55 protein-coding genes and 1 pseudogene (1 of these 56 only partly in view) are annotated in these 57,671 nt (G+C 44.9%); 22 read left to right on the plus strand and 34 right to left on the minus strand.

Annotated features, from left to right (window positions below):
• Positions 1–166: 166 nt before the first annotated feature.
• A complete protein-coding gene (locus NLX78_RS03050; RefSeq protein ID WP_061828339.1) occupies positions 167–820 on the minus strand; it encodes a GntR family transcriptional regulator in 654 nt (217 codons plus the stop codon).
• A gap of 162 nt (positions 821–982) precedes the next feature.
• On the opposite strand from NLX78_RS03050, the gene uxuA reads away from it, so the two are divergent.
• Both uxuA and NLX78_RS03060 read left to right on the plus strand, forming a co-directional pair.
• Complete coding sequence (uxuA, locus tag NLX78_RS03055) at positions 983–2,059, plus strand: mannonate dehydratase (protein ID WP_254349573.1); 1,077 nt, start codon at positions 983–985, stop codon at positions 2,057–2,059.
• The gene (locus tag NLX78_RS03060) at positions 2,060–3,667 is read left to right on the plus strand and encodes a mannitol dehydrogenase family protein (RefSeq protein WP_254349574.1); all 1,608 of its coding nucleotides are present in this window, start codon (positions 2,060–2,062) and stop codon (positions 3,665–3,667) included.
• 192 nt (positions 3,668–3,859) lie between these two features.
• Here the strand turns inward: NLX78_RS03060 and NLX78_RS03065 are convergent, their stop codons facing one another.
• The 11 genes from NLX78_RS03065 to NLX78_RS03115 all read right to left on the minus strand — a co-directional run bounded on the left by NLX78_RS03065 (position 3,860) and on the right by NLX78_RS03115 (position 15,395).
• On the minus strand, positions 3,860–4,858 hold the full coding sequence (locus NLX78_RS03065) for an NADP-dependent oxidoreductase (protein ID WP_254349575.1): 999 nt from the start codon (positions 4,856–4,858) through the stop codon (positions 3,860–3,862).
• A gap of 179 nt (positions 4,859–5,037) precedes the next feature.
• Complete coding sequence (locus NLX78_RS03070) at positions 5,038–6,123, minus strand: alkene reductase (protein WP_254349576.1); 1,086 nt, start codon at positions 6,121–6,123, stop codon at positions 5,038–5,040.
• A gap of 47 nt (positions 6,124–6,170) precedes the next feature.
• Positions 6,171–6,923 (minus strand): SDR family NAD(P)-dependent oxidoreductase, encoded by a 753-nt coding sequence (locus tag NLX78_RS03075; protein ID WP_250261280.1) that lies wholly within the window; start codon positions 6,921–6,923, stop codon positions 6,171–6,173.
• A gap of 308 nt (positions 6,924–7,231) precedes the next feature.
• Positions 7,232–7,804: a TetR/AcrR family transcriptional regulator gene (locus NLX78_RS03080; protein ID WP_061828333.1), complete on the minus strand. Its 573-nt coding sequence runs from the start codon at positions 7,802–7,804 to the stop codon at positions 7,232–7,234.
• Positions 7,805–7,904: 100 nt separating this feature from the next.
• Complete coding sequence (locus NLX78_RS03085) at positions 7,905–8,942, minus strand: aldo/keto reductase (RefSeq protein WP_250261279.1); 1,038 nt, start codon at positions 8,940–8,942, stop codon at positions 7,905–7,907.
• Between the two features lie 297 nt (positions 8,943–9,239).
• The gene (locus NLX78_RS03090) at positions 9,240–10,346 is read right to left on the minus strand and encodes a Gfo/Idh/MocA family protein (protein ID WP_254349577.1); all 1,107 of its coding nucleotides are present in this window, start codon (positions 10,344–10,346) and stop codon (positions 9,240–9,242) included.
• A 49-nt stretch (positions 10,347–10,395) separates the two neighbouring features.
• A complete protein-coding gene (locus NLX78_RS03095; protein WP_254349753.1) occupies positions 10,396–11,124 on the minus strand; it encodes a ThuA domain-containing protein in 729 nt (242 codons plus the stop codon).
• Between the two features lie 36 nt (positions 11,125–11,160).
• A complete protein-coding gene (locus tag NLX78_RS03100; RefSeq protein ID WP_254349578.1) occupies positions 11,161–12,333 on the minus strand; it encodes a Gfo/Idh/MocA family protein in 1,173 nt (390 codons plus the stop codon).
• A 52-nt stretch (positions 12,334–12,385) separates the two neighbouring features.
• Positions 12,386–13,441: a LacI family DNA-binding transcriptional regulator gene (locus tag NLX78_RS03105; protein WP_250268437.1), complete on the minus strand. Its 1,056-nt coding sequence runs from the start codon at positions 13,439–13,441 to the stop codon at positions 12,386–12,388.
• Positions 13,442–13,560: 119 nt separating this feature from the next.
• Positions 13,561–14,418 carry a GRP family sugar transporter gene (locus NLX78_RS03110; RefSeq protein WP_254349579.1) on the minus strand — a complete coding sequence of 286 codons (858 nt, stop codon included), beginning with the start codon at positions 14,416–14,418 and terminating at the stop codon, positions 13,561–13,563.
• Between the two features lie 137 nt (positions 14,419–14,555).
• On the minus strand, positions 14,556–15,395 hold the full coding sequence (locus NLX78_RS03115; protein WP_254349580.1) for an AraC family transcriptional regulator: 840 nt from the start codon (positions 15,393–15,395) through the stop codon (positions 14,556–14,558).
• Positions 15,396–15,638: 243 nt separating this feature from the next.
• Between NLX78_RS03115 and NLX78_RS03120 the strand changes: the two genes are divergently transcribed.
• Complete coding sequence (locus NLX78_RS03120; protein ID WP_254349581.1) at positions 15,639–17,873, plus strand: alpha-galactosidase; 2,235 nt, start codon at positions 15,639–15,641, stop codon at positions 17,871–17,873.
• Between the two features lie 48 nt (positions 17,874–17,921).
• Positions 17,922–18,320, plus strand: a pseudogene (locus NLX78_RS03125) (helix-turn-helix domain-containing protein); the annotation flags it as partial.
• Between the two features lie 222 nt (positions 18,321–18,542).
• Here the strand turns inward: NLX78_RS03125 and NLX78_RS03130 are convergent.
• From NLX78_RS03130 to NLX78_RS03140, 3 genes are read right to left on the minus strand one after another with little or no spacing between them, the layout of a single operon-like run.
• The gene (locus NLX78_RS03130) at positions 18,543–18,698 is read right to left on the minus strand and encodes a hypothetical protein (protein WP_254349582.1); all 156 of its coding nucleotides are present in this window, start codon (positions 18,696–18,698) and stop codon (positions 18,543–18,545) included.
• Positions 18,699–18,722: 24 nt separating this feature from the next.
• A complete protein-coding gene (locus tag NLX78_RS03135; protein WP_254349583.1) occupies positions 18,723–19,748 on the minus strand; it encodes a Gfo/Idh/MocA family protein in 1,026 nt (341 codons plus the stop codon).
• Position 19,749: 1 nt separating this feature from the next.
• Entirely contained in the window at positions 19,750–20,769 is a 1,020-nt protein-coding gene (locus tag NLX78_RS03140; protein ID WP_254349584.1) for a Gfo/Idh/MocA family oxidoreductase, read from the minus strand.
• A 182-nt stretch (positions 20,770–20,951) separates the two neighbouring features.
• On the opposite strand from NLX78_RS03140, the gene NLX78_RS03145 reads away from it, so the two are divergent.
• Positions 20,952–21,818: a MurR/RpiR family transcriptional regulator gene (locus tag NLX78_RS03145; RefSeq protein ID WP_250261270.1), complete on the plus strand. Its 867-nt coding sequence runs from the start codon at positions 20,952–20,954 to the stop codon at positions 21,816–21,818.
• An 81-nt stretch (positions 21,819–21,899) separates the two neighbouring features.
• On the opposite strand, the gene NLX78_RS03150 is transcribed toward NLX78_RS03145, so the two are convergent.
• A complete protein-coding gene (locus tag NLX78_RS03150; protein WP_254349585.1) occupies positions 21,900–23,027 on the minus strand; it encodes an NAD(P)/FAD-dependent oxidoreductase in 1,128 nt (375 codons plus the stop codon).
• Between the two features lie 149 nt (positions 23,028–23,176).
• Here NLX78_RS03150 and NLX78_RS03155 point away from each other — a divergent pair, with 149 nt between their 5' ends.
• From NLX78_RS03155 to NLX78_RS03175, 5 genes are read left to right on the plus strand one after another with little or no spacing between them, the layout of a single operon-like run.
• Positions 23,177–23,884, plus strand: coding sequence for a lantibiotic protection ABC transporter ATP-binding protein (locus NLX78_RS03155; RefSeq protein WP_069289620.1), 708 nt, complete (start codon positions 23,177–23,179; stop codon positions 23,882–23,884).
• A 1-nt stretch (position 23,885) separates the two neighbouring features.
• Positions 23,886–24,617 (plus strand): lantibiotic immunity ABC transporter MutE/EpiE family permease subunit, encoded by a 732-nt coding sequence (locus NLX78_RS03160; RefSeq protein WP_250261268.1) that lies wholly within the window; start codon positions 23,886–23,888, stop codon positions 24,615–24,617.
• Position 24,618: 1 nt separating this feature from the next.
• Positions 24,619–25,377 (plus strand): lantibiotic immunity ABC transporter MutG family permease subunit, encoded by a 759-nt coding sequence (locus NLX78_RS03165; protein ID WP_250261267.1) that lies wholly within the window; start codon positions 24,619–24,621, stop codon positions 25,375–25,377.
• A gap of 37 nt (positions 25,378–25,414) precedes the next feature.
• The gene (locus NLX78_RS03170; RefSeq protein ID WP_254349586.1) at positions 25,415–26,074 is read left to right on the plus strand and encodes a response regulator transcription factor; all 660 of its coding nucleotides are present in this window, start codon (positions 25,415–25,417) and stop codon (positions 26,072–26,074) included.
• Entirely contained in the window at positions 26,065–27,453 is a 1,389-nt protein-coding gene (locus NLX78_RS03175; RefSeq protein ID WP_254349587.1) for a HAMP domain-containing sensor histidine kinase, read from the plus strand. Before NLX78_RS03170 ends, NLX78_RS03175 begins: the two co-directional genes overlap by 10 nt.
• A gap of 210 nt (positions 27,454–27,663) precedes the next feature.
• Here the strand turns inward: NLX78_RS03175 and NLX78_RS03180 are convergent, their stop codons facing one another.
• A complete protein-coding gene (locus NLX78_RS03180; protein WP_254349588.1) occupies positions 27,664–27,837 on the minus strand; it encodes a hypothetical protein in 174 nt (57 codons plus the stop codon).
• 68 nt (positions 27,838–27,905) lie between these two features.
• Between NLX78_RS03180 and NLX78_RS03185 the strand changes: the two genes are divergently transcribed.
• A complete protein-coding gene (locus NLX78_RS03185; protein WP_254325568.1) occupies positions 27,906–28,088 on the plus strand; it encodes a helix-turn-helix domain-containing protein in 183 nt (60 codons plus the stop codon).
• A gap of 280 nt (positions 28,089–28,368) precedes the next feature.
• Here NLX78_RS03185 and NLX78_RS03190 read toward each other — a convergent pair whose 3' ends face one another.
• Positions 28,369–30,420: a fibronectin type III domain-containing protein gene (locus NLX78_RS03190; protein WP_254349589.1), complete on the minus strand. Its 2,052-nt coding sequence runs from the start codon at positions 30,418–30,420 to the stop codon at positions 28,369–28,371.
• Between the two features lie 508 nt (positions 30,421–30,928).
• Between NLX78_RS03190 and NLX78_RS03195 the strand changes: the two genes are divergently transcribed.
• Entirely contained in the window at positions 30,929–31,258 is a 330-nt protein-coding gene (locus NLX78_RS03195) for a DUF3817 domain-containing protein (protein WP_061828314.1), read from the plus strand.
• Between the two features lie 206 nt (positions 31,259–31,464).
• Here NLX78_RS03195 and NLX78_RS03200 read toward each other — a convergent pair whose 3' ends face one another.
• Both NLX78_RS03200 and NLX78_RS03205 read right to left on the minus strand, forming a co-directional pair.
• Positions 31,465–31,716, minus strand: a complete 252-nt coding sequence (locus tag NLX78_RS03200) for a YolD-like family protein (RefSeq protein ID WP_061828313.1) — start codon at positions 31,714–31,716, stop codon at positions 31,465–31,467.
• Positions 31,717–31,917: 201 nt separating this feature from the next.
• Positions 31,918–32,487 carry a TetR/AcrR family transcriptional regulator gene (locus tag NLX78_RS03205; protein ID WP_061828312.1) on the minus strand — a complete coding sequence of 190 codons (570 nt, stop codon included), beginning with the start codon at positions 32,485–32,487 and terminating at the stop codon, positions 31,918–31,920.
• Between the two features lie 136 nt (positions 32,488–32,623).
• On the opposite strand from NLX78_RS03205, the gene NLX78_RS03210 reads away from it, so the two are divergent.
• The 7 genes from NLX78_RS03210 (at position 32,624) to NLX78_RS03240 (ending at position 40,586) form a co-directional block, all read left to right on the plus strand.
• Positions 32,624–34,087 (plus strand): DHA2 family efflux MFS transporter permease subunit, encoded by a 1,464-nt coding sequence (locus NLX78_RS03210; RefSeq protein WP_069291982.1) that lies wholly within the window; start codon positions 32,624–32,626, stop codon positions 34,085–34,087.
• A gap of 210 nt (positions 34,088–34,297) precedes the next feature.
• Positions 34,298–35,833 carry a nickel ABC transporter substrate-binding protein gene (gene nikA, locus NLX78_RS03215; RefSeq protein WP_254349590.1) on the plus strand — a complete coding sequence of 512 codons (1,536 nt, stop codon included), beginning with the start codon at positions 34,298–34,300 and terminating at the stop codon, positions 35,831–35,833.
• A gap of 1 nt (position 35,834) precedes the next feature.
• A complete protein-coding gene (nikB, locus tag NLX78_RS03220) occupies positions 35,835–36,779 on the plus strand; it encodes a nickel ABC transporter permease (protein WP_254349591.1) in 945 nt (314 codons plus the stop codon).
• Positions 36,776–37,630: a nickel transporter permease gene (gene nikC / locus NLX78_RS03225; protein ID WP_254349592.1), complete on the plus strand. Its 855-nt coding sequence runs from the start codon at positions 36,776–36,778 to the stop codon at positions 37,628–37,630. Before nikB ends, nikC begins: the two co-directional genes overlap by 4 nt.
• Before the next feature lie 7 nt (positions 37,631–37,637).
• A complete protein-coding gene (locus tag NLX78_RS03230; protein ID WP_254349593.1) occupies positions 37,638–38,474 on the plus strand; it encodes an ATP-binding cassette domain-containing protein in 837 nt (278 codons plus the stop codon).
• A complete protein-coding gene (locus NLX78_RS03235; protein ID WP_235309744.1) occupies positions 38,467–39,309 on the plus strand; it encodes an ABC transporter ATP-binding protein in 843 nt (280 codons plus the stop codon). The genes NLX78_RS03230 and NLX78_RS03235 overlap by 8 nt, the downstream gene beginning before the upstream one ends.
• Positions 39,276–40,586, plus strand: a complete 1,311-nt coding sequence (locus tag NLX78_RS03240) for an MATE family efflux transporter (RefSeq protein ID WP_254349594.1) — start codon at positions 39,276–39,278, stop codon at positions 40,584–40,586. Before NLX78_RS03235 ends, NLX78_RS03240 begins: the two co-directional genes overlap by 34 nt.
• 120 nt (positions 40,587–40,706) lie before the next feature.
• On the opposite strand, the gene katA is transcribed toward NLX78_RS03240, so the two are convergent.
• From katA to NLX78_RS03265, 5 genes are all read right to left on the minus strand, one after another.
• A complete protein-coding gene (gene katA / locus NLX78_RS03245) occupies positions 40,707–42,164 on the minus strand; it encodes a catalase KatA (RefSeq protein ID WP_254349595.1) in 1,458 nt (485 codons plus the stop codon).
• 296 nt (positions 42,165–42,460) lie between these two features.
• Positions 42,461–43,063, minus strand: a complete 603-nt coding sequence (gene cysC, locus NLX78_RS03250; protein WP_254349596.1) for an adenylyl-sulfate kinase — start codon at positions 43,061–43,063, stop codon at positions 42,461–42,463.
• A 61-nt stretch (positions 43,064–43,124) separates the two neighbouring features.
• Complete coding sequence (locus NLX78_RS03255) at positions 43,125–44,024, minus strand: TIGR02452 family protein (protein WP_254349597.1); 900 nt, start codon at positions 44,022–44,024, stop codon at positions 43,125–43,127.
• Positions 44,025–44,029: 5 nt separating this feature from the next.
• Positions 44,030–44,512, minus strand: coding sequence for a riboflavin biosynthesis intermediates N-glycosidase (locus tag NLX78_RS03260; protein WP_061828303.1), 483 nt, complete (start codon positions 44,510–44,512; stop codon positions 44,030–44,032).
• A gap of 28 nt (positions 44,513–44,540) precedes the next feature.
• Complete coding sequence (locus tag NLX78_RS03265; RefSeq protein ID WP_061828302.1) at positions 44,541–45,446, minus strand: NUDIX hydrolase; 906 nt, start codon at positions 45,444–45,446, stop codon at positions 44,541–44,543.
• Positions 45,447–45,738: 292 nt separating this feature from the next.
• On the opposite strand from NLX78_RS03265, the gene NLX78_RS03270 reads away from it, so the two are divergent.
• Positions 45,739–46,041 carry a hypothetical protein gene (locus NLX78_RS03270; protein WP_069289635.1) on the plus strand — a complete coding sequence of 101 codons (303 nt, stop codon included), beginning with the start codon at positions 45,739–45,741 and terminating at the stop codon, positions 46,039–46,041.
• Positions 46,042–46,148: 107 nt separating this feature from the next.
• On the opposite strand, the gene NLX78_RS03275 is transcribed toward NLX78_RS03270, so the two are convergent.
• Both NLX78_RS03275 and NLX78_RS03280 read right to left on the minus strand, forming a co-directional pair.
• A complete protein-coding gene (locus tag NLX78_RS03275) occupies positions 46,149–47,063 on the minus strand; it encodes a DUF1835 domain-containing protein (RefSeq protein ID WP_254349598.1) in 915 nt (304 codons plus the stop codon).
• Positions 47,044–47,208 carry a hypothetical protein gene (locus NLX78_RS03280; protein WP_254349599.1) on the minus strand — a complete coding sequence of 55 codons (165 nt, stop codon included), beginning with the start codon at positions 47,206–47,208 and terminating at the stop codon, positions 47,044–47,046. The genes NLX78_RS03275 and NLX78_RS03280 overlap by 20 nt, the downstream gene beginning before the upstream one ends.
• Positions 47,209–47,343: 135 nt before the next feature.
• Here NLX78_RS03280 and glsA point away from each other — a divergent pair, with 135 nt between their 5' ends.
• Positions 47,344–48,282: a glutaminase A gene (gene glsA, locus NLX78_RS03285; protein WP_061828299.1), complete on the plus strand. Its 939-nt coding sequence runs from the start codon at positions 47,344–47,346 to the stop codon at positions 48,280–48,282.
• A gap of 73 nt (positions 48,283–48,355) precedes the next feature.
• On the opposite strand, the gene NLX78_RS03290 is transcribed toward glsA, so the two are convergent.
• Positions 48,356–49,222: a VOC family protein gene (locus tag NLX78_RS03290; RefSeq protein ID WP_254349600.1), complete on the minus strand. Its 867-nt coding sequence runs from the start codon at positions 49,220–49,222 to the stop codon at positions 48,356–48,358.
• A gap of 48 nt (positions 49,223–49,270) precedes the next feature.
• Positions 49,271–49,684: a DoxX family protein gene (locus NLX78_RS03295; protein ID WP_061828297.1), complete on the minus strand. Its 414-nt coding sequence runs from the start codon at positions 49,682–49,684 to the stop codon at positions 49,271–49,273.
• 269 nt (positions 49,685–49,953) lie between these two features.
• On the opposite strand from NLX78_RS03295, the gene NLX78_RS03300 reads away from it, so the two are divergent.
• Complete coding sequence (locus tag NLX78_RS03300; RefSeq protein ID WP_061828296.1) at positions 49,954–50,493, plus strand: helix-turn-helix domain-containing protein; 540 nt, start codon at positions 49,954–49,956, stop codon at positions 50,491–50,493.
• Positions 50,494–50,618: 125 nt separating this feature from the next.
• Here NLX78_RS03300 and NLX78_RS03305 read toward each other — a convergent pair whose 3' ends face one another.
• The 5 genes from NLX78_RS03305 to NLX78_RS03325 form a co-directional block, all read right to left on the minus strand.
• Positions 50,619–51,626, minus strand: a complete 1,008-nt coding sequence (locus NLX78_RS03305; protein WP_254349601.1) for a stalk domain-containing protein — start codon at positions 51,624–51,626, stop codon at positions 50,619–50,621.
• A gap of 38 nt (positions 51,627–51,664) precedes the next feature.
• Positions 51,665–52,786 carry a phosphodiester glycosidase family protein gene (locus tag NLX78_RS03310; RefSeq protein ID WP_254349602.1) on the minus strand — a complete coding sequence of 374 codons (1,122 nt, stop codon included), beginning with the start codon at positions 52,784–52,786 and terminating at the stop codon, positions 51,665–51,667.
• A gap of 221 nt (positions 52,787–53,007) precedes the next feature.
• On the minus strand, positions 53,008–54,474 hold the full coding sequence (locus tag NLX78_RS03315) for a potassium/proton antiporter (protein WP_061828294.1): 1,467 nt from the start codon (positions 54,472–54,474) through the stop codon (positions 53,008–53,010).
• Positions 54,475–54,675: 201 nt separating this feature from the next.
• Positions 54,676–56,064, minus strand: a complete 1,389-nt coding sequence (gene fumC, locus NLX78_RS03320; RefSeq protein WP_254349603.1) for a class II fumarate hydratase — start codon at positions 56,062–56,064, stop codon at positions 54,676–54,678.
• 164 nt (positions 56,065–56,228) lie between these two features.
• Positions 56,229–57,671 carry the 3' portion of a 2-isopropylmalate synthase gene (locus NLX78_RS03325; protein ID WP_254349604.1) on the minus strand. It continues 102 nt past the right edge of the window, so the window shows 1,443 of its 1,545 coding nt (coding positions 103–1,545); its start codon lies off the right edge, out of view — the gene reads right to left on this strand; it ends in the stop codon at positions 56,229–56,231.

Here is a 57,671-nt window from a genome sequence, read left to right on the forward strand (position 1 = left end):
TCACGAGCAAAAACGGAATGACACAGCCAGCACGTTTCCGCCCATAAATTTTGCTGCAGTCTCGCATTTCTTACCCTCTCTTTCACCGACATATCCAACTTGTGGAACAGCCCCATGAATTCCTCACTTCTTTAATATTCATAGATGTTAATTTGAGCTAGCTGCCTTATTTCTTGATATAATCAGCGAACTTCCGAAGAAAATCGAGCGAATGGATATCCTCTCTGAGATGATGATGAACCAGATCATCCATTTTAGTTGTTTCCTTATTCAGCATGGATTCAAGCATAGCTTGGTGCTCATGCCAGATGCCTATCAGCTTCCCTGTTTCCAGCATATGCAGCTTGCGATATCTGATATAGTGAACATTCGACTGCTGAATGAGCTGCCAAAGAAACCCTCGCCCCACCAATTGGAACATGGTTTGGTGGAACTGATCATCCAAACTGAGAAATTGATCCGTAGCATGATCTTCTTCAATCACAGCTCTCTGTCTGTCCAGAATATCGCTCAGCTTCTGTACATCGCTTAATGCAATTTGCGAAGAAAGCTCCTTCATAATCTCCTTTTCCAATGCGCTTCTTAAGTAAATGATTTGTTCAACGGACTCCAGATCAATATAGGACACAATGTTCCCCTTTTTGGGATAAATATCAATGTAGGACTCAAGCGCAAGCCACTTCAATACATCGCGTAGCGGAGTTCTGGACAGCTGAAAGCGTTCTGACAAAATCGTCTCGCTGAGAAGAGTACCCGGCTTTAAGGTCAGTGACAAAATATCTTTTTTCAACAGTTGCATGATTTCTTCTTTTGTAAACATATCATTCCTACCTTCACTTTATAAATCTAGTAGACTTATTATAAAGCATTTTGAGGTGACGGACTCCTCTGAGATTATCATTGACAAGAACAAACCCTATAATTTATGATCAACTCAATCTTGTATACAAGACAGATGAAATATAATCAGGGAGGTATCGTTATGAATATGACCTGGAGATGGTATGGGGAAGGCAACGACAATATTACACTGGATCATATCCGGCAAATTCCGGGAGTTATGGGCATTGTATGGTCTTTACATGATAAGGTAGCCGGTGAAGTATGGGAAATGGAGCGAATTCAGGAGGTAGCTGATCAGATTTCGAGCAAGGGCTTTAGTACGGCGGTCGTAGAAAGTGTAAATGTCCACGATGATATCAAAATCGGCCTACCATCCCGCGAACAATATATTGACATTTATATCGACACCATTCGAAAATTAGCCAAAGTGGGAGTTAAGGTGATTTGCTATAACTTTATGCCTGTCTTTGACTGGACCAGAACAGAGCTGTACAAGGAACTGCCTGACGGGTCCAATGCCCTCTTTTATGAAAAGGCTGCCATTACCGATGATCCCCGCCAAATGGTAAATCGGATTCTCAAGGGAGCTGGGAAATTCACCATGCCTGGCTGGGAACCGGAACGGTTGGCGAGACTGGATGAACTTTTTGCTGCTTATGCGGATGTCACAGAAGACAAGTTGTTTGACAACCTGAAGTATTTTCTTGAGCGCATCATCCCGGTCTGCGAAGAGGTTGACATCAAGATGGCCATTCATCCTGATGATCCGGCATGGCCCATCTTCGGATTGCCGAGAATTGTCCGTAGTCGTGAGACCATCCAGCGCATCCTAGATGCAGTGAACAGCCCATATAATGGTCTGACCTTCTGCACCGGGTCACTGGGGAGCAATCCTGAGAATGATTTGCCAACCATGATTCGAGAGTTTCATGATCGTATTCATTTTGCGCATATTCGTAATGTCAAGGTGTTTGAGAATGGCGACTTTATTGAAGTGTCACACCGCGGGAAGGACGGAAGCGTCGATGTACCGGAAGTAGTTAGAGCTTATCACGAGAACGGCTATCAGGGATATGTACGCCCGGATCACGGCAGACATCTATGGGGGGAAGAAAAGAATTGTCGACCTGGCTACGGTTTGTATGACCGTGCACTGGGGGTTATGTACTTACTTGGTGTCTGGGATAGTCTCTCTCAAGGCAAAGGAGTGAAATAAATGCTCCAACTTGACCGGAAAGGCCTTTCAGACAAAGCAGCCTGGCGAGCAGCAGGCATTGAACTGCCGAAATATGATCTGGAGCTTGTAGCCAATAACACCCGAGTTAGACCGCAATGGGTGCATTTCGGCGCAGGCAATATTTTTCGTGGGTTGATAGCCAATGCGCAGCAACAACTGCTGAATAACTTGAAAGCGGATACAGGTATTATTGCGGCCGAAGCCTTTGATTTTGAAATGATCGACAAAGCCTATAAGCCTTACGACAATCTAACCTTACTGGTGTTGATGAGTGCAGACGGAAGATTTCACAAGAGCGTGGTCGCAAGCATTGTTGAGGGACTCGCAGCAGAGCAAAATCGTCCAGACGACTACCTCCGTCTGATTGAAATATTTGAGAATCCGTCCCTGCAGATGGCCAGCTTTACTGTCACGGAAAAAGGATACGCCCTGACCGGGCCCGACGGCAAGTATCTGACTGTTGTGCAGAGGGATTTGACGAATGGTCCTGAACAGCCGATGCATGTGATGAGCATGGCTACTTCGCTTGCCTATCGGCGTTATCTGAGGGGGCGGCATCCAATGAGCTTTGTGAGCATGGATAATTGCTCCCATAACGGCGATTTGTTAAAGAATAGTATGATTGCCATCGCCAAGGAGTGGGCTCGCAGAGGCCTGGTAGAGGAAGGATTTGCAGACTATCTGCAAAACGAGGAGAAAATAACCTTCCCCCTAACCATGATTGACAAAATCACCCCCCGCCCTTCCTTGCAAGTACAGTCTGCTCTTCGGAAGCTGGGGTTAGCTGACATGGAGATGATCGTTACCTCCAGGCATACGTATACGGCTCCCTTTGTCAATGCTGAGGTTAGCGAGTATTTGGTCATTGAAGACAAGTTTACGAACGGGAGACCTGCACTGGAGGAAGCTGGCATCATCTTCACGAATCGGGATACGGTGGACAAAGTGGAGAAGATGAAAGTCACTACCTGTCTTAATCCGCTGCATACAGCGCTGGCCCTCGCTGGGTGTCTGCTTGGGTATGAGCTCATTGCAGATGAAATGAAGGATCAGGCATTGCGTCGTCTGGTGGAAACCATCGGCTACAAGGAAGGCTTACCTGTTGTAATTGATCCCGGAATTATCGAACCGAAACCATTTATTGACGAAGTATTGCAGGAACGCTTCGCCAATCCCTATATTCCGGATACGCCACAGCGGATTGCAACAGATACGTCTCAAAAGATGAGCATCCGTTTTGGGGAAACCATAAAGTCTTATGCTAGCACAGCAGGGCTTGATCCTACGAACTTGACTGCTATCCCCTTGACCATTGCGATCTGGTGTCGCTATTTGCTGGGAGTGGATGATCAAGGAGAACCCTTCACACTCAGTCCGGACCCGTTACTGGATACGTTGCAGGGATATTTGCAGAATACGAAGCTGGGCGATCAGACCTCCGAGGTTCGCTGCCTCCTCGAGGATGACAAACTGTTCGGTGTCCGATTATATAAAATTGGTCTGGGCGAAAAGATTGAAGCCATGTTTTATGAAATGCTGGCAGGTCCCGGAGCAGTCCGAAGCACGATAGAGAAGTATGTGAACTAGAACTTACATTAATGCAATCCCCCCTGCCAGAAACTTTAGTCAGGGGGATTGCATTAATGAGAACCAATTCTTTAAATAATCAAATCCCGGGTTGCTTCACCCGCGAATACCGTTTTTTAACTCGCTAGAATGCACGTTTTAGAAACAAATAGTAGAATAAACATTCTAGTATCATGAAAAATGTAATATTACTTAGAAGGTCACAATCACTTTGCCTTGGGAGTGGCCCGTTGACACTTTAATCAACGCTTTGTTAATGTCATCAAACGTATAAGTTGAATCTATAGAGGGCTTGATATTTTCTTTTTCAACAAGTTTAGTGATTTCTTGTAATTGACTTCCATTGGCTTGCACAAATAAAAAGCGATATTCATTTTGATTCTTACGTGCTAAAGAATCTAAGCGAGCACCCACTAGACCAAACAATGCTTTTTTCCACATCGGAAAATGATTGTCAACCGCAAAGCGATAATTAGGTCCGGCTTTCAATGATACCAATTTCCCTTGTGGTTTTAAAATACCCAGTTCAGCTTTGATCTCTTTGGTACCCAAGGTGTCGATCACATAATCGATATCGGACAGTATGTTAGCATAATTCTCTGCCTTATAATTTATGAATTGATCAGCCCCGATCGACAGTATACGTGATCTGCCTCTTTCACTTCCACTTGTAATAACAAATAATCCCAGTGATTTGGCAATGGGGATTGCCATAGCGCCAAATCCTCCGGTTCCTCCAGGAATGAATAGCTTTTTATTCGGCTGGACATGGAGTACATCGTGCAATGCTTGATAAGCAGTCAAGGCAGTAAGGGGTACAGCAGCAGCTTCAATAAAAGATAGATTTTCAGACATGATGGATAAAGCATCTTCATTTACGGCCGCATACTCAGCAAAAGCACCGATTTTATTAAGCGGCAACCTCGTATAAACAGGGTCACCAACCTTAAAATTCAAAACATCATCACCAACAGCTTCAATAACCCCAGATAGTTCATTCCCTAAAGTTAATGGCAACTTATAGTCGGCAATCATCCGAACACTGCCATTCAGATTAAGAATGTCCAGTGGATTTACACCTGCAGCTTTTACTTTGACAAGTACCTCACGGCTATTGATCTGTGGTATGTTTACATCATTTAATTCCACATGGATTATTTTTGAATATCTCTGTACTTGTGCTGCTCTCATATTCATCCTCTTCCTTTGCTAATTTGGAGATAGCATAACCATGAACGCAATCGAGTTTTTAGGTTGACCCGCTCGCTATACCATTATTTACTAAATGCGTTTTTTTGAAAACATCAAACATCTTAGACTAAAAACGTGGCGCACAATTTTCAGTTGTACGCCATGTTTCAGCCTTTATGTTATTGTAGACCCTTTTGCGATTCAAATTCTTCCATCGTAGGATAATCCGTGTAACCTTTACTCCCCAAACCAAAGAATGTTGACGGATCTGCTTCATTTAGTTGCGCACCTTTTTGAAGTCGTTCCACTAAATCTGGATTGGCTAATGACCATACACCAACAGGCACCAAATCAGCAAGGCCACTTTCTATATCCAAGCTAAGATCTTCCAGAGCCCGTCCAGCACGATTGACTAACAATGGATTCGTCCAGATTGAGCGAATGTCTTGGAGCAGCTTTTCATTTCCAAGATGCATAACATGAAGGTAAGCTAAATCCAATTGAGCTAATTCCGTTACAAGGTAGCGATAAAGTTCAGGGCCTTGTTCACCATCCTGAATCCCACCAAGAGGTGTCCCTGGCGAAATACGGAAGCCTGTTCTATCAGCTCCAATTTCTTCGACGATGGCTTTCGTTACTTCAATCGCGAAGCGAGCACGATTTTCTATAGATCCCCCATATTCGTCTGTCCGTATATTCGAGTTTTCTCCGATAAATTGATTAATCAGATAACCATTGGCTCCATGAATTTCAACGCCATCCGCGCCTGCTTTGATAGCCGCTGCTGCTGCTTTGCGGAAATCCGCAATGGTAGTTTGTATGTCCTTTTTACTTAACTCACGAGGAACGGGGATGTCCTGCATACCTTTAGCAGTAAACATTTCTACACCGGGCGCGATTGCAGATGGCGCAACAGGTTGGCGATGATGTGGTGTATTATCAAGGTGCGACATGCGACCAGCATGCATTAACTGGATATACATATATCCACCTGCTTCGTGCACTGCATCGGTCACCTTTTTCCATCCCTCAATATGTTTATCCGTATAAATCCCAGGTGTCCATAAGTACCCTTGGCCATCATCAGAAGGTTGTGTACCCTCTGTAATAATGAGTCCCATTGATGCACGCTGAGCATAATAAAGGGAAGTTAGCTCTCCCGGTGTACCATCTTCTTGCGATCTACTACGTGTCATTGGTGCCATGGCTAAACGATGAGGTAATTCCATTGTTCCAATGTTTGTTTTACTCCACAACTTTTTCACTCGGATACTCTCCTCTTTTAATGTATTCAAGGATATATGAATTGAATTTAAAATTCTGAAATGATTGGATAGATTTGGCCTCTCAGGTTGAAATCATAGTTCTGGTCTACAATACCTACCACTTCGTTGTTATCATAAAGATCCACCATGAAGCCCGCCATTTGTTTGGCAGTGTGGTACTTAGGCATGTTTGCTTTGTAATCAAATTCTTCAGTATCTAATGATTTCTTCACGAATTCCGTTTCCGTTATAGATGGTGCTAAAACCTTTGCTTTTAGTTTTGCACCTTTCATTTCTAGTTCTTTTGCAAGGCCTTCTGTGAAGGCACTAACGTAATATTTAGATGCAGAATAAGCAACACTCCCAACAGCAATGGCATATCCGAGTGCGGATGAGACGTTAATTAACTGAGTTCCTTCTACATCAGCATAATCTCGTACATATAGTGTAGAAAGGATCGTCAAGGTTTCAATGTTAACACGTAGCATAGTTTCAACTTTATCTAAATTCTGTTCTGCTACAAAAGAAGCTTCACCGAGCCCCGCATTGTTAATCCAGGTCTCAATTTGGTATTCCTTTAAATTGTTATATAGTGTGTAGGCCTGGTCTGTAACAGACAGGTCACTTGTACGAACAATAACATTTATAGTAGGATCCATATCCAGAATTGCTGATTTGAGTTCTTCTAATTTATCCAATCTTCTAGCTACCAAGATTAAGTTTTTGCCACGTGCAGCAAACGCCAATGCCGTTTCATATCCAATCCCTGAACTTGCTCCTGTAATAACTGTATACTTCATAATATTCTCTCCTTCATAACATGCAGATTAGTGTAAATGAGTTTTAAAGATAATTTTAGAACGATCATTCTTATTAGGGTGAAAAAAGTTAGATTTAACTTGCTATTAGCATATCAATTTTAGAACGAACAGTAAATAATTTTTTTATGACCAAAATTTTAATTTTGGAGCGGTATTCCTTGACTTGTATGAGGCATAAGATACAAGTTCTTTCTTTCATTAAAGGGACAAGAAAAAACTTGTATCACGGAAACAAACAGTCCTCCATTTAGGTGACTCCTTTTGCCTGTCATGCTGTAATTCCACTTTTAATCTAAAGCGGTCAGTGTCACATCAATAATATTCTTTAATTTTTGCTGATCCGTTGTTGTCTTAACCAACGTACGTAGCCCTAACCACGCATTCATTAAATAATGAGAAATAACTACAGGATCCAAGTCAGCCTTGAACTCACCCGATTGTTGACCCTTCAGAACAAGGTTAGTCAAGAGTTCCTCAGTTCGCGAATAACTCTCATCAACTAAGGATGCAACTTCAGGATCCAACACGCCGAGTTCCACGCCTGAATTCACGAGAAAACACCCTAGAGGTTCTCCTTCATTTCTTACTGTCGCCTCAAACAACTCCCGAATTAATTCTTTGATCGGTTTTTGTTTTTCAATCAGAAACCTCATTTTGCTGGTCTGCTTCGTTTCATATCGTTCGAGAGCCTTCATAAATAAGGCATGCTTATCCCCAAAGGTATCATAGATACTTCTTCGGTGAATGCCCATAAACTCAACCAAATCTTGCATTGAAGTTTTCTCATATCCTTGTGCCCAAAACAGGTGTATTGCTTTATCTAATACTTCATTAACTTCAAATTCTTTTGATCTTGCCATCGTCATCACCTCGAATAATCATTATACAATGTAGTGAAGGATCGGCAAACTAGATTTAAAAAAAGTGAATACATTACAGGTATGAGGTCTATCTATATATTTAACCCAGGATTCTTCGTTTGTCTGCTTGTAACCAATCAGGCGTCCATCCTTTTTCCAGGGCATCCAGGGTTACTCCTGGCGGAACGATAGCATCTATCGCATCCAGGATATCAGTGCTTAATCGGATGTCGCTGCCTTTTAACGTTTCACGAAGTTGCTCAATTGTTCTTGCCCCCACTATAGCAGAAGTAACTGACGAATGAGCTTGTGTAAATGCCATGGCAAGATGTGGCAAAGTTAATCCTGCTTCATTTGCAAGGGTTTGGAGCTTAGCAACGGCTTCGAACTTGATGCGATTTTCTTCTCGATTCGGATCTACAACAGTTGAAAGCTTCCCTAGAGAACTTGCTGCTCTTGAATCTGGGGCAACAGCTTCTCCCGAGCGGTATTTTCCCGTTAGTAGACCACCCGAAAGTGGGCTCCAAACCATTACGCCCATTCCGTATTTAACGGTTGCAGCAAGCAAATCGAATTCGATGCTTCGATTCAATATGGAATACGGGGCTTGCTCGGATACAAAGCGTGCGGTATTTTTGCGTTCGCTAGTCCATTGTGCTTCGGTCACTTGCCATGCCTGAAAATTGGATGTACCAATATAGCGAATCTTCCCTTCACGAACCAGGTCCGTAAGTGCATCAAGACTCTCTTCAATGTCAGTATGGAGATCTGGCTGATGTAGTTGATACAAATCGATATAGTCCGTTTGCAACCTTCTCAAGCTTCCCTCTACTGCACGCTTAATCCAATATTTTGAGTTACCGGATTGATTAAGCCCACTGCCCATGGGCATTCCGCCTTTCGTGGCTAGAATAACTTCCTGTCTGCGTCCTTTTAGGATGTGACCCAGAATTTCTTCGGATTGACCACTTGAATAGACATCCGCTGTATCGATCAGATTAATGCCTCCAGCCAAAGCCTCATCTAACATGACTGCAGCTTCTTTCTCCGTATTGTTGCCCCAAAAACCAAAAGTACCTGTACCTAATGCAAAACTGCTTATTTTAAGGCCTGTATTTCCTAATACACGATATTCCATGTTCAATCCATCCCTTCTCCATCTGCTAATTAGAATGATCGTTCTAATATTCGTAGAAGAGTTCACGGCAAGATCTCACACCACTCCTCATAACTCTTGGCTTCTTATCCGTGTATTCCTCCTACGCCAACAATATAACATATTTAGAATGATCGGTAAAGAATGATTTTATGCCCGAAATTAAGATCCTTCCTGAAAATGAACTAAGAAGACTCCAAAGCCGCGGTCAAAACGGAGCTGAAGTCTTCTTTTCAGTAGTAATGAACATCCAAAGCGGGATGTAAAAATTACATTAGTTTACGCATCTAACGTATACAAGGGCAGGTTTTCCGGTAAAGCCGCCGGGCGCAGACATGTGCTCTGCATGGGATAGAAGGTCTGCTGATCGGAGGAATCGTGGAACGCCCACATCGCCTCCAGCACATGATAAGCCAATTCACCACTAGCGCGGTGAGGCCGTCCGCTGCGGATAGCGTAAGCCATATCGGCAACGCCGATGCCCCGTGTATTCTCCTGGTAGCCCGGCAGCAGCGGTACCTCTGTCCATTCTTGCTCGCCTAGCAGCCTGTAGCGAACTGGTCCTCCGAACTTGTTCGGGTCAGGCACCTGTAGCGTCCCCTGAGTGCCGTATACCTCGATCGGTGGCAGAGTGCTTCCACCAAAGATGTCAAAGCTGGTAATGAGCGTACCGACAGCCCCCTGCTTGAAACGCAGCAATCCGGCCACATGGGTCGGTATATCGACCGGAATGGTCTGGCCTCTCTTTTTCTCGCTCGTAATCGTTCGCTGATCCATCGCCTTGCTTGTCATGCCCGAAATGGCAGCAATCGGACCCAGCAATTGCACCAGAGCCGTCAAATAATAAGGGCCCATATCAAACATTGGACCGCCGCCGACTGCATAATAAAATTCAGGATCAGGATGCCAATGTTCATGTCCACGGATCATCATGAAAGCCGTAGCGGCTACCGGACTCCCAATGACTCCGTCTTCAATCAGCTTCAATGATGTCTGTATACCGGAACCGAAGAAGGTCTCTGGTGCGCAGCCGACAAGCAGTCCCTTTTGATGAGCAAGATCCAAGACAGCCTGCCCCTGCTCACGGGTGACGGCAAGTGGCTTCTCCACATAGACATGCTTGCCTGCCTCAAGAGCTCTGAGACATACGTCGGCGTGAACGCCCGGAATGGTCAAATTAATGATGAGTTCGATCTCCGGATCAGCCAAAATCTCATCTACCGAATATACATGCGGAACGTTGAACGCTACCGCCTGCTCCTCTGCCCGACCTTGGTCCAGATCCGCTACAGCGTACAGCTCCAGAATGTCGAAACGATGGCAATTTTCCATGTAAATTCCGCTAATTTTACCACACCCGATAATGCCTACTTTCATTTTGTTCATGCCTAGACTCCCTTCTTCTTCAGAAAAAATGGATAATGGCATTCTTTTATTACCGCTGTTGGTTGTCTGTCATGCCTGTATAAGCCTCTGCCAGAGAGCTGCCCCGGGTGGCCACCGCCTGTTTGCCTGCTGCTGCCCACAGAAACCCGCTGCGCATCATCTCGGTCACCTGAGGCATATTTATGATATCTGCGTGATGGCCCAGCGAATTGTAGAAGACGCGGCCGTTCCCCCAGCGTTTCGTCCATACAACGGGCATATCCACTGGCCCATTGGCTGAATGAGGGCCTGGTACGATCGGAAAGCGTGTGGTTGCCAGCACTTCAACTGCCGGGTCTACGTGGAGGTAATACTGCTCGCTTTTGACCTGAAAATCCTCAATATGGTCTAGAAGTGGGCTGGAGCCGCGCTTCATGTTCACCATGTACTCTACGCCGTCATTGCCGGGATGCGCAACCCATTGCCCGCCTGTCATAAACTGCCAGTCCACGTTGTTCCGGAAGGCATCACACATGCCGCCATGGCAGCCTGTGAGACCTACGCCGCTTTGAACCGCAGCTGAGACATTATTGACCAGTTCCTGCTCAATCTGTCCCATGGTCCACATTGGAACGATCAGGTCCAAGTCAAGCAGTTTCTCAGCATCCTGGTAGGCTTCCAGGGTATTAGACACTTCCACCTCGAACTGCTCTTCCTTCAAAATGCGTTCAAAAATGGCCGCCACCTGCTCCGGCTCATGTCCGTTCCATCCACCCCATACAATCAGTGCCTTGCGCATCTGTAATCCACTCACCTTTCGGAATGTATTGTTATACTACATTTCTTCAATGGATACCCAGCGGCGTTCCTCTATGGATCGTTCTACCGCTTCAAGCACAGCCTGACAAGCAACACCGTCGTGGAAATTCGGCGACGGTTGCCGTCCTTCAGAGATGGCACTCAACATCTCAAGCATCTCATGGGTGAAGGTATGTTCGAATCCAATCGTATGTCCTGCAGGCCACCAGGCTTCGGAGTACTTGTGTGCCGGATCGGTGGCGAGTACGCGGCGAAAGCCCTGAACGTCCTCCTCATCCTGTGTGAAATACACTTCCAGTTCGTTCATTCGTTCAAAGTCAAACCGTACACTGCCTAGGCTACCGTTGATCTCGAATGAATTTGTGCTCCGATGTCCGGCAGCAAAACGTGTGGCTTCGAAGCTGCCCAACGCTCCTCCGGCGAAGCGTGCCAGGAACAACGTGGCATCATCGACTGTCACTTCTCCCATCGGAGCATTTGCTTCAGCGCTCCTTTTGGAGCTCAACCCGCTCATCTCCAAAGCCAACGGGCGCTGTTTGATGAATGTCTCGCTCATGCCGATCACTTCATGGAACTCGCCGACCAAGAAGCGAGCGAGATCAATCAGATGGGCGCCAAGATCACCATGAGAGCCAGAACCGGCCACTTCTTTTTGCAGCCGCCATACCAGGGGGAAGGACGGGTCCATGATCCAGTCTTGAAGGAAGAAGGCACGGAAATGATAAATTTTGCCTAGGCGTCCGCTCTCGACTAGCTGCTTAGCCAGCTGGACAGCCGGAGAAAAACGGTAGTTGAAGCCTACCATATGTCTGATCCCTGCTTCCTCTGCTACCTGCAGCATGTCACGTGAATCCGCCAGCGAGAGCGCAAGTGGCTTCTCACAGAATAGATGCTTGCCATGGAGGGCTGCCTCAACGACAATTTCCTTATGGGCATTACTCGGGGCGTTAATGTCAATGAGGTCAATATCGTTACGTTTCACTAGATCACGCCAATCCGTAACACTTTCGGTCCAGCCGTACTGGCGGGCAGCTGCCTGAACCCCCTGCTCGTTGCGTCCACAGATAACGGACATCTCTGGCTGCAGCGGGGCATCTGGGAAGAACATAGGTAGACTACGGTAAGCGTTGCTGTGAGCCTTGCCCATAAATTTGTAGCCAACCATTCCGATACGAAGACGATTAGACATGTCGTGATCCTCCTTATGGGTCTGAGTTTCAACGAATTTTTGACGAATGGTGTTATGGACGAATGGATGACGCCCTGATAATCAGCTCTGTGGACAGGAGTTCTCTTATCGAGTCGCGCCCGGTTAGTTCCAGGGCTGGAATAAGATTCAGAGAATCGGGTATAAGCTTCGAGGCTGCAAGCTCCCCCATCTCATAAAAAGGTACGCGGACACTGCTTAGCGGCGGAACAGCCATCTCAGCCGCATCCGAATCGTCATAGCCTACAAACGCCGGAAACCGGTCTGCTGCCAGTCCGCGCTCACGGAGACCCTGCATTACCCCTAGGGCCATCCGGTCGTTCGCCGCAAATACAGCATCAATATCATTCAATTTGTCTGCGATTGTAGCTGAGGCTTCGAGCCCGCTTCGACGGCTGTAATTGCCTTCCAGAAGTAGATCGTGGTCATATTCAATACCGGCCTCCTGAAGCGCGTTACGGTAACCCTTCAATCGCTCAGTACTGTTGGAATAGATGTCCGGGCCGTTGAGAAAGGCAATCCGTTTGTATCCCTGCTCGATGAGGTGACTTACAGCCGCCCGGCTGCCTTCTACATGGTCTGCATCCACTTCACAGAACGATTGCCCTTCAAAATGGTGATTCATGACGCAGAACGGACGTCCTTCTTCCTGAAGTCTCTTTAGAGCTTCCTCCTCATCGTGGTCATCCCTGGCTCCAAGGATGATACAGGTATCGATTCTTTGCTGGCGGAAAAGACTACTGTAATCAATCCGTTCCCCCGGCTTTCGGAACAATAGAAGCAGATCGAGCCCGCTGTCTCTGGCCTTGTTTCCGATACCGCTCAGCATCTCAGAGAAAAAATAGGCTGAGAACAGGTGCGCCTTCGGGACATAAGGCATAACTACACCAAGATGGCCACTCTTACTTCGGGCAAAGTTACGAGCCAGCGCACTGGGTACATATCCAAGCTGATTAGCTGCGTCCAGAACCCTTCTCCGCGTATCCTCTTTGATAGGACCTACTGCATTCAAGACCCGAGATACCGTCGCTTCAGACACGCCGGAAAGTTCTGCTACTTCCTTGCGCGAAACGATATTACCCACCTCCAAATCATTTTATGTACGCGCGTACATTTTCTCATGCAGCCATACCTCTGTCAATCCCCAAAAAGCGTACCCCATAGATGGATAAGCTCTTTTCGTTACTCAAAGGAAAGGGTCTCGATTCCTTAAGGCTTGAGCAAGCTAATCATTCCTACTCCAATCATAAGTACTGTAATTCCCGCAAGTATGCCTATCCATTCCTTTGGACTCTTCTTTTCCTTAAATATTAAAATGCTGCCAACACAAGCAATCGCAATGCTCGCTTGAGAGATTGGAAAACTAGCCGCCATGCCGATCAGCCCGTTGGAAATAAATAATGCTAGATTCGCGATGCTCCAAACCAATCCTGTAGGTAAATTGCGAACCACCAGAGAGAATCGTAGCCGCTTTTTGCCCTTCAGGTTCATGACCATGGCTGAGCATAGCATACCGAGCGATTGCGGCAGAATGACGGATAGTCCCGATATATGAAAGAACTGATTAATAACGACATAACTACTTAACGCTAACCCCGAGCAAACCAACATTATGATAATGGGTACCGGCAAAGGCTTGGACAACCCAGCAGACTTGCCCTGATAGCTGGTTAACAGAACCCCTGCCAATATACACAGAAGAGAACCAACGCCTATCCCATATTGGTACCCTGTTATCCATTCACCCAAAATAAGTGCGGCAAATAGCGTCGTCCCTATCAACTGCAGACCACAAATCACAGGAATGGCGATCGATACGCTTACTTTTTGAAAAGCTTGAAACTGAAGCAATTGTCCAGCAGCCCAGAAAATACCAGATATAAAACTTACCACAAAATGAATCGGTGCTAATGAGGTAGGGTGAATGATATACAAGCACAGGGCAAACAGCACAGCACCAATAACGGTACCTGTCAGCTGTTCTCGGGGACTGGCTTTTGTTATATGTGCCAATATCGGCATAACTCCCCAGCCAACGGCTGGAATAAAAGCAATAATGAAATCCACGCGCGGAATTCTCCTCTCGTAAAAAGTACTCTTCCTACAATTGTTAAATAAGCTATGCAGGAAAAAAACTACAGTTTTACGATAGCAAAAAAAATCGCTTCTAAATACAAATATTTTTATAGATTAATATAGCAAAATCAAAGAAATTGTTTTCTATACGCACTGGGAGATATACTCATTACATTTCTAAAAGCTCGCGAAAAGGTCAATTGATCGGTATAGCCGACCGAATTTGATATGACCTGAATCGAATAGTCTGTATGTTGCAGCAGTTCACACGCTTTTTTAATCCTAAGGTCTATCAGATATTGTTTAGGCGTTTCACCAGTCTCAAGTTTGAAAACGGAGGTCAGATAATTCTGATGTAGACCGAGGTACTCCGCTACTTCACTAATCTGGATGCCGCTGATGTAGTTTTTCTCAATAAAGTTTATCGCTTGAACCGAATAAGGAAGCTGCTCCTTTACCGACATCGTTTCTCCCAAGTCGTGCACAAGTTTGGCGAGAATATGGAATAAATACCCCTGTATAGCCAACGATGAAGAAAGTGTGTTATCTCCGATCCGCAACATCTCAAGAATCGTGGAATGAAAGAACGTAATATCTTCAATATCGATTACATAAGGGTTCTGGTTTGGAAGTGATATGTTCTGCAGGTAGATGTCGGATTTAATGCCCATAAAGCCGACCCAACAGTACTCCCAAGGCTCGGCTTCATCCGCCTGGTAATAAGCTACCCTATTGGCTGGAATTAAAAAAGCCTGTCCTTCTCCTATATCGTAATTTTTGTTGTCAATCACCAACCTACCTCGTCCTTTTAGCACAAAATGAACCAGATTAAAATCGCGGGCGATGGGTCCAAAATCCTGATTGGATAAGCAGAGCTCTGTGCCACAGTTATATAAAATCAAATCTGATATATTTTTATGCTCTGAACTGGTATACGTATCAACATATTGAATCATATTCTCGCCCATTGGCATCCTTCCCACTTTCCCAAATAAAGAACCTACGCTTGTTAATTTATCAGTATAGCATAAGTTAAGGATGACAAATATCCAGAAAAGGTTTATCTCTAAACTATAGTTTTTTGTAAGGTTCTTTGTTTTTCCTATATTCGACTTAAAAAAAGTCATGTATTTTCTATCACTCCCTTTGTTATGCTGATTCAATAATAGCGGTTTCAAGTGGTTTGACATATTTGGAAAGGGGCTATGTACATGGCTAGTCTACAAGTTAACCAAAAGGAACGGACATTTCACTTAACGAACAAATACTGCAGTTATCTTTTCCGTGTCATGGAGAACGGGCAATTGGAGCATTTATATTACGGCAAAAAAGTAGAGTACCTGGGTCAATATGACCGTTTTATCGAGCGAAGCTACCGTCCTGTGTCTGTCGGTGAGTTTGATAGTGACTTGGTGACATCGTTGGAAAGTATTAAGCAGGAATTTCCTTCTGCGGGAAGTGGAGACTTTCGAGAGCCGGCAATTGAGATCATACAGGAGGACGGATCTCATATAATGGAGTTCACTTATGATCGTTACGAGGTAATCGCTGGGAAGCCTAAAATCCCCCATCTTCCAGCTACGTTTTGTAAAGAAGCACATGAAGCAGAGACACTCCTCATCACGCTGACCGATTCTCTTACAGGAGCGGTGGCCGTGCTTGCTTACACCATCTTCAGTGAACTGCCCGTGATCACGAGATCCGTATCCGTAACAAATTCCGGGAATAATCCCCTGAGAGTCAACCGTCTAATGAGCCTGAGTCTTGATCTCCCTGACTCCGAATATGAAATTATTCATTTATCAGGGGCTTGGGGTAGGGAACGTCATGTGGAGCGTACACCATTGAGACCTGGGCTACAGTCGATTGGGAGCACACGAGGAATTAGTAGTCATGTTCACAACCCATTTCTGGCGCTTGCCAAACCTGGATCACAGGAACACCAAGGAGAAGTGTATGCGGTTAATCTCGTTTACAGCGGGAACTTTCTTGCTCAGGCGGAAGTGGACAGCTATTCAACTACCCGATTGATGATCGGCATTCATCCTGACAAATTCTGCTGGACCCTGAAGCCAGGAGAATGTTTTTATTCGCCTGAAGCAGTTCTGGTCTATTCTCAGAACGGTTTAAATGGCATGAGCCAAGCATACCATAGCCTGTACAATAAACACTTAATTCGCAGCAGTTGGACCGAGCGGGAACGACCTGTATTGATCAATAACTGGGAGGGGACCTATTTTGATTTTACTGAGCAGAAAATAGTTGATATGGCAAAAAAAGCAGGTGAACTGGGGATTGAACTCTTTGTCTTGGATGACGGATGGTTCGGTCGAAGAAACAATGATACCTCTTCCCTAGGTGACTGGTTTGAAAATCCTGAAAAGCTACCGAACGGGATCTCGAATTTGGCAAAGAAGATCAATGCGCTCGGGATGAAATTTGGTCTTTGGTTCGAGCCGGAAATGGTTAACTCCGACTCTCATATTATGAGGGAGCATCCAGACTGGGTTGTGGGAACACCCGGCCGTCAACGCAAGCATGGACGCCATCAATATGTTCTTGATTATTCCCAACCGCCTGTTGTGGATTACCTGTTTAAGTTAATGGATGACGTGCTCTCTTCTGCTCGGATCGAATACGTAAAATGGGATATGAATCGCTGTATTTCAGAAGCCTATTCGTTATCTCTGGGCAAGGAAAGACAGGGCGAATTTTTTCACCGCTATGTCTTGGGTGTATATGCTTTATATGAGAAACTGATTACCGAACACCCTGAGATTTTGTTTGAGTCCTGTGCTTCCGGTGGAGGACGGTTTGATCCAGGGATGCTTTATTATGCTCCGCAAACATGGACAAGCGACGATAGTGAGGCTATAGAACGTCTGAAGATTCAGTATGGTACATCCATGGCCTATCCGCTTAGCAGCATGGGTGCTCATGTGTCAACCATCCCGAACCACCAGGTAGGCAGAACTGCACCGCTGCAAACCAGATCCAATGTCGCCTACTTTGGTATATTCGGTTATGAACTTGACCCATTGGCTTTGTCCGAAGAAGAGTGCAATGTAATTAAAAAACAAATACAAGTGTATAAACGTCACCGACGATTAATTACACAGGGAACCTTTTACCGTCTGCTAAGTCCCTTTGAAAAAAATGAGACTGCCTGGATGGTCATTGATGCAGAATGTGAGCATGCTCTCGTCGGTTGGTACCAGGTGCTCTCGCGTCCGAATCAAGCTTATTTACGACTAAAGCTAGCCGGGCTGAACGAAATGGCAGTATATTTTGTGGAAGAGCTGGGCCAACGTTTTACCGGCAGCGAGTTAATGAACATTGGACTTATACTCACCCCGCCTCATAAGGCGGGACAGGATTTTAATATTGCGGAGAAATACGATTTCTCATCTCAATTATTTACTTTAACAAAAGAGATTTCCTCATGATTGGATTATGACTTGAAGAATTAGATCAAAGACCCGTTCTTTTCTCCAGTGCAGGGACCTTATGGCGTCGAATTGGCTCAGATTGCAGTCGAAGGAAGCAGCACCTATCGAATCCGAGAAGCTATTGACTATATTGTCCGGAATTGGGACCAGTCTTTTCGGATCGAAGATCTTGCAGACACCGCCAGCATGAGTGTTTCTTCGTTCCATCGGCATTTTAAAGAGGTAACCGCCATGAGCCCAATTCAGTTCCAAAAACAGCTGAGACTCCAGGAAGCCCGCCGTCTCTTATTAGCTGAATCGGCGGACGCCGCAGACGTCGCTTTCAGGGTCGGATACGAGAGTTCCTCCCAATTCAGCCGCGAATACTCCCGAATGTTTGGTGCTCCTCCAAGAGCGGACATTAAGCGATTGAAAGAAAAATACGACCAGGTCATGAATGACTGAGTATCTGGACCGATCGGTGAAGAAGAAAAAGGACGGCCTTGGGTCGTCCCTTTTTCGGTATGCTTCGTTTAACTTCGCAGCGAGTTTCCTATTAAATCTGGAACGCCGACGAATTCCCCAACATTATTTAGGCTGTCTTCGGTCTTCAAGCCCAATTCGGCAGCAGCGTCTCACCCCGGTCTGTAGCAGGCGCGGGAGAGGGCTGTACGAAATGGCCCCGATCTACTCGGAAGCAGCAAAAGGCAGGATTTCTACCTCAGCCTGACGTTTGACCAGGTTGTGCATCAGCTGGATCAATTCAAAACGTGCCCGCTCCTCCTTGGCAGAGATGGCTGATACAGAATGCTTGCCATTGATAAATACGCTTGATTTCTTCATTAATAGACATATAAGTTAAAACATTCAATTATCATTTAGAAATTTAGGGGTTGGACACAGTGAAAGTGGATCAGGGCCAAATACAAGATTGGCGGACTGCTTGGCCTCCTCGATGACCTTCATGACCTTTTCACTATGTTCAAGCATATCCGAAACTTTTTCCAAATCGTTTTCTCGGATGATACGGTCAAATTTAACGAATTCGTCATACATTCGATGGGAATGATCTTTTAGATCCACCCGAATTGGCGTTTCCTTATTCGCAGTGTAATCAAAGCAGTCGCATATATTAGCTGAACTTGCCATGTGTATATAGCCCTTATTGCCTTGAATGTTCACGGCATTGGGGGCCGTACTATCTTTTGAACCGATGCAGACACACTTGAAATCACCGTAATCAAGCAGCAGCATACCTGAAGTATCAATTCCACGCTCCATGTTCGCCCAATACTCCACTTTCTTAGGGCTCCCGAAGAATCCAACAACAAAATGAATATTATATAAATTAATATCCATCAAAGCTCCACCAGACATTTCTGGATTAAACGCAGGCTGGATTATTCCCGCTTTGAAAGCTTCATACCGAGATGAGTATTGAGAATAGTTGCATTCAACGATTTTGATCTCACCCAGTTTAGGTAGATACTCCTTCATGGACAAATAATTTTTCAAATATTGATTTGTTATGGCTTCCACCAATACCAGTTTTCTTTGCTGAGCAATTTCTTTTAGCTCTAGGAATTCTTGCAAATTGGAAGTAAACGGCTTCTCACAAATGACATGTTTGCCACTCAATAATGCTTCTTTGGCATATGAATAATGAAGATGATTAGGCAGCCCGATATAAACAGTATCCACTTCACGATTCATCAGCATCTCGCTGTAATCCGAATAAATCTGAGAGATTCCATATCTATGTTGCCAATCCAGTAATTTTTCCTCATGACTAGGTCTAGAACAAATTGCCTTTAATAAAATAGTCGGGATATCCTGAATAAAGCTCAATAGATCCCCTACGATCATCCCTGCTCCGACAATTCCCAACTTCATTTTAGTTGCACTCCTCTATACCTTTTTCAAGTATTTCCATACAAATTATCGTCTCTTCGTCTTTAATCACTTTTTCTTTACCAAGTACGATCGACTGATAGATATCGTCATATACTCGAGCATAGTCTCCCTTTTCAGAAACGACTTTTTCTTCATGATACTCGCCTTTATCATCCAGATATGTTAAGATGCCGTAATGCTCGGGCTGATCGATGCCGAAATCGGAGTGTCCCTTAGGTAGATAGTATAATTTCAGATGCTCCTCCTGACGATCCTTCGTTTGCTTTATAAAAACGCCTTTTTTGCCGTATACAACAAAACCCGGCCGCTCTTTTAAGCGAAAAAAGCTGGATTTGATGGATACCTTGAGCGAGGGATAATAAAAATCCAGATCAAAGTAATCATTCATTCTCCCAGTACCCAGCAATTGACGAACATCATAATGGATTGTGTCCGGCTTCCCAAAATAGGAAAGAACCTGGTCAATGGTATGAACGCCATGTCCATATAGGTAACTGTTATATCTGGAAAAATGAGAAGTGGAGTTCGGGATCTCAGGGCGATAATAATCGTAATGCATCTCCATCTCCAGCAAATCTCCAAGCTTTCCTGATTCAATAACCTTCTGGGTAGTAAGGAAATCCGAATCGTAACGTCTATTCTGATAACATTGTATAACCAGATTTTTCTCTTTAGCATATTGGAAGATCGACACGGCTTCTTCTTTGGTTAACATAAAAGGTTTCTCAACAAGTACATTTTTCCCGTGGTCTAGCGCCATTTTCGCATAAGAGTAGTGGGATTCTACAGGTGTACAGATAACAATCAACTGAATCTCCTTATCGTTCATTAAAGATTCTATATTATCTGTATACAGCACTTCAGGGATTTTTTCCCACTCCCTTTTATCTAGATTACGGGCATATATCGTCTTCACTTTCAATTCAGCTCTGTTCAATGAAAAAGGAAGATGATAACGGTTCGTGCTTTTCCCATTTCCAATATAACCGATGGTAAGCATATTATTTCCCCCTTAGGCTCTTTTTCATTTATTATAAAAGAAGAACGTTGATCGTAAAGGATTCGCCACCAAAATGGTACATTCAACCGATTATTTTTAAAAATGGTTGTTTATTTTTAAACAAAATGTTTATTTCATATTATTTTTCGAACGTTTTATTCAATTGAGCCGGGGTGAACCTGTTGAAAATACTGATACAATTATCAGAAATGCAAAACTTTACACCAAACGAAAAAAGCATAGCATCCTATATTTTGCTTCATAAGGAAAGTATTCTGCACTTAAATATTCAGGAGCTTGCAAAGGCAACGTATACTTCGCATTCCGCAATTAATCGATTAACACATAAACTTGGGCTATCGGGCTTCAAGGAGTTTATAATCAAACTTGCTCGGGAGTTTCAGCAGAACACCCAGAACATTTCCAATGTAGACCCCAACTATCCCTTCGGTTATGATGAATCCCCACTTCAAGTGGCGAAAGAAATTGCAGAATTAATGAAAGAAACGATTGAAAAAAACTTTACATTCATGGATGATAATTCATTGTCACAAACAGCCCTATTGCTGGATCAAGCGAAAAGGATCTTTATATATGCGTTGGGCGATTCACAAATCCGTGCGAAAAGTTTCCAAAATAAATTGGTAAAAATAAACAAGTATGTGGTTATAGCTACGGAGCTGTCTGAATGGGCTTACCATACGGCTAATCTTACGACACAGGACTGCGCTGTGTTTTTAACTTACCACGGAAAGTCGCCGATTTTTTTAAAAGCAGCACGGCATTTCGCACATGAAAATATCCCTTTTATCACAATTACAGCAACCAATCAAAGTGAATTGGCCAAACTCAGTAATATCTGTATCCGGGTGCCTAATGACGAAGTAAAACATGCCAAGATTGGTACATTTTCGTCGCAAATTGCTTTTGACTATGTATTAAATGTGATCTATTCCTGTATCTATAAAATCGACTACTTGAAAAACATGCAAACCCTAACACAATCGTTGGAGAATTCGCATCTCAATGACATGATGAATGACGTATAAAATGAATATGCACTAAAACAAAAAGTCGCCAATATGGCGACTTTTTCAGTAAGTATATATATTGTTCTCCTCAGTCAAGGCTCAACTTTCATCTATTGCTTTTCGAATATCATAATCATTGATATCGATATCTACATTCATTCCAAGTGCCAACTTTGCCAGCTGATTTCCAATAAAGGGGCCCATGGTCAACCCGGATGCTCCAAGCCCATTTGCCGCTATAAGACCATCCCAGCCTGGAACAGCTCCGATCACCGGTAGAAAACCGGGTGTAAAAGGACGGAAACCAACTCTTACCTCCTGAAAAGTGCTGTTTGCTAAATCAGGGGCCAATTCTAAACCTTTATCCCAAATTTCCTGCATCCCCCCTGCTGTTACTCTCGTATCGTAACCTTCGATTTCATTTTCGTGAGTCGCCCCTATTACGATCTTCTGTTTATCAAAAGCCAGCAGATATTGATCAGAAGGAGGTATGACTACAGGCCAAGTGCCTGTGTCTTGCCTATTAGGAACCTGCAAATGCATAATTTGTGCTTTTTGATAACTAACCTTAAAATGAATGCCCAAAGGCAACAGTAGTTGATTTGCCCATGCACCTGCACAAACAATGACCTTGTCAGACGAGAAGCTTTGTGCACCGACCACTACTCCCGTTACATGGTCGGACTCATATTGAAGCGTAGCATTTCCTTGTATAAGGACCGCCCCGTTTTTTTGTGCTGATCGGACCAACGCATCCCGCAGCGCACGACCATCTATTCGGGCGGCACCGCTTATATGAACAGAATGATAACCTTCTACTAACAAAGGAAACCGTTTATGGGTTTCTTTTTCATTTAGCCGGGTAATTTCACCGATTTCCGGTGCATCCGCTTGTCGTAAGTGTGCCCGCGTCTCCATTTTTTTGATTTTCTCCAAATCATCATGAATACTGAGAGCCCCCACTTGAGCATAGCCAGTTTCTGTTTCTCCCTCGCTTTTGAGTTCTTCAATCAACCCAGGGTAAAAACGTGCTCCCGCTTTGGCTAGCTGGTACCAAGCCTGATTGCGTCGCTGTGATAGCCAGGGACAGATAATGCCAGCAGCGGCATCAGTAGCCTGTCCTTTATCTTTACGATCTACAATAATGACATTAGCACCCATTTTTGCTAGATGGTATGCTGTCGATGCCCCCAGAATTCCTGATCCGATTACGATGACCTTCTTCATGATTACATCCCTTTCCTACATCATTGTATCCATTATAGCGAATAGTGCATGAATGCATAAAGTTTGAAATTAATATTTTAAATCCTTATAAAGTTCTTAGAATTGATCTTTAAAGTAGTTGTCAGAACAAATGAAAAGGATGAACTGATATGGATAACATTATTTTACAGACTAAAAATCTCTGCAAAACCTTCGGACGCCAACAGGCGGTGAACAACGTCACACTGTCTATTCAGGAGAATTCCGTCTATGGACTACTTGGCCCAAATGGGGCTGGAAAATCAACCACCTTGAAAATGTTAACTGGTATGCTACGCCCAACATCCGGTGAGATTTTATTTCAAGGAAAACCCTGGTCCCGAAAAGATCTTGCTCAAATCGGAGCACTGATCGAATCCCCTCCACTCTATGAAAATTTGACAGCTAGAGAGAACCTCAAAGTTCGTACAACGTTGCTGGGTTTGCCTGATTCGCAGATTGATGAAGTGCTGAACATGGTTGATTTGACCCATACCGGGAAAAAACGCTCGGGCCAGTTCTCGATGGGTATGAAACAGCGGCTGGGCATTGCCATTGCTCTCCTCAATCATCCCAAGCTATTGATCTTAGATGAGCCAACCAACGGACTAGACCCCATTGGTATTCAGGAGCAACGCGAGTTGATTCGCTCCTTCCCGAAGCAAGGAATTACCGTAATTCTTTCCAGCCATATTTTATCTGAAGTCGAACAAATCGTTGACCATGTCGGTATCATTGCCGGCGGCGTATTAGCTTATCAAGAGGCGGTCACTCCAGGACAAAACCTGGAATCGTTGTTCATGCAGATTGCACAGGAATACCGAAAAGGGGATGAGTAGGATGCAGCAATATATAGCCGCCGAACATCTAAAATTAAAGCATACCTTCACAAAAAAGTTGGTCTGGCTTGCCCCCATCGCTACTCTTCTTCTGTGTACCGTACTCATGGGGGGACGTATGCTCCAAAGCGCCAGCTACAATTGGTGGTATTTCATGCTGCTGCCAGGTGCCCTCACCTTAATGTGCTCAGGAGTGATCCAAAAGGATGGCAAGAAGCTGAAATACCGTGCTGTCCTCGGCATGGCTGTAGATTTGGCTCAGGTATGGTACGGTAAAATCGGGGTTTGCGTAAGACTCTTAATAGTTTCCTTTATTGTCCTATTTATAGGGATAACTCTTGGCGGATTCGTATTCTCAACTTCTGTAACACTAGCAGGAAGCGTTGCTGCAACTCTAATCCTCTTCATCACCTTTTTGTGGCAAGTTCCACTTTGCCTGTTCCTGACGGACCGAATAGGCATGTTTGCCACTCTAATTATTAACATGCTGGGCAACGTATCTTGCACCATTTTGTTCGCTACGTCCTCTGTGTGGTGGGCGGTCCCTTATGCTATTCCAGCCCGATTAATGTGCGCCGTCATTAAAGTGCTACCTAATGGGCTTACCGTTCCTTCAGGAGATCCGCTTTTGGATAAAGGCGTGATTGTGCCCGGCCTAGTGATCACAATCTGCCTGTTTATAATTCTGTCGATACTGACGGCGATGTCCTTCCGCAAGCGGGAGGCTAAATAAGATGATTTCTTTTTTCCGCTATCTGAAATCCGATGTGCTTAAACTTAGAAGGCAGCCCTTACTGCTTGTGCAGCTGTTTGTGCCGCTTTTAGGCATAGCAATCTTTCTTGCCTACTATTCCTTTACTCCGTATTCACCGATTTCAAAGGTGGACGGCTATTTACAGGTCCTAGCCGTGGTTCTTCCTACCATGATTGGTATTGTCTGCTCCATTGCTGTTGAGCAGGAGGCAGTCGCTGGTAATTTCCAGCAGCTATTGATCTCGCCAGTGAAGCTGCTACCTTTCCTGAGCAAGATCAGCCTGCTCCTGATCTTGGGATTTGGCAGTGTGCTGCTTGCCTCCGGAGGCTTTGGGGCTGGCTATATATATCTTATGAGAGAGTCACCGTATGGCTTGAAGTTTTATGTGTTGGCTGCCTGCATTCTGTTTATGTCCAGTGTATTCCACTATTTTCTGCATTTTTTCATTAGTTTGCGGTTCGGCAAGGGAGCTTCCATCGGTCTAGGCATTATGGAGAGTCTATTGTCCGCTTTGCTTCTTACAGGGCTGGGTGATCATAATTGGATATTCATCCCCTCTGCTTGGGCTGCCCGGTTCATCACGATCTGGGTGCAATACGATATAAACTCAGCAGTATCTATTCCTGAAGCTATACGGCTTGATTCGGGAGTCAGCTATTGCGTAGTAGGGACCGTAGTCATCATGGTATTATTAGGATTATGGATTTGTCGTTGGGAAGGACACAATTCGTCGGAATAAAGACCAGAGTAAAGAAAGCAAGGGAAGTGAATTAAGCATGGCAAACTTGTTGGCCGTTGATGATGAACCCGCCGTTTTGGCACTCCTTCAAAATATTTTGCAGAAAGATGGCCATGTTGTCACGGTGGTCTCCGACTCCCCACAGGCTCTCACCATGCAGCTTGGAGCCTTTGACCTCATCCTGCTTGACGTGATGATGCCTACCATGGACGGGTTCACACTCTGTCGGAAAATTCGCAGCAAAATAGACTGCCCGATCCTGTTCCTCACCGCAAAATCCATGGAGAACGATGTGATGTTAGGGCTTGGGGAAGGGGCCGACGATTATATTGTCAAGCCGTTTGGTGCTGGAGAGTTGCGCGCAAGAATCAACGCCCATCTCAGACGGGAGAATCGTGAACGGCGTAATGTATTCTGCATCGGGGAAGTTCATTTCAATCTGTCCGGCAAGGAAATCACCGTTCAGAATGTTGTAGTCCCGTTTACCAAAAGCGAATATGAGATATGTAAGTTTCTAGCCCTGAACTGGGGACAGGTGTTCTCTAAAGAGCAGATTTACGAAGCTGTCTTCGGCTTGGATGGGGACAGCGATTCCGCCACCATCGTGGAGCATATTAAAAATATCCGAGCCAAGCTTGGCAAAGTAGAGGTTTCGCCAGTGGAGACGGTTTGGGGGATCGGGTACCGATGGAAGTAACCAAAGTACAGCAAGCACGCAAGACAACCAAACTACGAACCATTTTTCTGGGTTATTTAGTTATGTTCTGTATCGGGACGATTGCGCTCGCTCTGTTCCTGGTTCTCATCTTCTATGTCCTGATGTCTTGGGGGACCATTCTCCCCGCGAACTATGCTGAGAATCAGGTGCGGGAGGACAAGACAATCATTGAAGCTGGCAAGACCCTACAGCCGGATTCTCGGCAGAAACTGTATAAATACGCATCATTCACTTCGGAAGGCCGCCTCAATGAGGGAAACCTTTCTGAAAAGCAGGCTCAAACTGCTTGGAGTGTTACGCAGCAGAACGATACTGCTTATCAATTTCCCTATAACTATGTAAAAGTCTCACATAATGATAAAGTTACTGTGATGCGCTATTCTGTCTCGGCTCAGTTTGAACTTCCTATCCTGCGTCAATACCTGCCGAACGCGGAATTGTCCTTTTTTGCCGTGTTCTGTATCGCCTTTCTGGGGGAAGGTGCCTTGCTGGCTTCCTCCTTCGGACGAAAGCTGGCACGTAAGATGAGTGGGTTGCAGCAAGTCACCAAACAAATTCAAGCACAGGATCTGGACTTCTCAATCGAATTCAGTGGCGTGATGGAGATCGATCAGGTGCTGCATTCCATGGATAAAATGAAAGAAACTTTAAAGACTTCGCTTCAGAAACAGTGGAATCTGGAAAGATCTCGCCGCGAGCAAATATCCGCTCTAGCACACGATGTCAAAACACCACTCACTATCGTTCGTGGAAACGTAGAGCTACTGTCCGAGACCGATCAGTCCGAAGAGCAAAAGAACTATACGGATTATATATCGGAAAGCACCAGGCAGATGGAGCAGTATATTAAGACTCTTATTGAAATTTCAAAAGCGGAAACGCTAGTCACCCTGCGGGCGGAAACGATGGATGCTGACTTCTATTTAACGAAAGTGAAAGATCAGATAATGGCCTTGGCTGCTGTCAAAAAAATATCTGTAGCATTCGCTGCATATAACCTCCCTAAGACGCTGTATGCAGACCCAGTTCTACTTGAGCGAGCCATTATGAATGTTGCTTCTAATGCGGTAGATCAGGCGCCTGAATATAGCGAGATCCAGCTGACCGTAGAGTCTGTGGAAGACTGCATTCGGTTCAGCATCTTAGACGAAGGCCCAGGCTTCTCTCCAGAAGGCCTCAAACAGGCCGCCGAGCAGTTCTATATGGGTGACTCGTCCAGAAGAATAAATGGACATTACGGTATGGGTCTGTATATAACAAAATCCATTGTCAATCTACATGGCGGAAAGCTGATCATCACCAACTCCATCCAGACAGGCGGCGGACAGGTAAGCATTGAGATTCCGTCAGTTCATTAGCGACATAATGAGAAAATTACCGAAATAAATAATTTGCTCTTAAGCTTGTTCGATTCATAAGGCACACACCTCTTCTTCGTTTGTTATTGAAACAATTTAAAACGCTACTGACATATGAAGGTCAGTAGCGTTTTATCATTTTGCCATCGGAATGAAAACACTCCTCGCACAGACTCGCGATTATTATAAGGAACATGGGTTATTGGATTACTATATGTGCTGCTGAACGGATGATGCTATAATTTTGCTTTGTGCTCCTTGATCAAGTACGGAACCAAGAATAGACGACCCGATAGCCCCCGCCATAAAGCTTCCCATCATATAGATAATCATACCAACTCCGGTTTGGTTGCCACTTAATGTTCGAGAAATGGTGTTTGCCATTGTAATCGGTCGTCCTCTCCATTTTCCAGAACATAAGGGGCTACGCTTCTTGGATTATGGCTTCCAAAATGCTACAGGATATTCGTATTCACGAGAGTTGTAGCTTACTACTAGATACTAGTTGGAGCGTTCAAACGATCGCACTTGAAGTCGGGATTCATGATATGAAGTATTTCTATCGAATCTTCAAGGAACGATGTGGATTGACCCCGCATGAATTTCGTTTTAATGCCTGTTCGAATATACAGTAATATGTAGATCAGCATTTGACCTCGTGTTAACTCCATGTATTATAACGCATCCAGCCGTTGATCTAATTATTCCAGGTGCAACCAAGCCTGATCAAATCGAGTCCAATCTTCAAACTCTGGGTGTTCGACTAACAAGTGGCGAGCTTAAGCAACTCGATATTCTTTTCAATCAAAATAACTTGTTTACAGAGTAACAGATTGTCATTGTTCTACATACACTTCCTAATACACAGAAAGGATTCTAAAGTGGAAACTTTAGAACCCTTTCTTGCAGAAGTATTTATTTTGTAATCGTAATTTGTTTGGATGCAGTATTATAGTTCACCTGATACCCCGAAAGCTCGCTAATCACTCGTAATGGAACCAGCGTGTAGCCGTTAACAATAACCGGAGCTGTGATGTTCGTCGAATAACTCCGGGAGTTGTTCAACTCATACACGGCAAGGGTAGAATTCTTGACCTGAAGCACTACTTGTTTGCCGTCTGTAGGTCGAGTCAGAATGATCTTTTTGGTCGCTTTTTCATAATTCACCTCGTAACCTATCCGTTCACTGATAAAGCGCAGCGGGACCATCGTCGCCCCATTTATGATTCGCGGAGCCTGGGCCATCGTCGTAGCACGACCATCGACATAAGCTGATTTAGCTCCTGGTGTCAGGGTGAACGAAGTTGAATATGAGGAAACCGCATTGTTAGGGTAGGAGGACGTTGTACCAGAAGTTGTTGTTGTAGAACTCGTCCCGGATGATGAACTACTGGTACCAATTGCTCTATTGCGAATAGCTTCTAACCGATCCAGCAAATCACTTTTACGGGTTCCGCTCGGCAGATCACTGATTGCATCTCTGGCAGAACGCCAGTCGGAGGCATTCAGACTGTTTTCTGCAATTCGCATCAAATCTCTCGCCTTCTCATAGTTCGATGAACTAGATGACGAAGAAGAGTAGTAACCATCCGAATCCGTGCGTTCTGATATCTTTACACCGCTAGATTCTCTTCCATTACTATTGACAGTCACGACCTTAATCTCATACCAGCGTCCTTCTCGCAAATCCGTTATTTTATAGGACTCAGAGCTTGTAGTTCCCTCATAATCACCATCAACATATATCTTTACCTTGTCGGCTTTACTCGGCATATCGTAGGTGATTTTGATCCAGGTGTCGCTCTTACTATCTACTTCAAGATTGGACACTTCTGACGAATTGGAGGACGTACTGTCCGTTGTGGCAGTCAATCTCACACCAGAGGACAATGCACCTGTGCTTCGCTTGGACCTAATCGTGAACGTGTAGGTCTGGCTTGCCGAAAGATTGTTGAATGTATAGGATGATCCTGTTGAATCGGTTACCAGTTGCCCGTCCTTATACAGACTGACCGTACTAATTCCGCTAGGTTTTGTCCAGGAAACAGTTACGCTATAGTTATTAACTGATGTTACTGAAGCTCCTGTCACTTCGGGCACTGTATCAACGGTGAGCGCTGAGGTCGTAACCGGAATACTGATTCCTCCAGATATGTTGCCGGATTTGTCAATAGTCTTGACCAGTACTGTATAGTTTGTGGAAGCAATCAATCCACTGAATGAATAGGACGTCCCTGTAGTTCGCTGCACTTCCTTACCATTTAAATAGATGATCGCTTGGCTCAGGTCAGCATCTTTAGGCAATATGTAATTTACGGCAAAAGCGTTATATCCTACATTCGTAGCTGTCAGTCCGCTTACCTCTCCTGGAGGTGTCTTATCTACAGGGACATCAATGGAAGCCGTTTTGGCCTGTATTGGCGCACCTTTTGATTCATCTCCGCTCTTATTCACCGTCTTCACTTGAAAGGTATAGTTCGTATTCGGCTGTAAACCGCTCAACATATAAGAGTTACTTCTGATATTATCTACATACACATCGTTAGTGACACCAATCACTTTTACGTGGTCAAAATTAATGTCCGACGGATTGGTCCAGAACAAATTTACTTTTGTTGTTTCTGTAGGAACCGCTGTCAGATTGCTTACCTCTCCCGGCGCGCTACTCGCAGTAACCATTTGGCTCGACATTACTTTTAGCATTTGGTTAAGATAGGTGTTCTGACCGTAGGTTTTTGTTAACGTAGTCACTTTCGTGCCTGAAGTAACAGGCACATGACGGCCTTGAGCGGTTGCTAATTTGGTATGTAACTGTGCTGTATTCAGGCCTGTCAGATTTGAGTTATGCCTTTCAGTCGACAACGCGCTAGCCACTGCATCGGGTGCCAAAATGCCATATCCCGTATTCAAAATCAGTGTAGCCGTTGCGAACGGAGCCATCCATTGACGCAAACGTTTTTTATTCATAATCTATGCTCTCCTTGATACCAGTATGGAAATTTTATTTGTCAAAACTAATAAGTCAAGCTTACAAACCCTTCTGCTGCAATCCAGCTTTTAAAATTCACACTAAAATGTACAGACATTCATTTAACTGTTATCGGAATTTCCATACAAAATGTTTAGGCTTCACACTAGCATTTTTACAGATAGGGGTCGCGCAAACAATATATGCTAAGCCTTCGAACTACACCAGCTTAGTGTTTTTTCTTACTCCAAGCCATCTTTCTAAGCCCCATTGTTTGTTTCAACAATTTAAACGAAATAACGATTATCGTTTCCGAGCACGCTAAGCTGTGGGACGTTGGAAGCAACGAAATGAAGCATTGGTGGGAGATACTTCAATCATGTGAAAGCTCTGACATAACCTTTGGATTCAGCTATAAATATTCGATATATCGTAACTTTCTACCGTTTAATAACATTGCATTATAGGATATATTAAATTTTAAGCAATAGGAGAAGGAGGTGTATTATGTTCAAAAATGCCTTTAAGATGTTTGGTGTTATTGGTAATATTGAAGCGATTTCATATCTGCTGCTTGTGTGTATCGCTATGCCACTTAAATACGCAGCTGGAATGCCACAAATGGTAAGCTGGGTGGGTATGATCCATGGGGTACTGTTCGTGGCCTATGTTGTAGCGACTGTGGTCATGCTGATTCTGCGAAAAATAACGCTATTGCAAAGTCTTGCAGCCTTGATTGCATCGCTGTTGCCGTTTGGTCCTTTCATTTTTGATCGTAAGGTGCTTAAGAAAGCCGAAGCACGTGCCAGTCATACCAGCCCGATAAAAGCTACATAAGCATGTACAAGGGAAAGTGCCAACACAATAACGTTGCTTTTTCTTCCCACTCATGCAGCAGTATACAAAAACAACCGATGGCTCTAAACCACTCGGTTGTTTTTGTATACGCGAATTGTAAATTGTTACTTTCCCACGCAGTAAGGGAGACTCTAACTTTGTCATTCTTTTCTTCCCTATCTGCTATATTTATGTAATCACAACAACTAATCTCTCGGGTAATTTACACTCATAATATCCATAAAAGGAACTTTATCCGTTTCTCCATTACTCTCTACATGAACCTTTCCTGTTCTCGGGTCCATTTTAACAATTTGTCCACGGGTTGTTTCTTCGCGTCCCCATACGGTCAATACAACTTCGGATTGCTCTCGTTGTGCTTCTACAAGCTGATTCCCGATTTCCTCCAGTACAAATTCATCCCGAGTAGGCCGTTTGGGTACCTTCGCTTTTGCCACCTGCTATCACCCTTCCTTCGTGCAAAATCAAAATCAAATTCATTCTATTTTACCATACTTTTCATCATTTGGTGCTGGTAATGTGAGTAAAATTACGTCTCAGAGCCACAAAAAAGCCGAGTTCTCAAAACCGAAAACATCGGCTTTTTAAAGTTGCTTGTTGGAGCTCATTAGGAGCGATTGAAAATCGAAGAGACAGGATTATTTGACCAACTGTGGAATGTAATCCACGATATTATAAATAGGAGCACTGCTCTGTTGCGTAACGGCCAAAATCAATGCACCTTCGAGCATCGAAATAATAAGTACCGCCAGACTGTGTGCCTTTTCCTCTTCCCAGCCCGAATCCTGAAGGCGCTCCATATAGATGTGCTGCCAATCTGTAAACGTATTCACACAGGCATGACGTAGCGATTCACTAATACAGGAAGTTTCCGCAGCAGCCCAGAACCCAATCGGCATGAAGTCGTTAAAGCCGGTACGGTCTGCCTCCTCAGCTGTATTACGAATAAAATCCTGAATGGCTAGTACTGGATTATCATTCCCGTTCAGTGTCTGTTTTAATTTTTGCTTTATAAACTCATTCCCTCTTCTTATGCACTCCAAAGCCAATTCTTCTTTACCACGCGGAAAATAATAATAAAGTGACCCTTTCGGTGATCCACTCTCCGCAAGAATCTGATTCAGTCCGGTCGCGTGATACCCCTGATGAAAAAAGAGCTTCGATGCGGTTTGTACGATATTCTCGTATGATTCGGGTTTAGCAGCCATATACAGCATCCTTCATTATATAGTAGTTATAACTTATACTTTGACAAAAAAATAACAACATGTTTATTATATATAGACCGATCGTTATAATTCAACACCATTAATTTATTGGAGGAACAAAAACAACATGAATACAATGAGTCAATCGAGTTCACCCTCTGAACCCAAAACGTTCAAGGTGCTACCTATTATGATTGCCCTGCTCCTTAGCGGCTTTATTGGGATGTTCAGTGAAACGGCACTTAACATTGCACTGAATGATTTGATGCAGATTTTGCATATTACAACTGCAACAGCCCAATGGTTGACTACCGCTTATCTGCTTACACTCGGTATTTTAGTACCTGTATCGGGATTGCTGATTCAAACCTTTACGACAAGACAGCTGTTTGTGACATCGTTGCTGTTTTCAATAGCTGGTTGTCTCGTTGCTGCACTTGCACCTACTTTTTCAGTGCTATTGATCGCACGTATTCTTCAGGCCATTGGTACAGCGTTGTTATTGCCGTTGATGTTTAACACCATCTTGATCATTTTCCCGGCTGAAAAGAGAGGCGCGGCTATGGGGATCATCGGATTGGTAATTATGTTTGCACCTGCCGTGGGACCTACCATTGCAGGACTGGTACTGCAAAATCTGTCTTGGCACTGGATCTTCTGGATTTCCCTTCCGTTCTTGGTTCTCTCGCTGATTTGCGGTATTTTATTTATGCAAAACGTTTCAGAAACGACCAAGCCTAAAATTGATCTTTTATCTATCCTCCTGTCTTCCATTGGCTTCGGCGGTGTTGTGTTTGGTTTCAGTAAATCCGGAGAAGGTGGCGAAGGTTGGGCTAGCCTGATGGTTCTGCTTCCTGTGATTGTCGGTCTGGTATCGTTGATACTGTTCTCTGTACGTCAGTTGAAGATGAAGCAGCCTATGTTGAACTTGCGTGTGTTTAAATATCCTATGTTCGTGATCGGCGTTATTATGGTGTTCTTATGTATGATGACGATCCTTTCTACGATGCTGATTCTTCCACTCTTTTTGCAAAAAGGGCTGGCTTTGTCTGCTCTAACAGCAGGTTTGGTACTTCTGCCTGGTGGGATTATCAACGGTCTCTTGTCTCCCATTATGGGCTCCCTATTCGATAAATTCGGTCCCAAATGGCTTGTCATTCCAGGGCTTGTGATCGTGGCTGCTGTTTTATTTTTCCTGTCTGGCATTACAACAACATCAACTCTCGTACTCATTATTGTGCTTCATAGTTGCTTGATGATCGGCATTTCCATGATTATGATGCCAGCTCAGACAAACGGACTTAACCAGCTCCCTATGGATTTATACCCAGACGGAACGGCCATTATGAGCACGCTCCAACAAGTTGCTGGTGCTATCGGTACAGCCGTAGCGGTAAGTATTCTCTCGAAAGGCATGGACAGCTATTTGAGCCAATCCAGTATGCCTGAATCCGTAAATGAAATGGCCAATGCCATGGCAATCGGATCACAAAATTCATTTTTCTTTGCGATGATCATCAGTGTGATCGGGTTGATCCTTGCGTTTTTCATCCGCAGAGTTCATGTTGAACATGGCACTGCCAAAGCACCCATGCATTAATTCATAAATTTTTAGCCATTCCAAATTAAACATATCTAAATATACTTAAAGGCTGCTAACCATCTCACTATTGGTTATGCAGCCTTTTTTTCATATGAATTTACATACACATTCATCAATTACATATTTACAAAGCTCCTTCATTTGGTTACGATATGGTTTATAAATTAAAGCGTAAAAATTACGATTAATATTAAGGAGGACTCCCTGTTGTTTAAGCGTTCGTATTTTAAACTATTTATACCTACGGTAATGGCGGTGATGATGGCAGCCTGCGCTTCATCTCCGTCAGCTTCACCCTCTCCATCTCCTGCACCACAAGATAAAAGTGTCACCTTATTGTTTAACGTGCAAAGCCCTTCTATAGACCCTCATTCAGATGTAAATTACACAGCTGTTCGTGCTGGAGTAAGTGAAACACTGATCAAAGTGAACAAGGATCTTAAGCTGGAAGCTTGGCTTGCAGAGAAATGGGACAGCAAGGACGGACAGCACTGGACCTTCAACATCCGACCAGGTGTGAACTTCCACAGCGGTAAAGCCGTCAATGCCGCTGCTGTCAAAGCCTCTTTGGAAAGAGCGCTAAAGCTCAATCCATCGGTCAAAAATGCGCTGCATATCCGTGATATTCATGCGGATAGACAAATTTTGAACATTACGACAGACAAGCCTTTCCCAGAATTTGTGTCTGAGCTGGTTCATCCGAATACGGCTATTATAGACACCACAGCTACAGGTGACCTCCCATCAGGGACGGGACCGTTCAAGGTTGCCAGCTTCCGTGCTGGAAGTGAACTGAATTTAGATCGCAATGAACAATATTGGAACGGTGAAGTAAAGTTGAAACATGCCAAATTCATGTTTAACGAAGACGCCAATGCGCGTCAGCTTGCTTTTCAAGCCAAAACAGCTGATATTGTGTATCGCCCGCCAATTGAAAGCTTGGAGCTATTGAAAGCTGATTCTACTGTTAAGGTAGACTCGCTTCCTAGTTTGCGAACGCATCAACTGATTTACAATATGAACAATAACGATCTGAAAAAGACGGCTGTGCGTAAAGCATTCGATAACCTGATCAACCGGGATGAGATTGCCAGTGGTATCATGTCTGGTCAGGGAACCCCTGCTCAAGGCCCGTTCTTGTCCGACTTTCCTTTTTCACCGAAATATATTACGAAACAGTTTGATTTGAATGCTGCACGAGAAGGCTTCAAGCAAGCTGGATATACAGTGCAGAACGGAAAAGTTGCGAACCCCGACGGCAAGCCGCTTCATCTTACATTGCTAACTTACCAGTCGAGAGCGGAGCTTCCACTCATTTCCCAGCTGATTCAGGCTAACGCTAAAGAACTTGGCATTACGATTGATATCCGTCAGGTTGATAATATTGACGAATATCTCGCCGCACATCAGGATTGGGATTTAGCGACTTATAGTAGTATTACAGCCCCGCGCGGCGATGCAAGCTATTTTCTGAATGCGGCTTACATGCCTGAAGGAGCGCTGAATTATGGGCGTGTGCATGTACCAGAACTCACGGGTATGATTTCACAGCTGAACACAACCGTGAATGAGGAACAACGCAACAAGCTGGCGCTGAAGGCTGTCACGCTGATTGACCAAGAAAATCTGCAATCCTTTCTGGTCCATCCTAACAACGTAGTGGCCTATCGCGATTACGTACATAACTGGGTAACTAGCCAAAGTGAATACTACTTGCTGACCCAGGACCTGGATGTGAATTAGCATGTTCAAATCCATCGCCAAAAAGTTTCTTGAACTGGTTTTGTTCTTTCTTATTCTTTCCTTTGTGAGCTTCTGTCTGCTTAAGCTTGTTCCAGGCGATCCCGTCCGGAGCATTCTCCGAGTCGATGATGTAGCTGTGTCCAATCAGCAAATTATGGATATGCGCAGCCAACTGGGGCTGGATCAACCATTACCTGTGCAATATGGGAAGTGGTTGATTCAGTTGCTTCAGTTTGATTTTGGACAATCTTATTTAACCCATCGTCCGGTATTCACAGAGTTTATGGAGAAACTGCCTTATACACTTCTGCTGACCGGAGCCTCCCTGTTCATTATGCTGCTGATAGCTCTCCCGCTCGGAACGATGGCAGCGCTCTACCGTAACCGTTGGATTGACAGAGCCAGTCGTGTGTTTGCCTTAATCGGCTCCTCGATTCCCAGCTTTTGGCTGGGGCTTTTGTTTATCGAATGGTTTGCAGTTAAATTGCGCATTTTGCCGTCTATGGGTGAAGGAACCGCTTTTCATTTGGTACTCCCTTCTCTTACCTTGGGATTGGCAATGGCGGCCGTTTATGTACGAATGATCCGCGCAAGTCTGATTGAAAGCTCGGGGCAAGACTTTATCAAAGCGGCGCAAGCCCGTGGAATCAGCCCCATCCGCATTTTTTTTAGACACATGCTCCGTCACAGTCTAGTTCCACTCATTACGGTATTCAGTGAGAGTATAGGCAGCCTACTGGGAGGCACAGTCGTGATTGAAGTGCTATTTGCCTATCCGGGGCTGGGCAAATGGATTGTGGATGCCATCGCTGCAAGGGATTACCCCATTATTCAGGGCTATACCGTATTTATGGCTGCATTCATTGTATGTATCAATATTTTGGTAGAGCTGTCCTACCGTTGGGTCAATCCTGAAATCGCTTTGAAGGAGAAACGTTTATCATGATAAAATCCGTACATGCGGAAAACAGGCAGCTCACTAGAACACGATTGTCCAAAACATGGATCGTGTCGCTCTCCATCCTGCTCATTCTTGCAGCAATTACAGTCGTTCCGTTTCTTGCTCCGCAAGATCCGTATCGTATCCAGATGGGGAATCGACTACAATCAATCAGCGCTACACACTGGCTGGGAACGGATCATTTGGGCAGAGATGTACTATCGAGAGTGATAGCTGGACTTCGGACGACTGTCGGAACCAGTTTATTGATTTTGGCCGTTTCGCTGGTTGTCGGGGTCCCTCTTGGTCTGCTTTCAGGATTTATTGGAGGCTGGATGGATCGTGTATTCAAGCGGGTGGTCGATGCCTTCATGACATTACCTGATTATATTTTTGCCATTGTACTGAGCGGTTTGCTCGGACCAGGCTTAGTAAATCTTATTTTCGCGGTGACTGCGGTAAAATGGGTTGGTTATGCACGTCTGGTGCGTAGTACCGTTCTGGCAGAAAAGCAAAAGGATTACATTTCGTTATCCATACTGGCGGGTACCTCCTCCCTGCGGATTGTCATGCGGCATATTCTCCCCCATGCAATTGGGAATGTTCTTGTGTTGGCTACGCTGGATATCGGCAAAATCATTTTAATGATTGCCTCCCTATCTTTTTTGGGCTTAGGTCCACAGCCGCCAATTCCCGAATGGGGTACTATGTTGAATGAAGGACGAGCGTATTTTCAAATGGCTCCCCACCTGATGCTGGTTCCAGGGATAGCTGTCGTGCTAACAGTGCTACTGGCGAACGTATTGGGAGACAAACTGCGCGACCGTTATGATGTTAAAACCCGGACAGAGGAGTGAGCTGTACATGCTGAGTATTGAAGGCTTAACGATTCGGACAAATGTAAAAACGATTGTAGAGCAACTGGAGCTTGCCATTCGTCCGGGGGAATGGTGTGCTCTAGCCGGCGAAAGCGGTAGCGGCAAAAGCATGACGGCGTTCGCTATCGGCGGCCTTCTCCCCTCTTCTGTTACAGCGGAAGGAATCATTGCGTGGAAGGACAATAATTTGCTAGCCCTATCCGCTAAACAACGACGTTCTTTGCTGGGTAGTGAAATATCTTACATTTTTCAAGACTACCACGGGGCTTTCACCCCCTTTCTGCGTGTAGGCAGCCAACTGGACGAGCTGATGTGCGCCCATGGCAAACAAGATCGCAAGGCGCGCAAACAGCACTGTATCGAGGTGCTGGAGCGCGTACAGCTTCCCGCCGAGCGTGTGTACCGCAGCTATCCGTTCCAGCTCAGCGGCGGTCAATTGCAACGGGCAGCTATTGCGGCTGCACTACTGCTGGAGCCGAAGTTGCTTATTGCCGACGAGCCTACAACAGCGCTGGATACGCTCACAGCTCATCGGGTGCTCCAACTCATTGACCAAATCCGGACGGAGACGGGTATTTCCGTCTTGTGGATCACTCACGACCTGCGTCATGTACGCAAGTATGCAGATCGAATCGCAGTGATGTGCGAAGGTTCACTGGTTGAAATAGGTGACACGCAAGCGGTGCTGAACCATCCGGACCACCCGTATACTCGTCGTCTACTGGCGGCTATTCCGCCGCTGTCTCCGGGCGCTCCAGCACGTTTACCTTACAACAGCACTGAAGAACAGAACGCAATGGAAAGGAGCGCTTTACATGGATAACCAAGCCACCTGCGCTCAGCGGCAAGACACTTCTAATCCTGTCGTGACCGTCTCCGGTTTGACGAAGGCTTACGCTGGAGGCAAAACGGTGCTGCAAGATGTTGCTCTGACGATCTCCCCCCGAGAATGTCTGGGCATCGTCGGGGAAAGCGGCAGTGGGAAAAGTACACTCGCTCGCTGTATTTTGACATTGGACCCATTTGATCAAGGTGAGCTTAGACTGGATGGACAGTCTATCCGAGGGCTAAAGCGGAGCGAATTAAAACGGATTCGCAGCAGGCTGGGTGCAGTATTTCAACATCCATCTGCGGCTTTGAACCCCAGACTAACCATCCTGCACTCCCTGCTGGAGCCACTGGACCAGCTTAAGTACTATGTTCCTTCCTTTATGGCGGGTATGTCCTCAGAACGTCGGGATATAGCAGAACATTTGCTTGATATGGTAAAGCTTCCAGCCAGCTATCTGGACAAGTTTCCACATCAGCTCAGCGGTGGGGAAAAGCAGCGTGTAACCATCGCACGTGCCATCAGCACAGAGCCGGATTTTATCGTATTGGACGAGCCAACGGCTAGTTTGGATGTGACTACACAAGCTACCGTTTTAAATCTGCTCAAGGATTTGCAGGATGAGCTAGGACTGGCTTATCTGTTTATCTCACATGATCTGGCGGCTGTGCACTTTATGAGTGATCGAATCATGGTCATGAAAGAAGGCAGTGTGGTTGAGCATTTTCCCAAAGAAGCATTATTTCATTCGGATCGCCATCCTTATACACAATCATTACTGGAGGTTTTTTCAACATGTTGCCTTCCCACCGAGCCTATCTTGCTTTAGCTATCCCTTTAATTATTTCGACGATTACAACCCCGCTGCTCGGTGCGGTGGATACAGCTGTAATCGGTCATTTGAGCCATTCCGCGTATTTAGGCGGTGTAGCGGTGGGCACTCTTATTTTCAATACTTTATATTGGCTGTTTGGCTTCCTGCGAGTCAGCACATCAGCTTTCACGGCACAAGCCGCGGGGGCACAAAATAACGACCAGAGCATAGCTGCTCTCATGCGCCCACTGGCCATTGCTCTACTCATTGGTGCGGTATTCATTGTGTTACAAAAGCCAATTCTGCTAGCTTCTCTTCAGCTAATCCATCCGGCTCAGGATGTAGCGGCGCAGGCAGCAATTTATTTTAACATTCGTATTTGGGGAGCCCCTCTTACATTGGTGAACTATGTGCTGCTTGGCTGGCTGATGGGATTATCCCGTGTGAAGGCTACATTATTTTTGCAAATTTCAATGAACGTAATCAATATGGTATTAGCTATTGTATTTACACAGATGATGCATTGGAATGTCACTGGTGTAGCAAGCGCTACTCTGATTGCAGAAATTCTTGCGTGTGTATTGGGTCTGGTGCTGGTGTTCCGCTCATCGATTTGGAGAGAATGGAAGCAAAGCGGACAGATGAATTGGCGAGGTTGGTTTGGAGCTTCAGAGTTGAAAAATGTCATGGCAACAAACCTTGATCTCATGATTCGCACAGCCTGTCTGCTGACAATGTTTAATCTGTTTACGGCGCGCAGTGCGAGCTTTGGAACCGATCAGTTGGCGGCGAACGCTATTTTGTTGCAGATCCATTATATTATGGCTTACTTTTTTGATGGGTTCGCCAACGCCAGTAGCATTATGACGGGTCAGGCTAGGGGTGCCGGGGATCGTAAAATGCTGCAAAGGGTTATTCACTTGTCCTGGTTCTGGACACTGGTGACCAGCATAGTGACGGGAGGATTGTATTTCGCACTGAAAGAGCCGCTTATCTCGCTATTTACGGATAATGCCACAGTGATTAGTCTTACAGGCCCTTATAATGGATGGCTTGTGGTCTTTCCGCTGGCAGCCGGGCTGGGACTGGTATTCTACGGTGTGTTTACGGGGATGACGGTAACGTATCCGATCCGTAATTCGATGCTGATCTCATTGCTCTGCTTTTTGATCGCTCTCTTCTGGTGCGTTCCCCATTATGGGAATCACGGACTTTGGCTATCCTTTATCGTATTTGCACTAGGACGGTCACTGTTTCTTGTAATCTATTTACCTCGCTTGCAGAGGATATAGCAGCACCTGATTTACATCGCTCTAAAAAACAAAGGATGTCCCATCCACCATGTACGTGGTGTTGGGACATCCTTTTATTATTTATTCATACGGCTTTCAGGTTAGAGTTTGCAGATACCTCTACTCGCCTTGAGGAACGGTCAAGCCCAAACCTTCGGCTACACGACGTCCATATTCAGGATCAGCTTTATAAAAATGTCCGATCTGACGCAGTTTGATTTCATCACTTTCTACCGGCTTCATCGCATTTACGATGTTTCGGACCAGACGTGCACGCTCTTCTTCACTGAGCAAGCGGTACAGGTCGCCCGGCTGTGTGTAGTGATCGTGATGATCGTAGGCTACACTTTGCGCTTCGCCAGACACTTCAAAAGGAGCAATTTTGTGCGCAGGTGATTCTTTGGGTCCACCGAGACTATTAGGCTCGTAATAAACAGATCCTCCGCCATTGCTGTCACTGCGTAATGCACCATCGCGTTGGTAGTTGTGTACTTCTGCATGCGGACGGTTGATCGGCAACGAATTATGATTTGCACCTACACGGTAGCGATGTGCGTCGCCGTAGGCAAACAGGCGTCCTTGCAGCATTTTATCCGGGGATGCTTCAATCCCAGGAACAAATGAACCCGGAGAGAATGTCGCCTGCTCTACCTCAGCAAAGTAGTTCTCAGGATTACGATTCAGCACCATGCGGCCAACCTCAATCAGCGGATAATCCTTTTGAGACCATACTTTTGTCACATCAAATGGATCAAAGCGGTACGTATCTGCATCTTCTACAGGCATAATCTGCACATGAAGTTTCCATGCAGGAAAATCACCTTTTTTGATGGCATTAAACAAATCTTCTGTATGATAATCCGGATTTTCACCGGCAATTTTCGCAGCCAATTCCACATCAAGATTTTGCACACCTTGCTCTGTTTTAAAATGATATTTCACCCATACTGCCTGTCCTTCGGCGTTGACCCACTTGAACGTGTGACTACCGAAACCATGCATATGTCTAAGTGTAGCTGGAATACCGCGGTCAGACATAAGGATACTTACCTGATGCAGCGATTCAGGAGATAAGGACCAGAAATCCCAGACCGCATTCGGGTTTTTCAGATGGGTTTGGGGATGACGTTTTTGCGTATGAATAAAGTCAGGAAATTTAATGGCATCCCGAATAAAAAACACAGGTGTATTATTGCCCACGAGATCATAGTTGCCTTCTTCTGTATAAAACTTCACCGCAAAACCACGTGGATCGCGTACAGTATCGGACGAGCCCAGCTCACCCGCCACAGTAGAAAAACGGATAAACATCGGTGTACGTTTGCCCACTTCAGACAAGAAGCTTGCTTTTGTATATGCAGACAAATCATTAGTGACTTCAAAATATCCGTGCGCCCCTGCACCTTTTGCATGAACGACACGTTCCGGCACACGCTCCCGGTTAAAATGCGCCAGCTTCTCCAGCAGATGCACATCCTGAATTAGTGTGGGACCCCGTGAGCCTGCTGTGATCGAATTTTGATTATCTCCAACAGGAGCGCCCCAGCTTGTAGTCAGGTTCGTTGGTTGGTTACTCATGATTGACATCACCTCTTGAATGAATTGGTTGTTGGTTGACTATGTGCCTTTCACTATAAATTGTGCACAAACAAAAATCAATACTTTTTTATAATTATTATAATCTAGGATTTAGAATTAGTTTAAAATCATAAATAAAAAAGCAAGCCCCATAAGGCTTGCCGTATATGCAGTACTGTATTTATTTACCAATATATATGTTTCATTTTTACTTTCTATAATGATTACTTTGATCACTTCTCGAAGTTTTGCCATTGAGGCTTTCAGACAATATTCATGTAGAATTCATCATAAAATCATAATAGCAGCTGCTTCCTATCAAGAAAATCCAAGATATCCTGAACCGACTGGATTACCTCTCGACCTTCAGTAGATACGATTAGATCAGGTTCCAGCGGTGCTTCATAGGGAGCATCAACCCCCGTAAAATGATGAATTTCTCCGGCACGCGCTTTCTTGTACATTCCTTTTGGATCGCGTCGCTCACATTCCTCCAGGCTGCACTGTATATAAATCTCATAGCAACCTTCCTGCTGTAAAATCTCCTTTACCATTTCACGATCTTCACGATAAGGGGAAATGGTGGCGCAAATCGTTAAAACACCCGCATGCGCCATTAGCTTTGCAACTTCAGCAATACGGCGGATATTTTCTTTACGGTCAGCGGGCAGGAAACCTAGATTCTGATTTAAACCGTGCCGAACATTATCTCCATCCAAAATAAACGTGTGTATGCCTCGTGCGTATAACGCTTTTTCAAGTGTGGAAGATACCGTTGATTTTCCCGAACCAGACAGCCCTGTAAACCAAAGCACCGGACTTTTATGGCCATTCAAAAGCTGACGCGCTTGCTTATCAATATCGGACACATGCCAGGTTATATTCGAAGATGGATTCATTCAGCACCTTCCTTTTTCATGAGATATTATAGTAAAACAGTTTTTATGCACTGCCTTCACTTCAAGAAAGAACATTTTTAAAGTTATTTAAAGTATGTTGGTCTGCTTTGTGATCCAACACTGCAAAAACAATCCGGTCAAACAGCAAACCATATCCCTCATCTACAAGCACTTGCTTGAACCAGAGGGCAACCTCTTCTGGCTTATTGCGAAATACCCCGCAACCATAGGCTCCCAGCACAAAATGTTCTACGCCGTTTTGCTTAGCCATTCCAAGAACGTAACGGATCCGCTCCAGCATCACTTCCCCAATCCGATTCACCTGCTCTGGCTCCCGTTCTCGCACAACTCCAGCATTTACAGCAGGTGCGGTCAGGAAGTCGACTTGATATGGCTTCTCCAACAATGTTCCCTGATCATCCCGAAATACCGGAACTTCAGGCGAATAAATCATATAATCTGAATAAAAACAGCTCCGCAGCTTCCGATTATGTCCATACATCTCTTCCATTTGTGAAATGCAAGGATATAACGCTGACGAACGAGCCAAGCTTTCTTCTTGAGCCTGGCTGCCTCCGAGAAATCCACCTCCCGGGTTTTTAGCTGATGCAAAATTCAAACACGCCACGTGGGTCAGCTTCTCCTCTACCTGGAGTCTGTATGCCGCCTGTAACGTGCTTTCTCCTGTAATTCCCAATTTTGCAATAATCGTCTGTTCTTCTATGCGGGAAGAAGGCCCCAATATACTTTTTATTCTTTGCTCTGTTTCTTGCTTTACAGCTACCAGTTGAGAAGGTGTATATAACTTCGAGCCTGTGACCGCATTTCCTATCTCTTTTGTCATATTTACTTGAACCTGTTTGATATTCGTGTAATATCCATTCTCCAAAATGGATAGTGTCTCCTGCGCCATATGTGATCGTGCATCCCGGCTACTCCGGGAATTCATTGTATTTTTCATGATGACTATACCTCCTTTTGCAATACATCCTCACGTAAATTCGTCAATATTTCTCCTAGCCAGTTCGTGCCACGCCATAGCTTGCGGTTCCGTATACGAGCATCGCTCTCAGCTAAGCCTACACCCCAAATGGTGTCGGTCGGACTAGCCTCAACCAGAGTGGTTCCTTTCGTTTTAAGCAGGTGCTTGAGCAAATTCGGATTTTGGGTGAACTTGGCGTAATTACCGTCATACACAAATTGCCGGCAATTGGCCTCCCACAAGGATTGGTCAAATCCGCGCACACTGCGGCCACGGGCTTTTTGCTCCCTTGGGGTGGGTGCTTGCATAATTTTCAGGGCCGCCTCTTCATCCCCAAAAAGCTGTGCTTTTTTCAACATCATATATTGCTCGGCACAGTTAAACTCCAATCCATCCACGACAAAATCAGAAGGATACCATTGCGAAAATGGCGAATGACTGCGATAAAAAAGTGTAAACTTTTCCATGAAGATTCCTCATTTCATATTCCTTATGCTACATAAAACGCGACCGAGGCTTAAATCGGTATAACTTGGACGGACGATGTCCGGCTGCCTTTCTGTACTCATTGGTTTCTTCCACGAGATCAGCTATTTTACGACGAAAAGCTGCGGCCAACAGCTCCTTACCTAGAATAATTTCATACACCTGCTGAAGCTCACTCAGTGTAAATAGAGCTGGCATCAGGTGAAATGCGATATCTGTGTATTCTATTTTGCTGCGCAGACGCTCTATACCGTACGCAATAATTTTGGCATGATCAAAAGCAATTCCTTGTGACTCCAGCACCTCTCGCTTGATTTCAATGGTTCTTCCCTTAAGAATTTCAGTTATTTTTACTTTGGCTGATAGATGGATGTCCCCATGCTTCAATGTGATATCAATGTCTTGTTCCCATGTGTAACCTTCCGGCTGCTTCGTCCGCGTTTCCTGAGCTACGCTGTAATCCAGCTCAAACCACTGGGCATCATCGGCATCATCCCCCGCCTGTACCTCCAAGGAATCGTGATCCACCAATGCCATGTAAGCGCAGCTGATTACCCGCATACGAGGATCACGTGCCACATCTCCCCAAGTATATAGCTGCTCCATATAAATCTGATCCACATTCGTTTCCGTTTTAAGCTCGCGTCGTGCAGCCTCTTCCAGACTTTCATCTATACCTACAAAACCACCCGGCAACGCCCATTGCCCTATATAGGGATGCTCCCCTCTTTGGATCAAAAGAAGCTGAAGGGTCTTCTCCGGCAGCTTCCGGTAATTTTGTTGGAGCTGATCCATTACCGTAAATAGCAGCATATCTACCGTTACGGATGGGCGCTCATATTCATTCGCATCATACAGGGCCAAGAACTCCTCTTCCGTCAAGCCACTGTGATTATGTTTCGATCCATCTGTCACTTGCCTCACCTACCTGTTCATATATGGGTCATTTGTCGCTTTTAATTCAAAAGTGACGAATGCTCTATGTAACTTTTAATTTGAATTAATTGATAAAAACAAAATGTTAATATCAATACAGTAATATATAAAAACTGCTTCGTCAATAGGGTGTATAGTCCTATTTTTAATCATTTGATAGTACTATTAGACTGTTTACTGAATTTCACTTGTTGCTTATTGTCATATCATGTATGATGTTTTGGTCAATATAGGAAACACAACATACTAATCACGTAGGGAGAAGATCTAATTGTCTAACCAGTTTAATCCGCAATTCAATCAGCAAGGAGCACCATCCAGACCAGCCCCTGTTTACCCGCCTCCTGTATCATTCAAGGAGTGGATGATCAGTTTACTTCTGATGGCTATACCGGTAGTTGGACTTATTATGCTGTTTGTGTGGGCATTTAGCGGCTCGACTAATCCGAGTAAAGCTAACTATGCTAAAGCAGGCCTTCTTTGGGCAGCTATTGTAATTGTGATCTATATCATTATGGCTGTTGCTCTGTTGCCTGCCATCATAAGTTCATTGAATTCAAACAGCTACTATTGATTCTGATTACATAGCAAAATAACCTTCCGATGAATAACCTGATCATCAGAAGATCTTTAAACTAAACTGCCGATCTCGTCGGCAGTTTTATTTGATTTCTTTTCGCTTTACTCTTTTATTTTCACAGCATAACGATTCATCATCCCCGGCATCCCCTGAAAATCAAGTTTGCCATGATCGATCAACTGTTGAATCCGGTATTCCAAAAAAGTATCGCTTCTTGGCTGCGACCACTGCGATAAAGCTTGACCTATTATTTTTCCGGTGTTCACAAATTCCAGATTATCCGTTAACTGTATCCTGCTAATCATATCCAGCAAGGCCTGATCCAAATAATCCTCCGGCACATGAACAATACGGTCATTGTCCCATAATCTCAGGACACTATCTTGCTCGCTAAGCTCCAACCACTCCCGTTCGTATCGACGTCGGTCTTCCATACCCACCACATAAAGTTCATCTTCACTTCGCTTAATGAACCGTTCGATTTCTTTCGAATGCACCACGCCCATGGATAAAGGGAATGGACTCTCATTATATACATAATCATCCGGTTCCCGCTCCAAGGTATCCGTGACATTAATGACCCGAATAGGTGTAGCTCTGTTGCGCAAGAGATATAATGCAAAGCGTAATCCAACCTGCTCGTCAGCATTAGATCCACACCAGATTGTGATCGACTTATCATCCGGAATCTCACTAAGGGTAACCATCATCTGTTCAATACGCTGCTCCCAATTGGCGTAATGAAAAAACTCATAATGCATCATCCGTTCAGCCAACCAGCTGTGACGGTTTTCTTGTCCTTCTGGTGTTTCCAGCCTCCACAATGGTCCTATGGAAAACTGATCATTAAAAGTCAGCACGATACTCTCAAGCCGCAATCCTGCACCCGAAAGTCCTACCTTCATCGAGCCTGCGGCAGACTGAGAAAACAATAGATGCACATGCCTCTCCCGGGTGCGTTCATGCTCCAGGCGCTCATTTCGGCTCGTTTCCACATCATTTGCCCACTGTTTCAATAATAGGAATAGCCCATTCAGGATTTTTGTCTGATAAGGCTGCAGCCTGCTCCAGTACACTACGTACAAAACCTCTAAGTCTTCGACCCTTAAAAACCTCATCATAGTCTTCATCAAAATTCGGTTCATTATGAGCTAACAACAAATCACTACCTCCTCTTATCAAATTCAATTCAAACTTGTCTTTCGACCAGAAATATCTTTAGAATAGGCGTATAGCTATCACTTCTTACTCTACAATAAAATACCACAGATTGGTTACTCGACTGGAGGAAAAGAAATGACATCGGAGTGGCAGAGATTACAGACCAAACTGCCGGAATGGGTAGAACAAAGCCGTCATGAGTATATTCATGGCAAGGTAGCAGCATATATTCCCGAACTGTCCAAAGCACCAGCCGACGCGCTGGGTGTTGTTGTAATGAACGGTGCGGGTGAGACCGTGGTAGCCGGGGATACGGAAATCCAATTTACGATGCAAAGTATCTCAAAGGTATTTACGCTCATTCTGGCCTTGATGGATAATGGAGAGGACGTTGTCTTCTCTAAGGTGGGTATGGAGCCTACCGGAGACCGTTTTAATTCCATGCTAAAGCTAGAACTAGTTGAGCCGGGCATTCCGTTTAACCCACTGATTAACGCCGGAGCAATCGCAGTCTCCTCTCTGATTCGCGGGAACAGTCCAGAAGAGAGATTTGCCCGTGTTCTCCAATTTTTCCGCCTGCTTACCCACAATGACACATTGGAATATGATCAGGATGTCTACGATTCAGAATCAGCTACAGGCCATTTGAACCGTTCCCTTGCTTATTTTCTAATGGAAAAAGGAATTTTAAGAGGTCATGTGGAAGATGTGCTTGAAGTTTATTTCAGACATTGTGCTGTCAAATTGAACTGTACAGATTTAGCACGTATGGGACTTGTACTAGCTTACAATGGTCGAGATCCAGTGACAGGTATACCGCTGATTCCCCGCCGCTATGTACAGATCGCCAAAACATTTATGACGACATGTGGCATGTATGACGCCTCAGGGGAATTCGCCATTCAAGTCGGACTACCTGCCAAAAGCGGCGTATCAGGCAGTATTATGACGATGGTACCCGGACGATATGGCATTGGACTGGTTGGACCTTCTCTGAACCGTATGGGCAACAGTACAGCTGGTGTACACTTGCTGGAGAAGATGTCTCGGGATTTGGACTGGAGCTTGTTCTAAGTATACGAAAAAAGGGTATTCCCAGCCTTTACGGCTTATTAGGAATACCCTTTTTTGTTACGTGCCTTCTTTGTTACGAGATTTGACCGTTAATCAGTTTAATTTGAATGCGGAACGGATCAGCTACATACTTGGCGCCCTCGCGTTCTTGCACTCCATAGTCTGCTGCCTCTAAACGAGCGACAATGGCATCCAATTCCTTCTGATCTGGTACGATCAATTCAAAATAATCCAATCCGGCAGCGTGCTCAGGAGCTGGTGGGGCTCCTTCACCTGCCCATATATTCAAGCCCATATGGTGGTGGTAACCACCTGCGGAAACGAACAAGGCTGAAGAGCCATACCGACACGTAATGTCAAAGCCAAGCACATCGCAATAAAATTGCTGTGCTTTGAGCAAATTAGACACATGGAAGTGGACGTGCCCAATTACCGTTCCCTGAGGTAGTCCCTGCCAAGGTAGATTTTCGGAAATCGCAACCAAGTCTTCTACATCCACGGGATCTGTTCCCATCATGTAAAATCCATTAGCATCCTTTTTCCATTGATCACGGGGACGATCTGCATAGATTTCAATTCCGTTATTATCGGGATCATGGATATAGAGGGCTTCACTTACATCATGATCTCCCTGTCCGATTTCAATCTCATGAGCCAGTAGATTACGTAAGGACAGGCCCAGAGCTACACGGTTTGGTAGAAGAATAGCAAAATGATATAACCCGGCAGCAGATTGACGCGGCAGAATAACTACATTTTCAATATAGTTAAGGATCAGTAGCGCATGCTTCCCATCGACAGTCAATTCAGCGGTATTCGCCGTTTGACGCAGTAGCTGAAAACCAACCACCTCTGTATAAAATTGAATAGAACGCTCCAAGTTACTAACTTTTAATGAAACCTGCCCAATTTTGGTGTTGTCATGTATATGTGCTGTCATGAGATTTCCCTCTTTCTACATGGATTGGAGGACTAAAGCAATCAAAAATTACTTTTCTGTTGACTCACGACGCCCGAACAAAGAGTCCAGAGACAAGCGAGTCGTTGGTGCAAATACCAGATGAAGAGCTACCAGAATAAAAGCAATGTCCAGCTCATAGCCAGCGCCTTGACCATTCCCCATCAACCCGCCGGACAGTTTTGCTGTAAAAATGGCGCCGATCAAAACAATAACCAAAAGCCCAGATACATAACGAGTAAGCAATCCAAGAATCAATGCAATCCCGCCGACCAACTCAATCACCGCAACGACATAACCTAGAAATCCTGGAACGCCAATGCTGGCAAACCAGCCTGCTACATTACCCAACCCCATTTGGAATTTAGCAATTCCGTGTGCCAAAAACAAAATTCCCAGTGCCACCCGCATAATTGTAGAAATGTTTCTGCTTGCTGAACTCATGTTTATCTCTCCATTCTGTTTGTTTATTACACTCATACAAGTCCATATGAATAATTAATTTATATTACTAATAATTTGTTCAAAAAAATAATCCTGTCTGAATCTATGCCGCAACACATTAGTGTGAATCAAACTCGAATTATTAGTAATAGAAATAATTATTTTGTAATGTGAATTTATCATAAGAAACTGTAGTCTGTCAACAAATTATTTGGTATGATAAATATTAAATTAGTATACATTATATTTCCTTAAAGGAGGAACGTTCTATGAGTATAGGATGCAACATACGCGCTGCTCGTAAACGTAAAAATTTATCCATTCAGCAAATATGCGAACGAACCGGACTATCGCAAGGGTTTATGAGTCAAGTAGAAAATAATAAAACCTCCCCTTCCATCGCTACATTGGACAGTATCGCTAATGCGCTTAAGGTCCCTCTCGCTTTTCTGCTTCTTAAAGATGAGGAACGGATGCAAGTAATTCGCAAGGACGAGCGCCGTAAAACCTTATATGGTAAAAACAACCTCCAGGTTGATCATTTGGGAGGGCAAGGAAACGTTAAAATGATGCTGGTGGACATGCCGCCAGGCTCGTCTACAGAAGAGGAGCATGCTCATGGGGGAGATGAGATTCATTTTATCTTGGAGGGCACGGTATACGTGGAGCAAGGCGAGGATTCAGCTACCCTGGAAGCAGGAGATTCCTTTAGCTGGAGAGCAGCTATCCCCCACTATGCCAAAAATGTGGGAGATAACAACGCACGAATTCTGATCTCCGTGTTTCTCGAAGCAGATAATGACGCTTAATCGATATTTACGCAAGCACGAAGCAACAAAAGTACAAATTCCATTAAAAAAAGCGCGTACCGGAAGTATCTTTACTTCAACGATCCGCGCTTCTTATATTTTCATTTGCTATTGCTGCTCTTAACTTATTTCATCGCCTGCTGGGCATCTGTACGCGATTCCCACGGTAGCTTGAAGGTTTTCATAATTTGTTTGGTATCGGCCGGGAGTCCAGTTATCGGATCACCAGTAGTACCCAGCAGTTCTTCTTTTTTATCCGTAGTAATACGCCCATAGAAAGTGGTACTGCTGTCTCCCCATCCTGTAGTGAACTCGTAGATCAGCGGCTTATTTATTTTCGGATAAGTTCCCCACTGATTTTTGGCTTTATTCTCCAAAAAACGCCCCAGCGGGTCGTATTCCATTGTAAATTCTTTATCAAAGGGATCTCCCACATACCCTTGATAGGTGACAATCGGAAAACCGTCCTTCACTTCAACCAGACTCAGCACATCCCCGTTCACTGTAAAATACCGTAATGCTTCACCTTGGGGGAACATGTAGACACTGGACAGAAGCTCAGTGTTAGGACGGTGTGCTTCTATATAAGGATGGACAGAACTTCTGTTTATGCGGATTAACGCTTCGCGTGCTGCCACGAGATCTCCCTCATATATTTGTTCTTTTAGTTTACCGTGAATCGGAGGCTGAATCTGAATCTGTGTATTTGTCTTCTCCAACGTATAACCTAAATCAAGCGAAACATCTCTCAGAGGTATATATACTTCTTTACTTACAACTTCAAAGGTAAGTTGCTGCTGGTTCTTACGTGATCGCTCCTTAAGAACCAAGGGTTCTGCCCACTTTTGTAGCGTGACCCGCTTCTTGTTGACATCCCAGTGGTAGGTTGCACCCACAGCTTCGGCTAAAGGTTTAAGCGGAACCATGAGCTTTCCGTCGATCAATAGAGGTTTAGCCTTGCTGTCTATAGGTTGTCCGTTTATAACAATATCTATGACCTGCGTTGATTGAGACGCTATGGCACCCTGTTCAGCAGCTTCGGCAACCGCTTGATGCATTGTGGTCGAGAGTAAGGATAGCATTAACAAGGCGACAAACAATCGCTGAAATTCTGCTCGTTTTAGCTTCATCATCAGTCTCCGTTCACTTAATGAACTTGTTCATTCCTGATCTATCTTTTTTTGGCTGCGTCAATGTCTCCAGGATTCAGGCCTTCCCATATGTTCGGGATACTAACAGTCTCTGGATGCTCAAATACGAGAAACGCAGTCGGCAAATACCGCTCTCCGTATTCAGAAGAAGGCTTGTTCACAATGGCATTATCCTTGACGAGCACCGTTGAAGAACCTCCATCCAGATTAGCACCGATAACCGCTCCATGTTTAAGCAAAATATTTTGCATATCATACAAGTTGGCACCAATGCTGTACCCAGGCTGACGACCGTCGATGGTCACGAATATAATGGCCCCGTCTGCTCTTTGCCCCATTGCGGTACGGGGAGCAATTCCCCACCCCTCGCTTGCATTGCGAATCAGACCTTTCCCATTCACGATTAGGCGTGGTTGAAAAGTAACCGCTTCTTGTACATTCATTTTGGACAACTCGGACAACGAATAGTGACCGGCTATCATTTTTCCCTGTTTATCAATACCTACGATTTGAACAGAGGCATTTTTGCCCATATCATTGTAGTATATCTCGCCCTGGGAAATGACAACGCCAATCGGTTTAAAACCATTCCCATTCCAGTTGGGATCGGCAAAGCCACCGCCATTTACGCCAGCAACAGCCCCTAAACGCTCGACCATACTAGATACCCTTTCTCCCCTGCCGACCTTGGCAGGAACCCCGAGCCGAATTTTAGTGGGGTCATGAACCGTCATAACATAGCCATGATAGTTACGGCCCGATACCTCTTCCACTTCAACCAGCGGCGTTTGTTGTACTTTGGTCGGTATCAGATCAGGCAGATTGATTGTATGTCTGTCCTTCTCCTCACCCATCGCTTCAAAACGGGCCGAATATTCAGCCACACGTTTTTTCGCCTCTTCTTCACCGATAAAGTACTTCGCCCAGTGACGATGTTGGGTCGTGATCAGCGTATCCGCAGCCAAATAGCGCATGTCCTTGCCAGATGACGTTAAGAACAACCACGCACCGCCCCCTATTCCTGCTACCAGGAATACAATAAACAGTCGCAGTATAAAACGACCGAATTTTCCTTTTCGTTTCTTTTTTCTATTTTTCTGCCTGCGAGCTACTGCACGCTTTGGCAAGACTTCCGGTTTCATTCATCATCTCTCCTGTTATTGGTGACTTCTATCTTATTCATCACTATGGCCCATCAAATGATCCGTAACGATAGGCAGCGACATCTAACGACAATATCATAAACTAATTTTGTAGAATGATAGTGTCAATTTTTTAACAGATTCATCCACTCTGAAAAAAACACAGGAAAAAGTCCTCCACATGAATGTGAAGGACTGTAATTAAGGGTACTCTACGCTTTTTACGGAGCAGCCTCTGGTTCGAGCAGCATGAACAGTTCTTTCATCTGCTGTCGCTTGAGTTTGGGACTAAGCACATACAATGTATCGCCCGGTTCAATCACCGTCGTGCCTCTCGGGGCAATAATTTGCTCGTTCCGAATTATGGCTGTGAATAAAATGTCTTCAGGCAACTGTATATCCTGAATCGCTTTGCCCGCAATCGACATTCCTTTTTGTACCTGAATGTGGTTGATTTCCGAAGTGGTTTTTCCCAGAGAAACTAATTCCAGCAGTGAAGGAGATGACGTCTCGTTAGGGTCCATCAAGCCAAGCTTCACCGCTAGCCACGAAATAGTGGTACCTTGAATAATCGCAGAAGTGAGCACGACGAAAAATACAACATTAAAAAACAAGGGTCCTACATCCATCTCATCCAGTAAAGGATAGGTTGCTAGTACAATAGGTACCGCCCCCCGCAGTCCTGCCCAGGATAACAGTGTCTTCTCGCGCACAGAGTACCTGGAAAAAAGTAAGCTTAGGAATACGCCTATTGGACGAGCCACGAGCATGAGGATGAAGGAGAGCGCCAAGCTTTGCCACGCAATGCCCAGCAATTGATCGGGAAAGACCAATAGCCCGAGCAGGACAAACATCATAATCTGCACCATCCAGGCGAAACCATTGTTAAAATGGATAATGGATCGCTTGTAGGTCAAGTCGGAATTTCCCAAGACAATGGCCATGACATAAACCGCCAGCAATCCGCTTGCCTCCAGTAACGATGCCGCAGCATACGTCAAGACCGCAAATGCCAGCGCCATCACAGGATACAAACCGGATGAATCAAAATTCATTTTATTAATCGCATATACACCTATGCGTCCGAGTACAAAACCAACGACTAAACCGAAACCCATTTCCCATAAAAATAACAAGATATGTATCCAAATGGATTGCTCAGGGTGATGTATCAGCTCAATCAATGTTACCGTGAGAAATACAGCCATCGGGTCGTTACTGCCGGATTCCGCTTCGAGCGTTGAGGTAATTCGTTTTTTGATGTTTTTACCTCCTAGAACGGAAAACACGGCCGCCGCATCGGTCGATCCGACAATAGCGCCAAACAGCATGGATTCCATCCAGCTTACGCCTAAAATAAACTTGGCGCATACGCCAATGACTACGGTCGTAATGATGACCCCTAACGTTGATAATGACATTGCAGGTCGAATAACCGGCTTAACATCTGCAAACTTTGTCTGCATCCCGCCTTCAAACAAGATTACAATGAGCGCGAGTATGCCCACCAGCTGTGTGATAAAGGCATTATCAAAATAAATAAACTGACTGAGCACCATACCTACGGCAATAAACAAAACGAGCGCAGGCATACCGAAACGGCTGGAAAATTTGGTAGTCAGCACGCCGACCAGCAGCAAGCCGGACAGCAAAAGTACAATCAAATTAATAACGGTTGTCTGTTCCATACGGCTTCTCCTATCTTGAAAATAGATGTTCAATTTTTCGCCTTCTATCTATATACCCTCAAATCACACAGAATACTAATCCTAAATAAAAAATTATATAATAAAATCAAAAAATCCAGCTCATGGTTTGTGCTAAATCGCACTCCATGAGCTGGTTTTGTATATTTTTTATAAGGCTTAAGCAGAGACTTTCGTCGTGCTTTAGGCTTTAGGATGAATCATATGCGCAGGTACAACATATTGATCGAACTGTTCTTCAGTCAACAGTCCACTGCGGAGTGCCGCTTCTTTTAAGGACAGCCCTTCTGCATGTGCAAGTTTGGCGATTTTAGCGGCATTTTCATATCCGATATGTGGATTCAATGCCGTCACCAGCATCAGCGAATTATTCAAATTGTGCTCAATTTTAGCGAGATCAGGCTCGATGCCAATCGCACAGTTGTCGTTAAAAGCAATCATGGAATCGGCCAGCAAATGAACAGATTGCAAAAAATTGTAGATGATTACTGGCTTAAACACGTTCAGTTCAAAATTACCCTGACTCGCAGCAAAGCCGATAGCTGCATCATTACCCATTACTTGCGTAACGACCATCGTCAGTGCTTCACTTTGAGTCGGATTCACCTTACCTGGCATAATGGAGCTACCTGGCTCGTTAGCAGGAATCGTGATTTCGCCCAAGCCGCTACGCGGACCACTTGCCAGCCAGCGAACATCATTGGCGATTTTCATCAAATCGGCCGCGAGCGCTTTGACTGCTCCATGTACGGCCACCACTTCATCGTGGCTGGTCAGTGCATGAAATTTATTGGGTGCGGAAGTGAACGTTTTGCCAGTGAAATTGGAAATTTCCGCAGAGGTTCGGGAGCCGAACTCTGGATGAGCGTTAATTCCTGTCCCTACCGCGGTTCCGCCAATCGCCAGCTCCTTCATGTATTGCACCGTGTCAATGATAATTCGCTTGCTCTTGTCCAGCATGGCATACCAGCCGCTTATTTCCTGCCCCAGCGTCAGCGGTGTCGCATCTTGTAAATGGGTTCGTCCAATTTTTATAATATCCTTGAATTGCTCTGACTTCTGTTGAAAAGTCTCTTTCAGCTTATCAATGGCAGGCAACAAACGGTCCTCAACTGCAATGACACCCGCTACATGAAGCGCCGTAGGAAACGTATCATTTGAGCTTTGCGACATGTTTACATCATCATTGGGATGCAGCTTCGTATCTTTTCCCTGCTCTTGTAACCATTGGCTTCCCAGATGAGCAATCACTTCATTTACATTCATATTGGACTGCGTACCGCTTCCTGTCTGCCATACAACCAACGGGAAATGGTCATCAACCCGCCCTGCGAGAATTTCGTCCGCTGCATAAATAATGGCGTCCTGCTTCTCCTGTGATAGCTTACCCAGCTTATAGTTACTGATCGCCGCGCTTTTTTTAAGCACCGCGAACGCCTGTATAACCTCTAATGGCATTTTCTCCGAGCCAATCGGGAAATTTTCCTTGCTGCGCTGTGTTTGCGCTCCCCACAGACGGTCTGCCGGTACCTTGATTTCGCCCAACGTATCCTTTTCGATGCGGTAGTTCAACTCATTTCCTCCTCTTGGCCTATGTAATTCAGACAAAATATGGTGCTCTCTCTTGCCTATTATACATTAAATTTCAAATGTTATCATTTATTTTGCAAGCGCTTTTTTACGATGCGGCCAGAGGAGGCGAAAGGAAATTTAATTTACAAGCATGGCTACTAGGTTCAACTAATGGTGATATTGCTTTTGCCATGGACTTCTTTTCTGCCCAGTAGCTTGTTCAGCGCATCGATGTAAGCTTTGGCGCTAGCTTCCAAAATATCAGTACTTGTGCCTCTTCCCAGAGCTGTGTACTCACCTTGCCTCAAAATAGCGTGTACCTCCCCCAACGCATCTTTGCCATATGTTACAGATTGAATTGAATAATCCTCCAACTCCACCTCTTCACCACTGGCCTTGTCTATAGCATGGAAAATCGCATCTACAGAACCGTTCCCCATTGCTACTTCATCAATTGCTGTCCCATCTTGTTTACTCAACCGAATGGATGCGACTGGAACCGACTGATTGCCATAAGACACCTGAATGGAATCCAGTGTGTACATTTGAGGTGAGGCATTGCGGCTTTCGTCCATCAGGACGTGCAAATCTTCATCTAGCACCTGTTTTTTCTTATCCGTCAAGGCCTTGAATTTGCGGAACGCCTCTTGCAGTTGTTCCTCCGTCAAAGCATCAAACCCCATGTCCGCCAGTTTTTCTTTAAATGCATGTCGACCCGAGTGCTTGCCCAACACAAGTTTACTCGTCTTCAGCCCAATACGCTCAGGGGACACGATTTCATACGTTGTACGCTCTTTAAGCATTCCGTCCTGGTGTATACCGGACTCGTGAGCAAACGCATTGGCTCCAACAATGGCCTTGTTTCCCGGTACCGACATCCCCGTACGTTTGCTCACCAGACGACTGGTGGCATACAGCTCCTCCAAAACCAGACTCGTTTGTGCACCATAAAGCTCGGTTCTGGTATCAAGGGCCAGTGCAACTTCCTCGATAGGTGTATTTCCGGCTCGCTCACCGATTCCATTGATGGTACCTTCAAATTGATCTACACCATTACGGATGGCCGCCAGCGTGTTAGCTGTTGCCATGCCAAGATCATCATGACAATGTGTGCTGAGTTGTATTTTTTCGATACCGGGCACTTGTTGCTTTACAATTCTAAACATTTCACCGAACTGATCCGGCGAGGCATATCCCACCGTATCCGGTAAATTTACGACCGTCGCTCCAGCACGAATCGCCATATCCACGACTTCACAAATAAAGTCCAGCTCGGTACGACTGGCGTCCTCTGCTGAAAATTCTACCTTGCTGAAATACTTGCGTCCATAACGAATGGCAGCAGCAGCGGTCTCTAATACTTTCGCTTTATCCATTCGCAGCTTATGTTGGCGGTGAATGGGTGAGGTAGCCAGGAACAAATGAAGACAGGTATCCTCAGCTCCTCGTAGCGCCTCTCTGACTGCATCAATATCCTGTTCTTTCGAGCGTGCAAAACCAACCAGTGTTGCTTGGGTAACCTGTTTGGCAATCTCCTGCATGCTGATAATCTCACCAGGCGAGGTTGCTGGAAAGCCGGTCTCAATCCGATCTACGCCTAATTTTTG

Source organism: Paenibacillus sp. Lou8.1 (assembly GCF_024213565.1).
GTDB lineage: Bacteria > Bacillota > Bacilli > Paenibacillales > Paenibacillaceae > Paenibacillus > Paenibacillus polymyxa_B.

What these genes read in the sequence shown, in the direction of transcription:
- uxuA (WP_254349573.1), top strand. Translation starts at nt 983, where the DNA reads ATGAATATGACCTGGAGATGGTATGGGGAAGGCAACGACAATATTACA.
- NLX78_RS03315 (WP_061828294.1), bottom strand. Translation starts at nt 54,474, where the DNA reads ATGGAACAGACAACCGTTATTAATTTGATTGTACTTTTGCTGTCCGGC.
- NLX78_RS03235 (WP_235309744.1), top strand. Translation starts at nt 38,467, where the DNA reads ATGGATAACCAAGCCACCTGCGCTCAGCGGCAAGACACTTCTAATCCT.
- NLX78_RS03195 (WP_061828314.1), top strand. Translation starts at nt 30,929, where the DNA reads ATGTTCAAAAATGCCTTTAAGATGTTTGGTGTTATTGGTAATATTGAA.
- NLX78_RS03240 (WP_254349594.1), top strand. Translation starts at nt 39,276, where the DNA reads ATGTTGCCTTCCCACCGAGCCTATCTTGCTTTAGCTATCCCTTTAATT.
- NLX78_RS03060 (WP_254349574.1), top strand. Translation starts at nt 2,060, where the DNA reads ATGCTCCAACTTGACCGGAAAGGCCTTTCAGACAAAGCAGCCTGGCGA.
- NLX78_RS03190 (WP_254349589.1), bottom strand. Translation starts at nt 30,420, where the DNA reads ATGAATAAAAAACGTTTGCGTCAATGGATGGCTCCGTTCGCAACGGCT.
- NLX78_RS03310 (WP_254349602.1), bottom strand. Translation starts at nt 52,786, where the DNA reads ATGAAACCGGAAGTCTTGCCAAAGCGTGCAGTAGCTCGCAGGCAGAAA.
- NLX78_RS03290 (WP_254349600.1), bottom strand. Translation starts at nt 49,222, where the DNA reads ATGACAGCACATATACATGACAACACCAAAATTGGGCAGGTTTCATTA.
- NLX78_RS03230 (WP_254349593.1), top strand. Translation starts at nt 37,638, where the DNA reads ATGCTGAGTATTGAAGGCTTAACGATTCGGACAAATGTAAAAACGATT.
- glsA (WP_061828299.1), top strand. Translation starts at nt 47,344, where the DNA reads ATGACATCGGAGTGGCAGAGATTACAGACCAAACTGCCGGAATGGGTA.
- NLX78_RS03205 (WP_061828312.1), bottom strand. Translation starts at nt 32,487, where the DNA reads ATGGCTGCTAAACCCGAATCATACGAGAATATCGTACAAACCGCATCG.
- NLX78_RS03165 (WP_250261267.1), top strand. Translation starts at nt 24,619, where the DNA reads ATGATTTCTTTTTTCCGCTATCTGAAATCCGATGTGCTTAAACTTAGA.
- NLX78_RS03185 (WP_254325568.1), top strand. Translation starts at nt 27,906, where the DNA reads ATGCTACAGGATATTCGTATTCACGAGAGTTGTAGCTTACTACTAGAT.
- NLX78_RS03095 (WP_254349753.1), bottom strand. Translation starts at nt 11,124, where the DNA reads ATGCGCAAGGCACTGATTGTATGGGGTGGATGGAACGGACATGAGCCG.
- NLX78_RS03300 (WP_061828296.1), top strand. Translation starts at nt 49,954, where the DNA reads ATGAGTATAGGATGCAACATACGCGCTGCTCGTAAACGTAAAAATTTA.
- NLX78_RS03120 (WP_254349581.1), top strand. Translation starts at nt 15,639, where the DNA reads ATGGCTAGTCTACAAGTTAACCAAAAGGAACGGACATTTCACTTAACG.
- nikB (WP_254349591.1), top strand. Translation starts at nt 35,835, where the DNA reads ATGTTCAAATCCATCGCCAAAAAGTTTCTTGAACTGGTTTTGTTCTTT.
- NLX78_RS03170 (WP_254349586.1), top strand. Translation starts at nt 25,415, where the DNA reads ATGGCAAACTTGTTGGCCGTTGATGATGAACCCGCCGTTTTGGCACTC.
- NLX78_RS03260 (WP_061828303.1), bottom strand. Translation starts at nt 44,512, where the DNA reads ATGGAAAAGTTTACACTTTTTTATCGCAGTCATTCGCCATTTTCGCAA.
- NLX78_RS03160 (WP_250261268.1), top strand. Translation starts at nt 23,886, where the DNA reads ATGCAGCAATATATAGCCGCCGAACATCTAAAATTAAAGCATACCTTC.
- katA (WP_254349595.1), bottom strand. Translation starts at nt 42,164, where the DNA reads ATGAGTAACCAACCAACGAACCTGACTACAAGCTGGGGCGCTCCTGTT.
- NLX78_RS03155 (WP_069289620.1), top strand. Translation starts at nt 23,177, where the DNA reads ATGGATAACATTATTTTACAGACTAAAAATCTCTGCAAAACCTTCGGA.
- NLX78_RS03295 (WP_061828297.1), bottom strand. Translation starts at nt 49,684, where the DNA reads ATGAGTTCAGCAAGCAGAAACATTTCTACAATTATGCGGGTGGCACTG.
- NLX78_RS03210 (WP_069291982.1), top strand. Translation starts at nt 32,624, where the DNA reads ATGAGTCAATCGAGTTCACCCTCTGAACCCAAAACGTTCAAGGTGCTA.
- NLX78_RS03050 (WP_061828339.1), bottom strand. Translation starts at nt 820, where the DNA reads ATGTTTACAAAAGAAGAAATCATGCAACTGTTGAAAAAAGATATTTTG.
- NLX78_RS03115 (WP_254349580.1), bottom strand. Translation starts at nt 15,395, where the DNA reads ATGGGCGAGAATATGATTCAATATGTTGATACGTATACCAGTTCAGAG.
- NLX78_RS03140 (WP_254349584.1), bottom strand. Translation starts at nt 20,769, where the DNA reads ATGCTTACCATCGGTTATATTGGAAATGGGAAAAGCACGAACCGTTAT.
- NLX78_RS03100 (WP_254349578.1), bottom strand. Translation starts at nt 12,333, where the DNA reads ATGTCTAATCGTCTTCGTATCGGAATGGTTGGCTACAAATTTATGGGC.
- NLX78_RS03080 (WP_061828333.1), bottom strand. Translation starts at nt 7,804, where the DNA reads ATGGCAAGATCAAAAGAATTTGAAGTTAATGAAGTATTAGATAAAGCA.
- NLX78_RS03175 (WP_254349587.1), top strand. Translation starts at nt 26,065, where the DNA reads ATGGAAGTAACCAAAGTACAGCAAGCACGCAAGACAACCAAACTACGA.
- NLX78_RS03065 (WP_254349575.1), bottom strand. Translation starts at nt 4,858, where the DNA reads ATGAGAGCAGCACAAGTACAGAGATATTCAAAAATAATCCATGTGGAA.
- NLX78_RS03180 (WP_254349588.1), bottom strand. Translation starts at nt 27,837, where the DNA reads ATGGCAAACACCATTTCTCGAACATTAAGTGGCAACCAAACCGGAGTT.
- NLX78_RS03130 (WP_254349582.1), bottom strand. Translation starts at nt 18,698, where the DNA reads ATGAAGAAATCAAGCGTATTTATCAATGGCAAGCATTCTGTATCAGCC.
- NLX78_RS03305 (WP_254349601.1), bottom strand. Translation starts at nt 51,626, where the DNA reads ATGATGAAGCTAAAACGAGCAGAATTTCAGCGATTGTTTGTCGCCTTG.
- NLX78_RS03255 (WP_254349597.1), bottom strand. Translation starts at nt 44,024, where the DNA reads ATGAAAAATACAATGAATTCCCGGAGTAGCCGGGATGCACGATCACAT.
- nikC (WP_254349592.1), top strand. Translation starts at nt 36,776, where the DNA reads ATGATAAAATCCGTACATGCGGAAAACAGGCAGCTCACTAGAACACGA.
- NLX78_RS03090 (WP_254349577.1), bottom strand. Translation starts at nt 10,346, where the DNA reads ATGAACAAAATGAAAGTAGGCATTATCGGGTGTGGTAAAATTAGCGGA.
- cysC (WP_254349596.1), bottom strand. Translation starts at nt 43,063, where the DNA reads ATGAATCCATCTTCGAATATAACCTGGCATGTGTCCGATATTGATAAG.
- NLX78_RS03075 (WP_250261280.1), bottom strand. Translation starts at nt 6,923, where the DNA reads ATGAAGTATACAGTTATTACAGGAGCAAGTTCAGGGATTGGATATGAA.
- NLX78_RS03150 (WP_254349585.1), bottom strand. Translation starts at nt 23,027, where the DNA reads ATGAAGAAGGTCATCGTAATCGGATCAGGAATTCTGGGGGCATCGACA.
- NLX78_RS03135 (WP_254349583.1), bottom strand. Translation starts at nt 19,748, where the DNA reads ATGAAGTTGGGAATTGTCGGAGCAGGGATGATCGTAGGGGATCTATTG.
- NLX78_RS03085 (WP_250261279.1), bottom strand. Translation starts at nt 8,942, where the DNA reads ATGGAATATCGTGTATTAGGAAATACAGGCCTTAAAATAAGCAGTTTT.